General features: G+C 70.0%; 51 protein-coding genes, 1 tRNA gene and 1 riboswitch (2 of these 53 cut by a window edge). Of the genes, 17 read left to right on the top strand and 35 right to left on the bottom strand.

What is annotated here, in order from left to right; genetic code table 11:
- A protein-coding gene (locus tag ITJ57_RS07520; protein WP_194669498.1) for a pyrimidine reductase family protein crosses the window boundary here: on the top strand, positions 1 to 631 show its 3' portion. 155 nt of this gene lie to the left of the window's left edge; only the last 631 of its 786 coding nucleotides appear in the window; its start codon lies off the left edge, out of view; it ends in the stop codon at positions 629 to 631.
- Between the two features lie 51 nt (positions 632 to 682).
- Here the strand turns inward: ITJ57_RS07520 and pth are convergent, their stop codons facing one another.
- From pth to ITJ57_RS07505, 3 genes are all read right to left on the bottom strand, one after another.
- Entirely contained in the window at positions 683 to 1,264 is a 582-nt protein-coding gene (pth, locus tag ITJ57_RS07515) for an aminoacyl-tRNA hydrolase (protein WP_056007476.1), read from the bottom strand.
- A 128-nt stretch (positions 1,265 to 1,392) separates the two neighbouring features.
- The gene (locus ITJ57_RS07510; RefSeq protein ID WP_194669497.1) at positions 1,393 to 2,001 is read right to left on the bottom strand and encodes a 50S ribosomal protein L25/general stress protein Ctc; all 609 of its coding nucleotides are present in this window, start codon (positions 1,999 to 2,001) and stop codon (positions 1,393 to 1,395) included.
- A gap of 174 nt (positions 2,002 to 2,175) precedes the next feature.
- The gene (locus ITJ57_RS07505; RefSeq protein WP_235522562.1) at positions 2,176 to 2,679 is read right to left on the bottom strand and encodes a gluconokinase; all 504 of its coding nucleotides are present in this window, start codon (positions 2,677 to 2,679) and stop codon (positions 2,176 to 2,178) included.
- Positions 2,680 to 2,952: 273 nt separating this feature from the next.
- Between ITJ57_RS07505 and gndA the strand changes: the two genes are divergently transcribed.
- On the top strand, positions 2,953 to 4,413 hold the full coding sequence (gene gndA, locus ITJ57_RS07500; RefSeq protein ID WP_194669496.1) for an NADP-dependent phosphogluconate dehydrogenase: 1,461 nt from the start codon (positions 2,953 to 2,955) through the stop codon (positions 4,411 to 4,413).
- 136 nt (positions 4,414 to 4,549) lie between these two features.
- On the opposite strand, the gene ITJ57_RS07495 is transcribed toward gndA, so the two are convergent.
- The 3 genes from ITJ57_RS07495 to ITJ57_RS07485 all read right to left on the bottom strand — a co-directional run bounded on the left by ITJ57_RS07495 (position 4,550) and on the right by ITJ57_RS07485 (position 7,163).
- Positions 4,550 to 5,527, bottom strand: coding sequence for a ribose-phosphate diphosphokinase (locus tag ITJ57_RS07495; RefSeq protein ID WP_056007484.1), 978 nt, complete (start codon positions 5,525 to 5,527; stop codon positions 4,550 to 4,552).
- 35 nt (positions 5,528 to 5,562) lie between these two features.
- Entirely contained in the window at positions 5,563 to 7,044 is a 1,482-nt protein-coding gene (gene glmU / locus ITJ57_RS07490) for a bifunctional UDP-N-acetylglucosamine diphosphorylase/glucosamine-1-phosphate N-acetyltransferase GlmU (RefSeq protein WP_194669495.1), read from the bottom strand.
- 47 nt (positions 7,045 to 7,091) lie between these two features.
- Positions 7,092 to 7,163 (bottom strand) — tRNA-Gln (locus tag ITJ57_RS07485).
- Positions 7,164 to 7,265: 102 nt separating this feature from the next.
- Between ITJ57_RS07485 and ITJ57_RS07480 the strand changes: the two genes are divergently transcribed.
- Positions 7,266 to 7,760, top strand: a complete 495-nt coding sequence (locus ITJ57_RS07480; protein WP_194669494.1) for a MarR family winged helix-turn-helix transcriptional regulator — start codon at positions 7,266 to 7,268, stop codon at positions 7,758 to 7,760.
- A gap of 57 nt (positions 7,761 to 7,817) precedes the next feature.
- Here the strand turns inward: ITJ57_RS07480 and ITJ57_RS07475 are convergent, their stop codons facing one another.
- The 4 genes from ITJ57_RS07475 to ITJ57_RS07460 all read right to left on the bottom strand — a co-directional run bounded on the left by ITJ57_RS07475 (position 7,818) and on the right by ITJ57_RS07460 (position 12,451).
- A complete protein-coding gene (locus ITJ57_RS07475) occupies positions 7,818 to 8,477 on the bottom strand; it encodes a methionine ABC transporter permease (RefSeq protein ID WP_056007493.1) in 660 nt (219 codons plus the stop codon).
- 1 nt (position 8,478) lies between these two features.
- Positions 8,479 to 9,507, bottom strand: coding sequence for a methionine ABC transporter ATP-binding protein (locus tag ITJ57_RS07470; protein WP_194669493.1), 1,029 nt, complete (start codon positions 9,505 to 9,507; stop codon positions 8,479 to 8,481).
- Positions 9,508 to 9,609: 102 nt separating this feature from the next.
- Positions 9,610 to 10,512 carry a MetQ/NlpA family ABC transporter substrate-binding protein gene (locus ITJ57_RS07465; RefSeq protein WP_194669492.1) on the bottom strand — a complete coding sequence of 301 codons (903 nt, stop codon included), beginning with the start codon at positions 10,510 to 10,512 and terminating at the stop codon, positions 9,610 to 9,612.
- A 139-nt stretch (positions 10,513 to 10,651) separates the two neighbouring features.
- Positions 10,652 to 12,451, bottom strand: a complete 1,800-nt coding sequence (locus ITJ57_RS07460; protein ID WP_194669491.1) for an ABC-F family ATP-binding cassette domain-containing protein — start codon at positions 12,449 to 12,451, stop codon at positions 10,652 to 10,654.
- Positions 12,452 to 12,511: 60 nt separating this feature from the next.
- On the opposite strand from ITJ57_RS07460, the gene ITJ57_RS07455 reads away from it, so the two are divergent.
- The 3 genes from ITJ57_RS07455 to ITJ57_RS07445 all read left to right on the top strand — a co-directional run bounded on the left by ITJ57_RS07455 (position 12,512) and on the right by ITJ57_RS07445 (position 15,077).
- Entirely contained in the window at positions 12,512 to 13,387 is an 876-nt protein-coding gene (locus ITJ57_RS07455; protein WP_194669490.1) for a fused MFS/spermidine synthase, read from the top strand.
- Positions 13,388 to 13,485: 98 nt separating this feature from the next.
- Entirely contained in the window at positions 13,486 to 14,052 is a 567-nt protein-coding gene (locus ITJ57_RS07450) for a TetR/AcrR family transcriptional regulator (protein ID WP_194669489.1), read from the top strand.
- Positions 14,049 to 15,077 (top strand): diacylglycerol kinase family protein, encoded by a 1,029-nt coding sequence (locus tag ITJ57_RS07445; protein ID WP_194669488.1) that lies wholly within the window; start codon positions 14,049 to 14,051, stop codon positions 15,075 to 15,077. Before ITJ57_RS07450 ends, ITJ57_RS07445 begins: the two co-directional genes overlap by 4 nt.
- Before the next feature lie 52 nt (positions 15,078 to 15,129).
- Here the strand turns inward: ITJ57_RS07445 and ITJ57_RS07440 are convergent, their stop codons facing one another.
- From ITJ57_RS07440 to ITJ57_RS07430, 3 genes are read right to left on the bottom strand one after another with little or no spacing between them, the layout of a single operon-like run.
- A complete protein-coding gene (locus ITJ57_RS07440) occupies positions 15,130 to 16,794 on the bottom strand; it encodes an FAD-binding oxidoreductase (protein WP_194669487.1) in 1,665 nt (554 codons plus the stop codon).
- Positions 16,791 to 17,495, bottom strand: coding sequence for a 1-acyl-sn-glycerol-3-phosphate acyltransferase (locus ITJ57_RS07435; protein WP_194669486.1), 705 nt, complete (start codon positions 17,493 to 17,495; stop codon positions 16,791 to 16,793). Before ITJ57_RS07435 ends, ITJ57_RS07440 begins: the two co-directional genes overlap by 4 nt.
- Positions 17,492 to 18,289, bottom strand: a complete 798-nt coding sequence (locus ITJ57_RS07430; protein ID WP_194669485.1) for an SDR family oxidoreductase — start codon at positions 18,287 to 18,289, stop codon at positions 17,492 to 17,494. The genes ITJ57_RS07435 and ITJ57_RS07430 overlap by 4 nt, the downstream gene beginning before the upstream one ends.
- 79 nt (positions 18,290 to 18,368) lie before the next feature.
- On the opposite strand from ITJ57_RS07430, the gene ITJ57_RS07425 reads away from it, so the two are divergent.
- From ITJ57_RS07425 to ITJ57_RS07415, 3 genes are read left to right on the top strand one after another with little or no spacing between them, the layout of a single operon-like run.
- Complete coding sequence (locus ITJ57_RS07425; RefSeq protein WP_194669484.1) at positions 18,369 to 19,271, top strand: hypothetical protein; 903 nt, start codon at positions 18,369 to 18,371, stop codon at positions 19,269 to 19,271.
- Entirely contained in the window at positions 19,268 to 21,661 is a 2,394-nt protein-coding gene (locus tag ITJ57_RS07420) for an SDR family oxidoreductase (RefSeq protein ID WP_194669483.1), read from the top strand. Before ITJ57_RS07425 ends, ITJ57_RS07420 begins: the two co-directional genes overlap by 4 nt.
- Positions 21,651 to 22,445 (top strand): hypothetical protein, encoded by a 795-nt coding sequence (locus ITJ57_RS07415; RefSeq protein ID WP_079705450.1) that lies wholly within the window; start codon positions 21,651 to 21,653, stop codon positions 22,443 to 22,445. The genes ITJ57_RS07420 and ITJ57_RS07415 overlap by 11 nt, the downstream gene beginning before the upstream one ends.
- A 24-nt stretch (positions 22,446 to 22,469) precedes the next feature.
- Here ITJ57_RS07415 and ITJ57_RS07410 read toward each other — a convergent pair whose 3' ends face one another.
- A complete protein-coding gene (locus tag ITJ57_RS07410; protein WP_194669482.1) occupies positions 22,470 to 24,254 on the bottom strand; it encodes an N-acetylglutaminylglutamine amidotransferase in 1,785 nt (594 codons plus the stop codon).
- Between the two features lie 161 nt (positions 24,255 to 24,415).
- Here ITJ57_RS07410 and ITJ57_RS07405 point away from each other — a divergent pair, with 161 nt between their 5' ends.
- The gene (locus tag ITJ57_RS07405; RefSeq protein WP_194669481.1) at positions 24,416 to 25,549 is read left to right on the top strand and encodes a glutamate--cysteine ligase; all 1,134 of its coding nucleotides are present in this window, start codon (positions 24,416 to 24,418) and stop codon (positions 25,547 to 25,549) included.
- Here ITJ57_RS07405 and ITJ57_RS07400 read toward each other — a convergent pair.
- The 6 genes from ITJ57_RS07400 to rsmI all read right to left on the bottom strand — a co-directional run bounded on the left by ITJ57_RS07400 (position 25,533) and on the right by rsmI (position 31,884).
- Positions 25,533 to 26,471: a 4-(cytidine 5'-diphospho)-2-C-methyl-D-erythritol kinase gene (locus ITJ57_RS07400; RefSeq protein WP_194669480.1), complete on the bottom strand. Its 939-nt coding sequence runs from the start codon at positions 26,469 to 26,471 to the stop codon at positions 25,533 to 25,535. The two genes, ITJ57_RS07405 and ITJ57_RS07400, sit on opposite strands and share 17 nt — an antisense overlap.
- A 40-nt stretch (positions 26,472 to 26,511) precedes the next feature.
- Complete coding sequence (mgrA, locus tag ITJ57_RS07395) at positions 26,512 to 27,579, bottom strand: L-glyceraldehyde 3-phosphate reductase (RefSeq protein ID WP_194669479.1); 1,068 nt, start codon at positions 27,577 to 27,579, stop codon at positions 26,512 to 26,514.
- Positions 27,580 to 27,588: 9 nt separating this feature from the next.
- Positions 27,589 to 28,440: a 16S rRNA (adenine(1518)-N(6)/adenine(1519)-N(6))-dimethyltransferase RsmA gene (gene rsmA / locus ITJ57_RS07390; protein WP_194669478.1), complete on the bottom strand. Its 852-nt coding sequence runs from the start codon at positions 28,438 to 28,440 to the stop codon at positions 27,589 to 27,591.
- A gap of 62 nt (positions 28,441 to 28,502) precedes the next feature.
- The gene (locus ITJ57_RS07385; RefSeq protein ID WP_194669477.1) at positions 28,503 to 29,408 is read right to left on the bottom strand and encodes a TatD family hydrolase; all 906 of its coding nucleotides are present in this window, start codon (positions 29,406 to 29,408) and stop codon (positions 28,503 to 28,505) included.
- The gene (gene metG / locus ITJ57_RS07380; RefSeq protein WP_194669476.1) at positions 29,405 to 30,985 is read right to left on the bottom strand and encodes a methionine--tRNA ligase; all 1,581 of its coding nucleotides are present in this window, start codon (positions 30,983 to 30,985) and stop codon (positions 29,405 to 29,407) included. The genes ITJ57_RS07385 and metG overlap by 4 nt, the downstream gene beginning before the upstream one ends.
- 41 nt (positions 30,986 to 31,026) lie before the next feature.
- Complete coding sequence (gene rsmI, locus ITJ57_RS07375) at positions 31,027 to 31,884, bottom strand: 16S rRNA (cytidine(1402)-2'-O)-methyltransferase (RefSeq protein ID WP_194669475.1); 858 nt, start codon at positions 31,882 to 31,884, stop codon at positions 31,027 to 31,029.
- A 66-nt stretch (positions 31,885 to 31,950) separates the two neighbouring features.
- Between rsmI and ITJ57_RS07370 the strand changes: the two genes are divergently transcribed.
- Positions 31,951 to 33,513, top strand: a complete 1,563-nt coding sequence (locus ITJ57_RS07370; protein WP_370582257.1) for a dolichyl-phosphate-mannose--protein mannosyltransferase — start codon at positions 31,951 to 31,953, stop codon at positions 33,511 to 33,513.
- Between the two features lie 13 nt (positions 33,514 to 33,526).
- A complete protein-coding gene (locus ITJ57_RS07365; protein ID WP_194669474.1) occupies positions 33,527 to 34,537 on the top strand; it encodes a putative sulfate exporter family transporter in 1,011 nt (336 codons plus the stop codon).
- A gap of 28 nt (positions 34,538 to 34,565) precedes the next feature.
- Here ITJ57_RS07365 and ITJ57_RS07360 read toward each other — a convergent pair whose 3' ends face one another.
- A complete protein-coding gene (locus ITJ57_RS07360; RefSeq protein ID WP_056011390.1) occupies positions 34,566 to 34,889 on the bottom strand; it encodes a multidrug efflux SMR transporter in 324 nt (107 codons plus the stop codon).
- 14 nt (positions 34,890 to 34,903) lie between these two features.
- Positions 34,904 to 34,967, bottom strand: a riboswitch (guanidine-III (ykkC-III) riboswitch).
- 107 nt (positions 34,968 to 35,074) lie between these two features.
- Between ITJ57_RS07360 and ITJ57_RS07355 the strand changes: the two genes are divergently transcribed.
- From ITJ57_RS07355 to ITJ57_RS07345, 3 genes are all read left to right on the top strand, one after another.
- A complete protein-coding gene (locus tag ITJ57_RS07355; RefSeq protein ID WP_194669473.1) occupies positions 35,075 to 36,364 on the top strand; it encodes an O-acetylhomoserine aminocarboxypropyltransferase/cysteine synthase family protein in 1,290 nt (429 codons plus the stop codon).
- 166 nt (positions 36,365 to 36,530) lie between these two features.
- Positions 36,531 to 37,049, top strand: coding sequence for a CoA-binding protein (locus tag ITJ57_RS07350; RefSeq protein WP_228506918.1), 519 nt, complete (start codon positions 36,531 to 36,533; stop codon positions 37,047 to 37,049).
- Positions 37,050 to 37,078: 29 nt separating this feature from the next.
- Entirely contained in the window at positions 37,079 to 40,378 is a 3,300-nt protein-coding gene (locus ITJ57_RS07345) for a BTAD domain-containing putative transcriptional regulator (RefSeq protein ID WP_194669471.1), read from the top strand.
- A gap of 19 nt (positions 40,379 to 40,397) precedes the next feature.
- Here ITJ57_RS07345 and ITJ57_RS07340 read toward each other — a convergent pair whose 3' ends face one another.
- Both ITJ57_RS07340 and ITJ57_RS07335 read right to left on the bottom strand, forming a co-directional pair.
- On the bottom strand, positions 40,398 to 41,213 hold the full coding sequence (locus tag ITJ57_RS07340) for an ABC transporter permease (RefSeq protein ID WP_194669470.1): 816 nt from the start codon (positions 41,211 to 41,213) through the stop codon (positions 40,398 to 40,400).
- Positions 41,210 to 42,223 (bottom strand): ATP-binding cassette domain-containing protein, encoded by a 1,014-nt coding sequence (locus ITJ57_RS07335; RefSeq protein ID WP_194669469.1) that lies wholly within the window; start codon positions 42,221 to 42,223, stop codon positions 41,210 to 41,212. The genes ITJ57_RS07340 and ITJ57_RS07335 overlap by 4 nt, the downstream gene beginning before the upstream one ends.
- A 187-nt stretch (positions 42,224 to 42,410) precedes the next feature.
- Here ITJ57_RS07335 and ITJ57_RS07330 point away from each other — a divergent pair, with 187 nt between their 5' ends.
- A complete protein-coding gene (locus tag ITJ57_RS07330) occupies positions 42,411 to 43,784 on the top strand; it encodes an L-serine ammonia-lyase (RefSeq protein WP_194669468.1) in 1,374 nt (457 codons plus the stop codon).
- A gap of 60 nt (positions 43,785 to 43,844) precedes the next feature.
- Here the strand turns inward: ITJ57_RS07330 and ITJ57_RS07325 are convergent, their stop codons facing one another.
- From ITJ57_RS07325 to ITJ57_RS07270, 12 genes are all read right to left on the bottom strand, one after another.
- On the bottom strand, positions 43,845 to 45,773 hold the full coding sequence (locus tag ITJ57_RS07325) for a thioredoxin domain-containing protein (RefSeq protein ID WP_194669467.1): 1,929 nt from the start codon (positions 45,771 to 45,773) through the stop codon (positions 43,845 to 43,847).
- A 21-nt stretch (positions 45,774 to 45,794) separates the two neighbouring features.
- Positions 45,795 to 46,574, bottom strand: coding sequence for a DUF1684 domain-containing protein (locus ITJ57_RS07320; protein ID WP_194669466.1), 780 nt, complete (start codon positions 46,572 to 46,574; stop codon positions 45,795 to 45,797).
- Between the two features lie 130 nt (positions 46,575 to 46,704).
- On the bottom strand, positions 46,705 to 47,640 hold the full coding sequence (locus ITJ57_RS07315) for an ABC transporter substrate-binding protein (protein WP_194669465.1): 936 nt from the start codon (positions 47,638 to 47,640) through the stop codon (positions 46,705 to 46,707).
- A 91-nt stretch (positions 47,641 to 47,731) separates the two neighbouring features.
- A complete protein-coding gene (locus ITJ57_RS07310; RefSeq protein WP_194669464.1) occupies positions 47,732 to 48,538 on the bottom strand; it encodes an ABC transporter permease in 807 nt (268 codons plus the stop codon).
- The gene (locus ITJ57_RS07305) at positions 48,535 to 49,245 is read right to left on the bottom strand and encodes an ABC transporter permease (RefSeq protein WP_194669463.1); all 711 of its coding nucleotides are present in this window, start codon (positions 49,243 to 49,245) and stop codon (positions 48,535 to 48,537) included. The genes ITJ57_RS07310 and ITJ57_RS07305 overlap by 4 nt, the downstream gene beginning before the upstream one ends.
- Complete coding sequence (locus ITJ57_RS07300; RefSeq protein ID WP_194669462.1) at positions 49,242 to 50,111, bottom strand: ABC transporter ATP-binding protein; 870 nt, start codon at positions 50,109 to 50,111, stop codon at positions 49,242 to 49,244. The genes ITJ57_RS07305 and ITJ57_RS07300 overlap by 4 nt, the downstream gene beginning before the upstream one ends.
- A gap of 208 nt (positions 50,112 to 50,319) precedes the next feature.
- On the bottom strand, positions 50,320 to 51,768 hold the full coding sequence (locus ITJ57_RS07295; protein ID WP_194669461.1) for an aromatic amino acid lyase: 1,449 nt from the start codon (positions 51,766 to 51,768) through the stop codon (positions 50,320 to 50,322).
- Between the two features lie 198 nt (positions 51,769 to 51,966).
- Complete coding sequence (locus ITJ57_RS07290; protein WP_194669460.1) at positions 51,967 to 52,722, bottom strand: ABC transporter permease; 756 nt, start codon at positions 52,720 to 52,722, stop codon at positions 51,967 to 51,969.
- The gene (locus ITJ57_RS07285; protein WP_194669459.1) at positions 52,722 to 53,633 is read right to left on the bottom strand and encodes an ABC transporter ATP-binding protein; all 912 of its coding nucleotides are present in this window, start codon (positions 53,631 to 53,633) and stop codon (positions 52,722 to 52,724) included. Before ITJ57_RS07285 ends, ITJ57_RS07290 begins: the two co-directional genes overlap by 1 nt.
- Positions 53,630 to 53,941, bottom strand: coding sequence for a transcriptional regulator (locus ITJ57_RS07280; RefSeq protein ID WP_064296516.1), 312 nt, complete (start codon positions 53,939 to 53,941; stop codon positions 53,630 to 53,632). The genes ITJ57_RS07285 and ITJ57_RS07280 overlap by 4 nt, the downstream gene beginning before the upstream one ends.
- Before the next feature lie 3 nt (positions 53,942 to 53,944).
- Positions 53,945 to 54,607 (bottom strand): hypothetical protein, encoded by a 663-nt coding sequence (locus tag ITJ57_RS07275; RefSeq protein WP_194669458.1) that lies wholly within the window; start codon positions 54,605 to 54,607, stop codon positions 53,945 to 53,947.
- A 188-nt stretch (positions 54,608 to 54,795) separates the two neighbouring features.
- Positions 54,796 to 56,067, bottom strand: coding sequence for an HNH endonuclease signature motif containing protein (locus ITJ57_RS07270; protein ID WP_194669457.1), 1,272 nt, complete (start codon positions 56,065 to 56,067; stop codon positions 54,796 to 54,798).
- Positions 56,068 to 56,252: 185 nt separating this feature from the next.
- Here ITJ57_RS07270 and hrpA point away from each other — a divergent pair, with 185 nt between their 5' ends.
- Positions 56,253 to 56,423, top strand: partial view of an ATP-dependent RNA helicase HrpA gene (gene hrpA, locus ITJ57_RS07265; RefSeq protein WP_194669456.1) — the beginning only. 3,705 nt of this gene lie beyond the right edge of the window; the window shows 171 of its 3,876 coding nt (coding positions 1-171); its start codon is at positions 56,253 to 56,255; the stop codon falls past the right edge of the window.

The raw sequence follows: 56,423 nt of genomic DNA, 5'->3' as shown, positions 1-56,423 counted from the left end.
CGTCTCGGGAGACCTCGGCGGGCCGGCCGACAAGGTCGTGTTCGACGTCCTGCGCCGACTGGCGGACGTCGTCCTGGTCGGAGCGGGCACGGTACGCGACGAGGGGTACGGGGCGATGCGCCTCGACGTCGACGCCGCGACCTGGCGGGACGAACACGACCTCCCGTTGCACCCCGTGTTCGCGATCGTCTCCGGTTCGCTCGACCTCGACCTCCGCTCGGACGTCTTCACCCTCGCTCCCGTCCGCCCGCTCGTCATCACGACGGATCGAGCCGACCCGGCGAAGCGTGCGGCGATCGAAGCGGTCGCCGACGTCGTCGTGTGCGGCGACGAGCACGTCGAACCGGCACGGGTGGTCGCAGCCCTCGCGGAACGCGGCCTGCGGCAGATCCTCTGCGAGGGCGGGCCGGCGCTGTTCGGCTCGTTCATCGACGCGGACGCCGTCGACGAGTTCTGCCTGACGATCAGTCCGACCCTCGTCGGCGGCCAGAGCTCGCGGATCTCGGCCGGGCCGTCGCCGGCGGCGCCGCGCGGGTTCCACCTGCAGCACCTCCTGCGTTCGGAGGACCTGCTGCTCTCCCGGTACGTGCGAGCCCGACCGACGTCCGCGCCGGAGTCGTCTACCCGGTGACCCGGCCCCGGGACACCACCGTGGCGCTGACGACCCCGCAGCTCGCGGGGGTCAGGCCCCGTGGAACCGGGTCTGGGCCGCCAGCAGCCCTTCGGACACGAGGAGTTCGACAGCGTCCGCCCCGTCCGAGACGAGCATCGGAAGCTGCTCCCGCTCCGTCCCCGCGAAGTCCTTGAGGACGAAGTCGGCTGCGTCCTGACGGCCGGGCGGGCGGCCGATGCCGACGCGCACCCGGGAGAACTCGGGAGTCTTCAGGGCCGCAGCGATGTCGCGGATGCCGTTGTGGCCGCCGTGACCACCGCCCTGCTTGAGCTTGATCGAATCGAACGGGATGTCGAGCTCGTCGTGGACCGCGATGACGTGATCGGGCTCCACCGAGAAGAACTGGGCGAGCGCAGCGGTCGGCCCGCCGGAGAGATTCATGTAGCTGTTGGGCTTCGCGAGGATGAGCTTCGGACCTCCGGGGACGAGTCGTCCCTCCGCCACGCGGGCGTTGCCCTTATGGCTCTTGAAGGTGCCGCCGATCCGCTTGGCGAGTTCGTCGAGGACCATCTGCCCGACGTTGTGCCGGTTGCGGGCGTACTGCTCGCCAGGGTTGCCGAGCCCGACGACGAGCCATGTGTCTGCAGCCATGCTGCCTTCCTGATCGAACGCCTCGGTACGCCCGGTGAGACCGGCCAGAAACCGAGCGAACCTGCCGCCTGCCATGCTCCGAGCGTATCGGAGCCGGCGGGCGACAGGTTCGTCTGCTGGGGTGGTGACTACTCTGCGGCCTCGGCTGCGGTCTCCTCGGCGGCGGCCTCAGCGGCCTCCGTCTCCTCGTCGGCCGGAGCGGACGGCACGGTGATCGCGACGATGAGGACGTCGGCCTCGGTGATGAGCGACGCGCCCTTCGGGAGCTCGAGGTCGCCGGCCAGGATCTGGGCGCCCTCTTCGAGGCCCTCGACGCTGACGGTGACGCGCTCGGGGATGTGGGTCGCCTCGACCTCGAGGCTGACCGTGGTGGCGTCCTGGTTGAGGATGGTGCCAGCTGCGGACTCGCCCTCGATGGTCACGGGGATGTCGACCTGGACCTTCTCGCCCTTCTTGACCACGATGAGGTCGAGGTGCTCGATGATCTGGCGCACGGGGTCCTTCTGGACGTCCTTCACCAGGGCGAGCTGGCCCTTGCCGTCGATGTCGAGCTCGAGGACCGCGTTCGACTTGCGGAGGATGAGCAGCATCTGGTGGCCGGGCAACGAGACGTGCACGGGCTCCGTGCCGTGGCCGTAGAGCACGGCGGGGATCTTGCCGAGGGCACGAAGCTTGCGGGCTGCGCCCTTGCCGAACGATTCGCGGAGTTCCGCGGCTACCTTCAGGTCTTCAGACATGATGTTCTCCTCACGGGCCTTGCACCCGGTTGGTCGTGCCGCGACGCTGCGCGGCGGAATGGATGAGTCAACTCGAACGCGTATCTGCGTGAGGAAAAGCCGGAAGCCAGACCACCGCGTCGATCACGGAAGCTGCCACGGGCCGCTTCCCTCGCCGAAGTTCAATGGGAGAGTCTACCGCACGGCCTGGAGGCCTGCGACCGCCTCGTCCACGATCTCGTCGACGGTGGCGTCGACGTCGACGATGAACCCCGGTTCGTCGGCGTCCAGCTCCTCGAGCAGGGCGAACTGGGAGTCGAGCAGCGACGGCGGCATGAAGTGCCCGCTCCGGCCCTCCATGCGGCGGCCGAGCACCTCGCGCGAGCCGTGCAGCAGCACGAACCGGACACCTGGCGCCTCCGCGAGGATCGCCTCGCGGTAGACGCGGCGGAGTGCCGAGCAGGCCATCACGAGTCCGGTGTCCTCGGCGTCGGCGAGCGCCTTGCCCACGAGGGCCAACCACGGCCACCGGTCCGGGTCCTCGAGCGGTGTCCCGGCTGCCATCTTGCGGACGTTCTCGAGCGGGTGCAGCGCGTCGGCGTCGACGAACGGCACACCGAGCCGGTCGGCGATCAGGACGCCCGTCGTGCTCTTCCCGGACCCGGACACGCCCATGACGACGACGAGCGGTGCATTCACACGGAACCCCCTGCGGTCTCCGGTCGGTGACCGGTGGCCGGCTCGTCCGACCAGGACAGCACGATACCCGACGGTCGTCTGAGCCCCCCGAGTGGCCACGGACCACACCGTCCTCCGGGGTCATTGAGAGGTGCGCGAACACCTCCCTTTGCTACGGTTGCAGCACGGGCCATGCCCGGATCGACGAGGGCGTCACTGCTGTCACACCGCCGCCGGATCGACTCCTGGGCACTCGGAACGCCTCCCGCATCACCCACTCTGAAGGAGAACCACATGGTGAACACTGCCGAAGCGCACGCCAACATCGGCGTCGTCGGTCTGGCCGTCATGGGCAGCAACCTCGCTCGCAACCTGGCGAGCCGCGAGGGCAACACGGTCGCCGTGTACAACCGCTCCCCCGAACGCACCGAGCTGCTCGTCTCCGAGCACCCCGAGGCCGGCTTCGTCGCGTCCAAGACCATCGAGGAGTTCGCCGCTTCGCTGTCGAAGCCGCGGACGGCGATCATCATGGTGCAGGCGGGCAAGGGCACCGACGCCGTCATCCAGCAGCTCACCGAGGTCTTCGAGCCGGGCGACATCATCGTCGACGGCGGCAACGCCCTCTTCACCGACACCATTCGTCGCGAGCACGCGGTGCGCGAGACGGGCATCAACTTCGTCGGCGCGGGCATCTCCGGTGGCGAGGAGGGCGCCCTGAAGGGTCCGTCGATCATGCCCGGCGGCTCCGCCGAGGCGTGGGAGACCCTGGGCCCGATCCTCAAGTCGATCGCCGCGGTCGCCGAGGGCGAGCCGTGCGTGACCCACGTCGGCACCGACGGCGCCGGTCACTTCGTGAAGATGATCCACAACGGCATCGAGTACGCCGACATGCAGCTCATCGCCGAGGCCTACGACCTCATCCGCCGCGGCACGGGCAAGTCGCCCGCCGAGATCGCGGAGATCTTCGCCGAGTGGAACCGCGGCACCCTCGAGAGCTACCTCATCGAGATCACCGCCGAGGTCCTCAAGCAGGTGGATGCGAAGACCGGGCAGCCGCTCATCGACGTCATCCTCGACCAGGCCGGTGCCAAGGGCACTGGTGCCTGGACCGTGCAGACGGCCCTCGACCTCGGCATCCCGGTGTCCGGTATCGCCGAGGCCGTGTTCGCCCGCTCGCTCTCGTCGAAGCCCGCTCAGCGCGCCGCGGCCCGCGAGCTCGCCGGCCCCTCCGAGGAGTGGACGGTCGCCGACCCCGACCAGTTCGTCGAGGATGTGCGCCAGGCGCTCTACGCCTCGAAGATCATCGCCTACTCGCAGGGCTTCGACGAGATCGTCGCCGGTGCCGATCAGTACGGCTGGGACATCAAGAAGGGCGAGATCGCGAAGATCTGGCGCGGTGGCTGCATCATCCGTGCGCAGTTCCTCAACCGCATCACGGAGGCCTACGAGGAGAACCCCGAGCTCGTCGCCCTCGTGACGGCACCGTACTTCAGCGACGCCGTCGCCGAGGCGCAGGACAGCTGGCGTCGCGTGGTCGTCGCGGCCGCCCAGGCCGGGATCCCCTCCCCCGCGTTCTCCTCGTCGCTGTCGTACTACGACGGCCTCCGCGCCGAGCGTCTGCCCGCAGCGCTCGTGCAGGGTCAGCGCGACTTCTTCGGCGCGCACACCTACAAGCGCGTCGACCTCGACGGCACCTTCCACACGCTGTGGTCTGGCGACCGTAGCGAGGTCGAGCAGGAGGGCTCGAGCCACTAGCTCGCAGCCATCGAACACCCGGAACGCCCGGTCCTCGTTGGACCGGGCGTTCTCCGTTGTTTCTGCCCTCCGGCGCTACGCGAAACGCCCGGTCCGTGACGGACCGGGCGTTTCGCCTTACTCAGGCGCTTCGACGTTACGCAGCGCCGTCGAACATGCTCGTCACGGAGCCGTCGTCGAACACCTCGTGGATCGCGCGGGCGATGAGCGGCGCGATCGAGAGGACGGTGAGCTTGTCGAAGCGCTTCGCTTCGTCGACCGGCAGGGTGTCGGTGACGACGACGGAGTCGATCGCCTCGCTCTGCAGGAGCTCGACCGCGGGGTCGGAGAACACGGCGTGCGTGGCGGCGACGACGACGCCGATCGCGCCGGCGTTCTTGAGCGCCTCGGCCGCCTTGACGATCGTGCGGCCGGTGTCGATGAGGTCGTCGACGAGGAGGCAGACACGCCCCTCGACCTGTCCGACGATCTCGTGGACGCTGACCTGGTTCGGCACCAGCGGGTCGCGGCGCTTGTGGATGATCGCGAGGGGCGCGCCGAGCTTGTCGCTCCAGATGTCGGCGACGCGGACCCGGCCCATGTCCGGTGAGACGACGGTCAGCGTCGACGGGTCGAGCTTCGCGCGGAAGTGCTCGAGGAGGACCGGCATCGCGAAGAGGTGGTCGACCGGGCCGTCGAAGAATCCCTGGATCTGCGCTGCGTGGAGGTCGACCGACATGATGCGGTCGGCACCGGCGGCCTTGAAGAGGTCGGCGACGAGGCGGGCCGAGATCGGCTCGCGGCCGCGGCCCTTCTTGTCCTGCCGGGCGTAGGGGTAGAACGGGGCGACGACGGTGATGCGCTTCGCGCTCGCCCGCTTCGCTGCATCGACCATGATGAGCTGCTCCATGAGCCACTCGTTGATCGGAGCAGTGTGGGACTGGATGACGAAGACGTCGGTCCCGCGGATGCTCTCGTCGTACCGTGCGTAGATCTCGCCGTTGGCGAAGGTCCTGGCATCGGTGGGCAGGAGCTCGGAATCGAGTTCTGCGGCGATCGCCTCGGCGAGTTCCGGGTGGGCTCGTCCGGAGACGAGGACCAGCTGCTTCTTGTTGTCCGCCGTGATGCCTGACACAGACCCTGCCTTCTGCCGGAATCCTCCGGCCTCACTCACGAGTCGACGTTACCAGCCGCAGCCGAGTCGCCCGACACGGGATCCACGGCCGGAGGCGCGGTCGCCGCGGCTGCAGCCGAAGCCGCCGCGGTCCCCGGGCGCTTCTGCTCGACCCAGCCCTCCACGTTCCGCTGCTGTGCGACCGTCAGGGCGAGCGCTCCGGCGGGGACGTCCTTGCGGATGACCGAACCGGCGCCCGAGTAGGCGCCGTCACCGACGCTGACCGGAGCGACGAGCGTGTTGTGCGCGCCGGTGCGGACATGGGACCCGATGGTCGTGCGGTGCTTGTGCACGCCGTCGTAGTTCGAGGTGATGGTGCCCGCGCCGACGTTCGACTCGACGCCGATCTCGGTGTCGCCGATGTAGCTGAGGTGCGGGACCTTGCTCCCCTCGCCGATCTGCGCGTTCTTCGTCTCAACGAAGGTGCCGATCTTGCCGCGCTCGCCGAGCACCGTGCCGGGGCGCAGGTAGGCGAAGGGCCCGACCTCGGCACCCGCGCCGATGACCGACAGGGTCGCGTCCGTCCGGCGCACCCGAGCACCCGCACCGACCTCGGTGTCGACGAGCGTCGTGTCCGGACCGATCGTGGCACCGGACTCGACGACCGTCGCTCCGAGGATCTGCGTGCCCGGCAGCAGGGTGACGTCGGCGTGCAGGCGCGCCTTGATGTCGATCCACGTCGTGGCCGGGTCCTGGACGGTCACGCCGGCGAGCTGCCAGGCGCGCACGAGGAGCGCGTTGAGTTTCGCCGCAGCGGCACTCAGCTGGGCGCGGTCGTTGATGCCCTCGACGAGCCAGGAGTCGCTCACAGGGAGTGCCGAGACCTCGGATCCCGCGCGGCGGAGCAGGCCGATGACGTCCGTCAAGTACTTCTCGCCCTGCGCGTTGTCCGTCGTGACCTCGGCCAGCGCGTCGCGGAGTTGGCCCACCCCGAAGAGGTAGACACCGGCGTTGATCTCGTTCACGGCGCGCTCGGCGTCGGTCGCGTCCTTCTGCTCGACGATGTAGTCGAGTGCCCCGGCCTCGGTGCGGATGATCCGCCCGTAACCCGTCGCGTCGTCCGGCACGGCCGACAGGATCGTCGCGGCGACGTCGTGGTTGCGGTGGCGTTCGATGAGCGTGGTGAGCGTCGCGGCGTTCAGCAACGGAACGTCGCCGTTCACGACGAGGACGTCGCCGTCGAAGTCGTCGGGGAGCGCGACGAGCGCCTGCTCGACCGCGCGGCCGGTGCCGGGGACCTCGTCCTGATCGACGATGGTCGCGCCGGGCAGTTCGGCCTCGATGGCCTCGACGAGCCGGTCGCGCTCATGGCGGACGACGGCGATGACGTGCGCGGCGTCGAGCGAGCGCGCCGTCGCGAGCACGTGCCCGACGATCGGGACGCCACCGAGCGGATGCAGGAGTTTCGGCGTCACCGACTTCATGCGGGTTCCCTGGCCAGCAGCCAGGATGATGATGGCCAGACGGTCGTCGGTCACGTGTGCTCCCCCTCGGTCCGGGCGCTCGCCCGGTCGGTGATCGGTCGCTCCGCCACCAGGATTCGAACCTGGACCGAACAGCTCCAAAGGCTGCCGTGCTGCCGTTACACTATGGCGGACCACCACCCGGAGGCCGGGCAGCGTGGTCAATTCTGCCAGACGGATCCTGTGCTGCCGACTCGGATCCGATGCGACATGAGCGTTGCCTCGATAATGGTGGGATGCCAGCTAGCACCGATGAGGTCGACCGCATCGTCGACGCGTGGAACCGCGAGCGCCCGGACCTCGACTTCTCGCCACTCCAGGTCCTCTCCCGCGTCGCCCGGCTGTCCCGTCACCTCGACCGCGCGCGTCGTGCGGCGTTCACCCGGTCGAACCTCGAGCCCTGGGAGTTCGACGTCCTCGCCGCCCTCCGGCGTGCCGGTTCCCCGTACCGGTTGAGCCCGAAGTCGCTCCTGCTGCAGACGCTCGTCTCGAGCGGGACGATGACGAACCGCATCGACCGGCTCGTCGAGCGCGGACTCGTCGAGCGGCAGGGCGACCCCAACGACGGCCGGGGCATCCTCGTCCAGATGACGAACGCCGGCCTCAACACCGTCGACGCCGCCATCACCCGCCTGGTCGACGCGGAGGCGGACCTCCTCGGCGGCCTCAGCGGAGCCGAGCAGACCCGGCTGACGGTGTTGCTGCGGAAGCTCAGCCTCGACTTCGACTAGCCCTTCGACAGGCTCAGGGACCGGCGGGGACCGCCCGTCGACAGGCTCAGGGACCGATCAGCGACGGAGGACCTTCCGTGCCAGCCAGTTGCCGAAGAACTGGATGAGCTGCACGAGCAGGATGATGATGATCACGGCGGCCCAGGTGACGACCGGCTCGAACTGCCGGAAGCCGTACTGGATCGCGAAGGCGCCGAGCCCACCACCGCCGATGAAGCCGGCGACCGCCGACATGTCGACGATGACGACGAACACGAAGGTGTAGCCGAGGATCAGCGGCCCGAGCGCCTCCGGGAGGACGATGCTCAGAAGCGTCCGGAGCCGGCTCGCGCCAGCGGCCCGTGAGGCCTCGATGACACCGGGCGACACCGTCAGGAGGTTCTGCTCGACGATCCGGCTGATGCCGAAGGTCGCGGCCAGGGAGATGATGAAGATGAACGCGTTCGCGCCGATCCCGGTGCCGATCACGAGCCGTGAGAGCGGCTGTGCGGCGGCCAGGAAGATGATGAACGGGATCGGACGGAAGATGTTGACGATCACGTTGAGCACGCCGTAGAGCACCGGGTGCGAGTAGAGGTTGCCGGGTCGGGTCACGTACAGACCGGTGCCGACGACGAGGCCGGCGATGCCTCCGAAGAGGAGACTGAAGGAGACGAGGTACAGCGTCTCGACGGTCGCGTCGCCGAGCTTCGGCAGGAGGTCGATCAGGGCGTCCATGTCAGCGCACCTCCGTCACGGTGGCCTGTGATCCGATGGCGGTCAACGCTCCGTCGATCGTGGCGTCGTCGCCGCGGAGGGCGAGCGTCAGGTGCCCGAACGCGCGCCCCTGGATGTCGTTGATGCCGCCGTAGACGAGCTCGAAGTCGACACCGGCCTGCGCGAGCGTGAGGAAGACGCCGGCCTGGGACGCGTCGCCGTCGCGGAAGGACAGGGTGACGATGCGTCCGACGTGGCGTTCCCGGAGCACGGCGAGTTCGGCCGGCGACGGAACGCCCTTGATGACCGTCGAGACGAAGCGCTTCGACGCCGCGTGCTGCGGGTCGGAGAAGACCTCGAAGACGTCACCCTGCTCGATGACCTTGCCGCGCTCCATGACGGCGACCTTGGTCGCGAGCGACTGGATCACCTCCATCTCGTGGGTGATCACGACGATCGTGACGCCGAGGTCGCGGTTCACCTGCTTGAGCAGGGCCAGCACCTCCTGCGTCGTCTCGGGGTCGAGCGCGCTCGTCGCCTCATCGGCGAGCAGGATCCGGGGCGAGGTAGCGAGCGCCCGGGCGATGCCCACACGCTGCTTCTGCCCACCGGAGAGTTGGTCGGGGTAGTTGTCCGCCTTGTCGGCGAGACCCACGAACTTCAGGAGCTCGTCCACCCGCGTGCGCACCTCGGAGCGTGAGCGTCCGGCGACCTCGAGCGGATAGGCGATGTTCTTGCGGACCGACTTCGAGTTGAAGAGGTTGAACTGCTGGAAGATCATCCCGATGCCGAGCCGAAGCTGCCGCAGCCCGCTCTCCGAGAGCGTCGTCACCTCGGTCCCGTCGACGACGATGCTGCCGGACGTCGCCGGCTCGAGCGCGTTGATGAGCCGCACGAGCGTGGACTTCCCGGCTCCCGAGTAGCCGATGATGCCGAAGACGTCACCGGCCTCGATGTCGAGGTCGACGCCGTCGATCGCTGCGATCGGTGGGGCGCCCTTCTGCGGAGACGGGTAGCGCTTCGCGACGTCTCGGAGGCTGACGAGTGGCATGCGGGTGTCCTCGGGGTGGGGGCGGTCAGCAGGCGGGGGAACGACGATGCGTTCCTGCGGGGGCGGGTGACAGCCTCCCACAGGAACGCATCGGACGGCGGATCAGCCCTTGGCCTTGATGTCCTTCTGGACGGTCTCCAGCGACTGCACGAGGTCCTTGACCGGCGTCTTCAGGGGCACGGCCGTGCCACCGGAGTTCTCCACGACGCCGTCGACGACGGACTTCGTGTCCTGGTAGATCTTCACGAGCTTCGCGTAGGTCTCGTTGTCGGCGTCAGCGGCCTTCGCGGCGAAGATGTTGACATACGGCAAGGCGTTCGGGTCGGACGGGTCGTCCTCGGCGATCGCGTCGGACGCCTTGAGGCCGGAGTCGTTGATGAAGTCGTTGTTGATGATCGCACCGGTGACGTCGGGCAGCGACGTCGGGGTGAGCGAGGCCTCGAGCGAGGTCACGGTGACCTTGGACTTGTCGGCGATGATGTCGTCGGGCGTCGAGAAGATGTTTCCGCCGTCCTTGAGCTCGAGGAGCCCTGCCGACTGCAGCACGAGGAGCGCACGAGCCTGGTTGCTCTCGTCGTTCGGGATGGCGATCGTGTCGCCCTTCTTGATGTCCTTCACGCTGTCGACCTTGGTCGAGTACAGACCGAGCGGGTAGATCGCGGTCGAACCGACGGGCGTCAGGTCTTCACCGGAGGCCTCGTTGTACTGGGCGAGGTAGACGATGTGCTGGAACTGGTTGAGGTCGATCTCGCCCTCGGTGAGCGCGGGGTTCGGCTGCGTGTACTCGCCGAAGTCGACGATGTCGACGAAGATGCCCTCCTTCTCGGCGGCCTCCTTGTAGGTCTCCCAGTAGGGGTCGCTCGCGCCGACGACGCCGATCTTGACGGGGTTCGCCTCGGTGCCCTTGTCCTCGGCCGCTGCGCCTGAACCGCCGGCGCATCCGGCGAGGAGCGCGATGGCGGGGATGATGGCCAGTCCGGCCAGAAGCTTCTTCGAGAAGGTCATTGCTGTGATTCCTCTTTCGGGTGGTGCGCGCCGGTGGACGCTGATTCGACGGTACGTCGGCCTACCAGGGATGACGAACCGGTGCGTAACACTTCGGAACAGAGCGACGGACGTCGTCCATCGCTGTCGACGACGGCGGTTACTCGACGAGCTCGGAGAGCTCCAGCCAGCGCACTTCGAGGTCGGCGATCTCGCCGTACATGGCCTGGACCTTGGCGCCGAGCGCGGTGATCCCGGCGAAGTCGTTCTGGTCGTGGACCGCGACCTTCTCGTGCGCCTGCTCGATCTGGCCGTTGAGCTTGTGCAGCTTGCGGTCGATCGCCTTGATCTCCTGCTGGGCGTTCCGCAGCTCAGCGCCACTCAGCTTCGGCGTCTTCTTCGTCGGACCGCCACCCGACGCTGTCGGGCGGTCGTGCTCCTGCGAGCGGCTGCCCGCGGTCCCGGCGTTGAGCTTCAAGTACTGGTCGATGCCGCCGGGGAGGTGACGGAAGTGACCGTCCATGATCGCGTACTGCTGGTCGGTCACGCGCTCGAGGAAGTACCGGTCGTGCGAGACGACGAGCAGGGTGCCGGGCCACGAGTCGAGGAGGTCCTCCATGGCCGCGAGCATGTCGGTGTCGAGGTCGTTGGTGGGCTCGTCGAGGACGAGGACGTTCGGCTCGTCGAGCAGGATGAGCAGCAGCTGCAGACGCCGACGCTGGCCACCGGAGAGGTCCTTCACCGGGGTCGACAGCTGGGCGCTCGTGAAGCCGAGGCGTTCGAGCAGCTGACCGGGGGTCATCTCCTTGCCGCCCGCGACGTAGCTCGTGCGCTTCCGTCCGATGACGTCGCTCACGCGGTCCTGCTCGTACTCGGCGAGCTCGTCGAGCTGCTGCGTCAGCGTGGCGACCTGCACGGTCTTGCCGCGCTTGACACGCCCCTCGGTGGCCTCGACCTCGCCGGTGACGAGTCCGAGGAGCGTCGACTTGCCGGCGCCGTTGACGCCGAGGATGCCGGTGCGCTCACCCGGGGCGATGCGCCATTCGACGTCCTTGATGATCGTTCGGTCGCCGTAGGACACGGTGACGTCGAGGATGTCGACGACGTCCTTCCCGAGCCGCGCGGTCGCCATGCCGGCCAGCTCCACCGCGTTCCGGACCGGGGGTTCGTCTGCGATGAGCGCGTTGGCCGCTTCGATGCGGAACTTGGGCTTGGCCGTCCGCGCAGGGGCGCCGCGGCGCAACCACGCGAGCTCCTTCTTCATGAGGTTCTGACGCTTCGCCTCGGACACGGCGGCCGAGCGGTCGCGCTCGACGCGCTGGAGCACGTACGCCGCGTACCCGCCCTCGAAGGGCTCGACGATGCGATCGTGCACCTCCCAGGTGGCGGTGCAGATCGCGTCGAGGAACCACCGGTCGTGGGTCACGACGAGCAGGCCGCCCGAGTTCCTGGACCACCGACGGTTCAGGTGTTCGGCGAGCCAGGTGATGCCCTCGACGTCGAGGTGGTTGGTCGGTTCGTCGAGGAACAGGATGTCGTGGTCGCCGACGAGGAGCGCCGCGAGCGCCACCCGACGACGCTGACCACCGCTGAGATCGGCGACGAGGGCGTCCCAGGCGATGTCGGAGGCGAGGCCGGAGATGACGTCGCGGACCTTCGGGTCGCCCGCCCACTCGTGCTCGTCGAACCCGCCGACGATGGTCTGGCCGACGGTCTTGTCGTGGTCCAGCGTGTCGGACTGGTCGAGCACGCCGACCGTGACGCCGTTGCGCACGGTGACCCGGCCGGAGTCGGGCTCCTTGCGGCCCGCGAGGAGACCGAGGAGCGTGGACTTGCCGTCGCCGTTGCGGCCGACGATGCCGATGCGGTCGCCCTCGTTCACCCCGATCGTGATGCCGTCGAAGACGACTTTGGTCGGGTACTCGAGGTGGAGCGCTTCAGCGCCGAGAAGGTGTGCCATATCCGGTCTACGATACCGGCTCCGGCGACGCGCGGCCTCCGTGCACCCTAGGCTGCACAGGTGGCTCTGTTCTCCCGTTCCCGCCGGCTCCCGCTCGACCAACGCGACGCGCGGCTCACCCTGCTCGACAAGCGCATGCAGCGCTACGAACTCTCCGTCGACGACATCCCGCAGTCGGTCGTGTCGCTCGCCGACCCACGCTCGCTCGAGTACCCCTACATCCGGCACATCGCCCGCGTGATCGACGCCGAGGGCCCGGCCGGCGAGCCGCTCTTCACCGTGCATCTCGGTGCCGGAGCGCTGACGCTCCCCCGCTACGTGCAGGCGACCCGACCGGGCTCCCCGCAGCTCGTCGTCGAGTTCGAGCCGGAACTGTACGGCGCGATGCTCGAGGCGCTCCCCCTGCCGGAGGGTTCACGCGTGGAGGTCCGGTTCGGCGACGCCCGAGCCGTGGCGGACGAACCGGTCGACGACATCTCGCCCACCGCCGCTGACGGCACGGTGTGGCGGGACGCCAAGGTGACCGTGGTCGACCTCTGGGATGCGGCGGTGATCCATCGTCGGGTCGCGAGCCTCGAGTTCTACCGTCGGGTCGCAGCGCGGTCCGCCGCCGACGGCGTGATCGCGGTCAACCTGCTCGACGGCAGCCCCTTCGACTACGCCAGGCGTCAGGCGGCGACCCTCCGCACCGTGTTCGCGCACGTGGCCGTCGTCCTCGACTTCGACCCGGTCGACGACGAGGGACCGCTCGGCAACGTCGTCGTCTTCGCGAGCGACGCACCACTCGCGGCCGTGACACACCCGCAGCTGTTCGGCGCACCAGCCCCGGAACAACTGCACGGTGACGCGCTGACGGCCTGGATCGACGGCGCGGCAGTCATGACCGACGCCGACGGCGAGGACTCCCCCGACCCTGACGACCCACGCTGGGACTGACGGGCGCTCTTTGCGCCCTCAGCCGATTGCGCTACGGTGGGCGTAGCGCAATCGGCTGGTTTACCCGGAATCGGCTTCCGCGCGGAGGAGGTTGGTCGGTGCCGGTCTCCCGACGCGTCTCCCGAGCGCAGCAGATGAGCGACCGCATCCTCGACGCAGCCCTCGACCTCATGCGCTCGCGCGGCTCGGTCGCCGTCAACATCGAGGCGGTCGCCGAGACCACCGGTGTCGCCAAGACGACGATCTACCGGCGGTACCGCAACCGCTCCGAGCTGCTCACGGCGGCCGTCGCCCGCGCCATGGAGACCCCGGTCGAGATCCCCGCGGACCTGCCGACGTACGAGACCTTCACCTGGCTGCTCCACGAGGCGCGCACGATGATCGAGGACGTGGTCGGCCGCGGCACGATCGCCTCGATCCTGCTGCAGGACGATCCCGAGTTCTCCACCCTCCTCCGTGACCTCACGCGGAACCGCGCTCGCGCCCTCTCGAACCTCGTCGACGAGCGGATCTCCACGGGAGACCTGAAGCCCGGTCTCGACGGCCGTCTCGTCGCGACGCTCCTGCTCGGCGCCGTCCTCGGGCAGCTCGTCCGCGGTGCCGACATGGACGACGACTGGGCGGACCAGGTCCTCTCCGTGCTCTGGCCGGCACTGGCGGCATGAACCGCCGCAGCACTCGACCGCACGCGGCGGTCGTCTACAACCCGACGCGCGTCCAGCTCGAGCGTCTCCGCCGCCTCGTCGACGACGCAGCGGACGACGCCGGTTGGGGCCCGACGACCTGGATCCCGACCCGCGAGCGGTCCGCCGCCGTCGAACAGGTCGCCGAGGCCCTCGACGGTGGCGCGGCGCTCGTGATCGCGGCGGGCGGTGACGGCACGGTCCGCGAGGTCGCCGGCGCCATGCGTCACACCCGGACAGCGTTCGCCGTGGTCCCCCTCGGCACGGCGAACCTCTTCGCCCGGAACGCCGGCATCCCCATCGACACGGCCGCAGCCGTCCGAGCGGCGTTCACCGGGGAGGAACGCCACATCGACGTGGGGTCGATCGAGTACCGAGCTGTGGACGGCGTGCGGCGGAGCACCCCGTTCCTCGTGATGACGGGCTTCGGGGTGGACGCAGACATGGTCGCCTACGCCGATCCCGTCCTCAAGCGACGCCTCGGCTGGGTCGCCTACGTCGGCCCCATCGTCCGAGGGCTCTTCCGTCGGGACCGGCCGCGGCTGTCCTGGAAGGCGGACGGCGGATCGATGCGCAGCGCGCGGACCCACACGATGTTCGTCGGGAACTGCGGGACCGTCTCGGCTGGACTCGACGTCCTCCCGGACGCACTGATCGACGACGGCGTCCTCGACGTGCTCATGGTGCGCTCGCTCGAGGGATGGGACGGGGTCCGGGTGACCCGCTGGCTGCATCGCGCGAACAACCCCGTCGCCCGGTTGACGAGGTCGAAGCTCGCGCGGCGACGCCCACGGCCAAGCGCCGTCGAGACGGCCGGATCCGCGGGCGGCGCGGTCCGCTACCTCCGGGCGGAGCGGCTGGACGTCACGGTGTCACCACCCGCGGCGTTCCAAGCCGACGGCGACGGCATCGGTCTGGTCGCCGCGGCACGCGTGACCGTCGACGCGGGCGCGCTGCTCGTGCGCCTGCCGGTGACGACCTCGCGTTCCACCCGCCTCGGGTCCTGAGCCGCCCTTCGACCGGCTCCGGGACCCGAGGGCGGGTCAAGGACCGGATGGCTCAGTCGGCGAGGATCTTGCCGGGGTTGAAGTTCGATCCCGGGTCCGCGCTGTCGAAGAGGCCGCGCATGATCGCGACGCCCTCGGTCGAGATGTCCTGCTCCATCCACGGCGCGTGCTCGACACCGACCGCGTGGTGGTGCGACAGGGTCCCGCCGTGGTCGACGAAGGACTGCTGGATGGCCGACTTGACCTGCTCATACTCACCGATCGGGTCGTCGCCCGTGATGAACGCGAAGGTGAAGTACAGGCAGGCACCCGAGTGGTACGAGTGCGAGAGGTGGCACATGATCCAGCCGTGCACGCCGAGCTTGTCGTACGCGGCGTTGGCGGCGTCGTTCGCCGCGTCGTAGACCTCCTGCAGCCGAGACCAGGGTGCGGCCGTCTCCGAGACGTCGGCCGCTGCGCCACGGTCGAGCAGGAAGTCGCGCAGGTAGGGGGTGTCGAACTTCTTCTGGTCGTACAGGGCACCGGGGCCCTTGCCGACACCCATGCCGCCGTGCTTGCGGACGATCGAGCCGACGAGGCCCTTCTCGTAGCGGACGTGCGAGGCGCTGCCCTCGTAACCGATGAAGGACAGGCACAGCTGCTCGAGGTCCCAGCCGCGGGCCGTGAGGACCTTCATGAGGCCCTTCGTGACCTGCGCCGAGACGCCGGTGCTGGCCTTCCGGGTCGCGAGCGAGAAGCCGCTCTCGCGGGCGTTCGACACGCGCGTGACGGACGGGCTGGCGTCGCTCTCGGCGATCTCGTGCATCGCCGCGAGTCCGGCCTCCCAGGTGGGGAAGAAGTAGCCGAGGACCTCGCGGACCGCCGGCGTGCGGTGGACCTGCACCGTGACCTCGGTGATGATGCCGAGGCGGCCCTCGCTGCCGATGATCATCTCGCGGACGCTCGGTCCGGTGGAAGCGCTCGGAACAGGACGGATCGCGACGATCCCGTTCGGCCGGACCATGCGCAGGCCCTTGGTGATGTCGGCGATGTCGCCGTACTTGTCGGACTGCATGCCCGAGGAGCGCGTCGCCACCCAACCGCCGAGGGTCGAGTGCGTGAAGCTGTCGGGGAAGTGGCCCATCGTCCAGCCCTTGGCGCCGAGCTGTTCCTCGATCGACGGTCCCTGCGCACCCGCTTGGATGGTGGCGAGGCCGGAGCCCTCGTCGATCGACAGCACGCGGTCGAGACGGCCGAGGTCGAGGGAGATGATGACCCGCTCCTCCGTCGGCTGCGGGTCGAGCGAGCCGGCGATGTTGGTTCCGCCGCCGAACGGGATGATGACGGCGTCCGCGGCGACGGCCGCCGCGACCACGGAGGCGACCTCGGCCTCATCGGCCGGGTACACGACGAGGTCGGGCGTCCGCGGAAGGTCGTTCGCGCGGATGCGGAGCAGGTCGCGGATGCTCTTGCCGTAGGTGTGGACGACGCGTTCCTCGTCGTCGGCCGTGACGTGGCCCTGGCCGACGAGCAGCGAGAGCTCGGCGATGAACTCCTCGGTCGCGCGCGAGGCCGGGACGGTGAGCTCGTCGAAGCTGAGGTGCGACTGCGCCGGCTTCCGCAGGTCGAGGCCGACGGCCTGTTTCACGAACGGCGCGAAGTCCGGCTTGTTGCTGTGCTCGAAGGCGACACCCTCGACACCCCAGCCCCACCACTTCATGTGCTCCACAGACGTCATCCGGCTTCCTTTCGTGGTGTGTCGATCGACACGTGTGCTCCCGGCTCGACCGAGGCGCGCAGCGCCACGATCTCGGCGACGACGCGGTCCATGAGCTGGACGGGCGTCTCGTTCGGTTGCGGGTGGATCGGGCGCCCGAAGACGACGCTGACGGGCGGGCGTCCGGGGACAGGCCAGTTGCGCCCCTTGGGCATCGCGGCGTGGGTCCCGAGCACGGCGACCGGGAGGCACGGGATGCCCTGGCGGGTCGCGAGGGCCGCCGCGCCGGGCTTGAACCGGCCGAGCTCACCCGTCTTGGATCTGCCGCCCTCGGGGAAGATGAGGATCGGGACGCCGCTCTCGAGGAGATCCCTCGACACACCGGCCCGTTTGCGGTCGCCCGAACGGTCGACCGGGAAGGCGTTGAAGAACAGGGCCGCGAACAGGCGTCGGGCGGGGACGTCGAAGAAGTAGTCCGCCGCGACACCGGCGGCGAGGAACCGCGAGAGTCGCCGTGGCATCGCACCGACGACGAGCGGGGCGTCGAGGTGGGACTGGTGGTTCGCGACGACGATGAACGGACCGTCCACCCCGGTGAGACGCTCGCGGCCCGTCACGCGGACGCGAGTCAACGACCAGACGAGCGGCTTCAGCAGGAGGCGCTGTGCGACGAAGCGCGCGTTCGCGTGCAGGGATGAGGTGAACCGCGGCTCTGCGGTCATCGGTGGGCTCCTGACTGGGCGGCGTTCGCGGCACGACGACTCGACGACATCCGGCCCGAGATCCACCGGATCGAGGAGCGGGGCGCGAACTTGACGAGGGCCATGAGCGATTTGAACCGGAGGCTCGGGATCGACACGACGACGCCACGAGCGGCGTCGCGGAGGGCGTCGGCGACCAGTCGGTCGACGTCGATCCAGAGACCGGACGGGATCGAACGGGTGCTGATGCCGGCGCGGTCGTGGAACTCGGTGCGGACCCAACCCGGGCAGAGCGCCGTGACGTGCACCCCCGTGCCGGCGAGTTCGACCGCGAGCGCCTCCGTGTAGGTCGTGACGAACGCCTTGACCGCCGAATACCCGCCCGTGGTGATGAACCCGGCGGTGCTCGACACGTTGAGGATGGTGCCTCCGCCGCGTTCACGCATGGCACGGGCTGCGGCGCCCGAGAGCACGGCGACGCTGCGGCACATGACCTCGATCGCGTTGTCGAGCTCGCTCGTGTCCGGATCCGTCAGCCTTGCGTGCACCCCGAAGCCGGCGTTGTTGACGACGACGTCGATCGGCGCTGCGGCATCCTCGATGCGGGCGGCGAGTCGTGCGACGTCGGCGCGGTCGGAGAGGTCGGCGGAGATCACCTCGACCGTGCGTCCGGTCGCGCGGAGCCGCTCGGCCGACGCCTCCAGGCGCTGTGCGTCGCGGGCCACGAGCACCAGGTCGAAGCCCCGCCCGGCGAGCGCCGTGGCGAACGCGGCACCGATGCCGGAGGTCCCACCGGTGACGAGAGCTGTAGCCATGTGGATCAGAATACGCTACGCGTTGCGTATCGTTGCAAGCTACAGTGATGAGGTCGGATCGTCACGGAACGGAGACGCCATGGTGAACCGGGAATCGCCGCGCCCAGCAGCACCCGCCGCCCTCGACGACGTCGAGCAGGAGAGCGCCATGCTGCGCCCCGCCCACGGGTTCAGCGTCCGCGACTACGCCACCTCAGCGGTCGGCAGTCGTCGCAAGGAGATCGAGGCGGAGGACTTCTCCTTCACGCCCCTCTCCCCCGAGACGGTCGCACTGCTCCGGGCCCTCTCCGACATCGAGCGCGCGACCATGCAGTACCTCCGCGGCGTCCTGGTGACGCCGACCCACAAGGACGCCAGGGTCACCGCGTTCCTCATCACCTGGGCGTACGAGAAGTACTGGATCACCGACACCATCGACACCGTGCTCAAGGCGAACGGCACGCCGCGGGTCAAGGTCCAGGCGACCGGGCTCCGCCGCACCCTCCGCGGTGTGAGCGACCGGTTCACGCCGATCGGTCAGGCCCTCATCGCGAACGTCCTCGGCGAGGACATCATCGCGTGGCACATGACGATCGGGACGATCGACGACCTCATCACCGCGGCGGCCTATCGGGCCGTCCGCGAGCGCGCCGCGCATCCCGGACTCGACCGCCTCATCGACGAGATCCTGGAGACCAAGGCCCGCCACCTGGAGTTCTTCAGCGCGCAGGCCGGCGACCGGCTCGCCGCGTCGCCCCGCGCGGAGGGCATCACCCGTCGCCGCATCCGCTCCGCCGTCTGGCCGACCGGATCCGATGTGACGGGCACCCGGCAGACCGCACGGTTCGCCGCCCTGGTGTTCCGCAGTACAGCCACCTGGAGCGACCCGGCGGTGATCGGGATCGACGCGGTCATCGACGCGCTCCCCGGTCAGTCGGGCCTCCATCTCGCCGCCAAGCTCGCCCACCGTGGACGCCACGGAAGCACCGAGGAGAACCGATGACCGACGCCACCACCCCCGACGAGGTTCCGCAGCCGGAACCTGTCGCGAGCACCGCACCGGCGATCGCGCCCGGCGCCCTCGACGGGGCACACGTCCTCGTCACGGGCGGCACCGGCTTCCTCGGGCAGGCCGTGCTCGAGCGCCTGCTCGCCGACCACCCCACCACCCGGGTCAGCCTGCTGATCCGCAAGAAGGGGTCCGTCCGCGGGAGCGACCGCTTGCAGACCCTCCTGCGGAAGCCCGTGTTCAAGGCCTGGCGCGAGCGCGTCGGCGCCGAGGCGGCCTCGGCCATCGTCGCCGAGCGGGTGAACGTCATCGAGGGCGGACTCGACGAGATGGCGCTCCCGTCCGACCTCGACGTCGTCATCCACAGTGCCTCGACCGTCTCCTTCGACCCGCCGATCGACGAGGCCTTCGCCACGAACGTCGGCGGCGCCACCACCCTCTACGCGGCGCTCGCGAAGAGCGGCGCGACCCCGCACGTCGTCCACGTGTCCACGGCCTACGTCGGCGGGACCCGCAAGGGCATCCAGCCGGAGCGGAGCCTCGTGCACGACGTGGACTGGCGCGCCGAGGCCGAGGCGGCGCGATCCGCCCGCATCCGCGCCGAGGAGTCCTCCCGTCGTCCCGAGGTGCTCCGGAAGCTCATGCAGACCGCTCGCCGCGACCACGGCAAGGCCGGTCCGCAGGCGGTCTCGACCGCGGCAGAGGCCGCACGGATCGCCTGGGTCGACGCGCGCCTCGTCGCCCACGGTCGCGCCAGGGCGGAGAGCCTCGGCTGGACCGACGTCTACACCTTCACGAAGGCGATGGCGGAACGCGTCGCCGAGGAGCGTTGGGCCGGCACGGGCAACCGACTGTCCTTCGTCCGCCCCTCCATCATCGAGAGCGCCCTCGCACACCCGTTCCCCGGCTGGATCGACGGCTACAAGGTGGCCGATCCGCTGATCATCGCCTACGGTCGCGGCCAGTTGCCCGACTTCCCGGGTCTGCCGGACAGCGTGCTGGACATCATCCCGGTCGACTTCGTCGTGAACGCGATCCTCGCCGCGGCCGAGACGCCGCCCGAGCCTGCCGCGCCGCGCTACTTCCAGGTGAGCTCCGGCGCGAGCAACCCGCTGCCGTTCCACAAGATGTACGCGAACGTGCACAGCTACTTCACGGAGCACCCGATCCCCGCCGACGCCGGCGACATCAGCGTGCCGACCTGGAACTTCCCCGGTGGCCGGGCCATTGAGCGCTCCATCGACCGCCGGCAGAGGGCCACGAGCGCAGCGGGCAGAATCGTGTCGCATCTCCCGGCCAACGCACGGACCCGTGGCTGGCAGGACCGCATCCGGAAGGCGTCGAGCGATCTCGGCTCGCTCCGCGACTTCACGGGGCTCTACCGCTCGTACGTCCAGAGCGAGATCGTGTTCGACGACCGTCGCACCCGCGAGCTCCACGCCTCACTCACCCCGGAGCAGCAGGCGGACCGCGGCTTCGACGTCACGACGATCGACTGGGACGACTACTTCCAGCGGATCCACTTCCCCGCCGTCACCACGCTGACCCGCGCGTTCGCGAACCGCAAGGCCGGCGCGGCGAAGCAGCAGAAGATCCTCCCCGTGCGGGACGACGTCCTCGCGGTGTTCGACCTCGAAGGCACGGTGCTCGCCTGGAACCTCATCGAGCAGTACCTCTGGTTGCGGCTCGCCGCGACCTCGCGCTCGCAGTGGCCCATCGAGATCGCCAAACTCGGCGCGTCGATGCCCGGGTACATCGGTGCCGAGCTCCGCGACCGCGGCGAGTTCATCCGCACGTTCATGCGCCGCTACGAGGGCGTCGACGTCGCCCAGCTCGAGCAGCTCGTCCGAGGCGGGTTCGGCAAGGCGGTCCGCTCGCGACTACTCCCCCAGGCGCTCGAACAGATCGCCGCGCACCGCGCCGCCGGTCACCGGACGATCCTCGTGACGGGCACCATCGACCTCATGGCCGCTCCCCTCGCACCGTTCTTCGACGAGGTCGTCGCCGGCGCGATGCACGCCGAGCACGGCCGCCTCACGGGATACCTCGACAGCCCTCCGCTCGTCGACGAGGCCCGCGGCGCCTGGCTCACCCAGTACGCCGAGCAGCACGGGATGGACCTCGCCCACTCCTACGGGTACGGCGACTCGCACGCCGACGCGGCCTGGCTGCAGTTGGTCGGCAACCCCGTCGCTGTGAACCCCGACCACACCCTCTACCAGCTGGCACAGGCCGGCCGATGGACGGTGCGAGAATGGGCCCGAACCACCGGGGGCGTCCGCTCCGAAGACGAACTGACCCGCGCACCGCGCCCCGCACAGCCGAGAGGAGAGCGGACGGCCGAGGACACGATCCCCGACCGCCCCAACGCACATGGCGTTTGACATCGACAAGTTCACCGAGACGAGCGTCTCGGTGAACTGGAGCGACCTCGACTTCGACGAGTTCAAGACGAACCCGCTCCCCGCTTCCACCCTCCGCAGCCTGCGGTACATGTGCGACATCGAGTACCACACGGTCTGCTACCTCCGGGACATGCTCATGACGCCGTCCCACGAGGACGACGAGGTCGGCGCCTTCATGACGATGTGGAACCGCGAGGAGTTCTGGCACGGCGAGGCACTCGCCGCCGTCCTGGCGGCCCACGACATCACCGTCGACTTCGACGAGCTCAAGGCGACGCGCCTGAAGCTCGGCTGGAAGGACCGTCTCGACCCCATCAAGCAGTCGATCCTCGGCAACCTCGTCGGCACCGATTTCATCGCCGTGCACATGAGCTGGGGTGCGGCCAACGAGTGGTCCGCCACGGCCGCGTACACCCGCCTCGCCCAGTTGGAGCGGCACCCCGTCCTCTCGGTGCTGCTCAAGCGCATCGCGAAGCAGGAGACCCGCCACGTGGCGTTCTACGCGAGCCAGGCCAAGGCCCGCCTCGAGTCGTCGAAGAGCGCCCGCCGACTCACCCGGTTCCTGCTGCGCAAGGTCTGGGGTCCGGTGGGCTCCGGCGTCATGCCCGACTCCGAGGTCACCCACGTCATGGGTCACCTGTTCGGCGACGAGGACGGCCTGGCGGAGGTGCGCCGGATCGACGGCCACATCGCCAAGCTGCCCGGCATGGAGGGGCTCACGATCATCGAGAACTCCCTCCGCGTGCGAGGCGTCGCGGCCTGACGTCGCACAGTCCTGTAGCCGAACTCACGCGGCGACGCCCTGGCGTTGCAACCAGCTTTCGAGCACGGTGAGGTTCCAGAGGACGTTCTGGTTCGTCGGCGTCATCGTGGCGTTCGGACGGGTGAGCATCCGGTCGACCACGCCGCCACGCAACAGGCCGCGGCGACGGGCCTCCGGTGACGAGAGCACCTCTCGCACGTACGCGAGGACGGGGCCGTCGAGTTGTCGGAGCGCGGGAACCGGGAAGTACCCCTTTCGGCGATCGACGACCTCCCTGGGCAGGATCTTCCGTCCGAGCGACTTCAAGACGCCCTTGCCGCCGTCCGACGCCTTGAGCTCAGGCGGGCAGGTCGCCGCGAGTTCGACGAGGTCCTGATCGAGGAACGGCACCCGTGCCTCGACGCCCCAGGCCATGCACATGCTGTCGATCCGCTTCACGGGGTCGTCCGGCATCAGGACGTGGGTGTCGAACCGCAGCACCGCGTCGAGCGCGGTCTCGGCATCCGGCCGGCCGAGTTCCCGCTCGACGACCAAACGGCTGACGTCCTGGTCAAGGGTGTGGTCCGGAACGATCAACGATCGCAGCTGATCGTGACGGAGGTCCGCGAAGTTCCCCAGGAACGACGGTGCCGCTTCGGCGAGCGGTCTCCCGACCGCGGGCTGATGATAGGCGTACCCGGCGAAGACCTCATCGGCTCCCTGCCCCGACTGCACGACCTTCACCTGCTCCGACACGCTGCGAGCGAGGAGGAAGAACGCCGGCACGTCGTGGGTGCTCATCGGTTCCGGCATCTCATCGACGGCGCGCGGAAGGATCGCGGCGAGTTCCCCCGGATCGATCCGGATCTGCTCGTGCGTCGTGCCGTAGGCGCGGGCGACCGCGTCGGAGTACACGAACTCGTCGCCCCGTTGATCCGCGGTGCCGGAGAATCCGATGCTGAACGTCTGCGTGCGATCGTGACCAAGTTCGGCGAGCAACGCGACCAGCAGGCTGGAGTCCAGCCCGCCGGACAGGAGGACACCGACCGGGACGTCGGCGACGAGCCGACGTCGCACCGCCGTCCGGAGCGCATCGTGCACCCGCTCCTCCCACTCCGCAGCGGAGAGTCCGGCGTCCTCCGGTCGACGTCCGTAGTGCGGACTCCAGTAGACGCGGTCTCGGGACCGGCCGTCCTCCTCGACGACGCGGACGGTCGCCGGTGGGAGCTTCCGTACCCCGCGGAGGATCGTGCGTGGCGCCGGCACGATCGAGTGCCAGCTGAGGTAGTGATGGAGCGCGACGTCGTCGATGTCGGTGTCGACATCACCACCCGCGAGGAGCGCTGGGAGGCTCGAAGCGAAGCGGAGGCGGTCGGGTTGTTCGGACAGGTAGAGCGGTTTGACACCGAGTCGGTCTCTGGCGAGGATGACCCGACGTGATCGCTGGTCGCTGATCGCGATGGCGAACATCCCGACGAGGTGGTCGACGAAGTCCTCGCCCCAACGCTGATAGGCCTTCAACACCACCTCGGTGTCGCTCGCCGAATCGAACCGGTAGTGCGGTTCCAGCTCGCGCCTGAGCTCTCGATGGTTGTAGATGCAGCCGTTGAACACGACCGCGAGCCCGGCCGCCCCGTCGACCATCGGTTGGGCTCCAGCCGAGGTGAGGTCGATGATGCTCAGGCGTCGGTGACCGAACGCCACGCGTCCGTCGGTCCAGATCCCTGCGCCGTCCGGTCCCCGCTTCGCGAGGGCGTCCGTCATCCGTCTCACCGCGTCCAGCCGGGGACGCCCACGGCCGAACACGATCTCACCGCTGATCCCGCACATCGGGTCCTCCGTATCGTCGTCTGCTCCACCATCGCGTCCTGGGATGGACCGCGTTCGACGCTGGACTTCTCCCGGCTCCCGGGATATACGCTCACATACCTGCTGGATCCGAGGATTGCAAGAGCCGATCGCGTGCCCCCGCGCGGCCGGAGACTCGCAGCATGAGATCCATCGGTGTTGAAGAAGAACTGCTCCTCGTGGACGACCGGACCGGACGACCGCTCGCAGTGGCGCGACAGGCCCTTCGATCGCTCGCCCCCCAGGACGCTGTGGCCGTGACGGGTGAGATCCAGCAGGAGATGGTGGAGGCGGTCAGCCGGCCACATCGGACGCTCGAGCGGCTCCATGAGGACGTCGCAGCCGGTCGGGCGCGGGCGGATGCAGCGGCGCAGGCAGCCGGTGCGCGCGCTGTGGCGCTTGCCACCTCTCCGGTGGCTGCGACCCCGCACGCAGCCGACAGCGCTCGGTACCGGACCATCATGGACCGGTTCGGCATCACGGGCCGCGAAAGCCTCACCTGCGGGTTCCACATCCACGTGTCGATCACCCCGCAGGAGGAGGGCGTCGCGATCCTCGACCGCATCCGGGTCTGGCTGCCCGTCGTCCTGGCCCTGACCGCCAATTCACCGTTCTGGCAGGGTGAGGACACGGGTTACCAGAGCTACCGGTCGCAGGCGTGGGGGCGCTGGCCCTGCGCCGGCCCGACCGATCTCTTCGGTTCGGTCGACGCCTACCAGCGATACGAGCAGTGTCTGCTCGACACGGGCGGCCCGGTCGATTCGGGCATGCTCTACTTCGACGCCCGATTGTCTCGTTCCTGGCCGACCGTCGAGGTCCGCGTGGCCGACGTCTGCCTCGATCGGGACGACGCGGTGACGGTCGCGGGACTCGTCCGAGGACTGGTCGACACGGCGGCCGACGACTGGCGCGCTGGATCGGAGCCGCTGCCGGTGCCGACGGCGGCACTCCGCATCGCTTCCTGGCGGGCGGGCCGATCGGGTGTGAGCGGTCACCTCGTCGACCCGGGCACGGGAAAGCCGCGTGCCGCAGAAGAGGTCGTCCGGGCGCTCCTCGCGGCGGTGGGTCCCGCACTCGCCCGAAACGGTGACCAGGCGGTGGTGGGCTACGGGGTCGAGCGCATCCTCGAGCGCGGGACCGGCGCGGCGCGCCAACGCGCTGCACGGGCCGCCGGCGGCAGGATGACGGATGTGGTCCTGGACGCCGTGCAGGCCACGCACGACCGAGGAGCCACCGGCTCGCAGCGGGCGGGGTTGAATCTCAGCGCTGCGAGATGATGCGGGCGCCGTGCACCGGACCGTGTGCACGGATGGTCTTCAGCCCGGACGAGGCGAGCGTGACCTGCAGTTCCAGCGCGTCGTCGGTGTCCGCAGCGAGGAAGGCGATCGTGGGGCCGGAGCCCGAGACCAGGCTGCCGAGCGCACCCTGCGAATCGCCGAACTCGAGGACCTCGCCGAGCACGGGCCGCAGCTGCAACGCGGCGGCTTGCAGGTCGTTGTAGAGGACGTCGCCGAGCAGGTGGGCGTCGCCGGCCCGAAGCGCCTGGAGCACCGCCGCGTCGACGGTCGGCTGGCGACCGGACGGCGAGATGTCGAGGATGTGGCGCGCACGGTGCGCGTCCAGCTCCTGGTAGACCAGCGGCGTCGACATCCCGAAGTCGGCGAGCGCGAGCACCCACTCGAACTGCCCCTTCGCGAGCGCGCTGCTCAGCTGGTCGCCTCGGCCGGTGCCGACGGCCGTGCCGCCGAGCATCGCGAACGGCACGTCCGCGCCGAGACGGGCGGCCAGCGCCAGGAGCTCGTCGCGGCTGCGCTCGGTGCCCCAGAGGGCGTCACAGGCGAGCAGGGTGGCTGCGGCGTCCGCCGAGCCACCGCCCATCCCGCCGGCGACCGGGACGTGCTTCTCGATCTCGAGGCGCACGCCGCCACGGAACCCGGTCCGCCTCGCGAGCGCCTTCGCGGCGCGGATGGCCAGGTTGCTCGTGTCGGTCGGCACCCCGGAGACGTCGACGGACCCCGAGAACGACACGCTGAAGTCGTCGGCCGGGTACGCGTGCACGTCCTCGTACAAGGAGATCGCCTGGTAGGCGGTCGCGACGTCGTGGTAGCCGTCGTCCATCACGTCGCCGACTTTCAGGAAGACGTTGATCTTCCCCGGAGCGCGCACGTGCACGTGCTTGAGGATGGCCTCGGTGGTCATTGTTCCAAGTTAGTCGATCCGGGAACCGCCCCGGACCGCCCTACTTGTCCGAGGAGTCCGCCCAGATGTTGACGTCCGCGCCCTCGGCGAGCCGGTCGATCTCCTCGAGCTCCTCGGTCGTGAACGCCGGGCCGTCGAGCGCGGCGAGGTTCTCGTCGAGCTGCTCCGGCCGGGAGGCGCCGATGAGCGCGGAGGTGATCGCCGGGTTGTTGAGCACCCAGGCCAGGGACATCTGCGCGAGCGTCTGGCCACGCTCGGTCGCGATGTCGTTCAAGGACCGCAACCGCGTCGCCATCTCCTCGCTGACCTGGCGGTCCGGCAGTGACGGGCGGTTCGTCGCGCGCTCTGCAGGACCCTCCCCGAGGTACTTGTCGGTGAGGAGGCCCTGGGCGAGCGGCACGAAGGCGATCGCGCCGAGGCCGGTCTCGGTGAGCACCTCGGTGAGCCCGTCCTCCACCCAGCGGTTCAGGATCGAGTACGAGGGCTGGTGGATCACGAGGGGTGTCCCGAGCTCACGGGCGGCGGCGTGGGCGGCCGCGGTCCGTTCGGCCGAGTAGGACGAGATGCCGACGTACAGCGCCTTCCCCGAGCGCACGATCGCGTCGAGCGCACCGACCGTCTCCTCGATGGGCGTCACCTCATCGACCCGGTGCGAGTAGAAGATGTCGACGTAGTCGAGCCCCATGCGCTCGAGCGACTCGTCGAGGCTCGCGGTCAGGTACTTCTTCGAACCGAAGTTGCCGTACGGGCCTGGCCAGAAGTCGTAGCCGGCCTTCGAGGAGATGATGAGCTCGTTGCGGTACGGGCCGAAGTCCTCACGCATCATGCGACCGAAGTTCGTCTCCGCCGAACCATAGGGCGGCCCGTAGTTGTTCGCGAGGTCGAAGTGGGTGATCCCGTGGTCGAACGCGTGCCGGAGGAGGGCACGCTGTCCGTCGAAGGGCCGGTTGTCGCCGAAGTTGTACCAGAGGCCGAGCGAGATCGGCGGCAGGAAGAGCCCGGAGGTGCCCACCTGGCGGTAGTCGTTCCGCGCGTAGCGGTCGTCGGCCGCGGCGTACGGGCGGTGGATGTCGGGGACGTTCAGGGGGAAACGAGCATCAGCGGTCATGCGCCAACGCTATCGCCCTGCGCGGACGATCGACAGGAAGTCGTGGACGGTGAGTTCCTCGCCGCGCGCGGTCGGCTTGACCCCGGCGGCCTCCATGCGCTCCGTGGCCGCCTGCGAGCTGCCGAGGACGTTGCCGAGCGCCTGGCGGAGCATCTTCCGGCGTTGCTGGAAGGCGGCGTCGATGAGCGCGAACGTCTCGACCCGCTCCTGCTCGGTGCCGATCACGTCGCTCCGTCGTTCGAAGCCCACCAGGACGGAGTCGACGTTCGGGATCGGCCAGAACACCTGGCGGCTGACCTGTCCGGCGATGCGCCACGCCCCGTACCAGGCCGCCTTCGCGCTCGGAGCGCCGTAGACCTTGCTCCCGGGGACCGCGGCCAGCCGGTACCCGACCTCCGCCTGCACCATGACGACGCCGGCGGTGAGCGAGGTGAAGTGTTCGAGGAAGTGCAGCAGGACCGGCACGGAGATGTTGTACGGCAGGTTGGCGACGAGCCGGTTCGGGAGCGCGGGGAGTTCCTCGATGCGGAGCGCGTCCTCATGGACGACCGACAGCCGGTCGATCATGCCCGGCGCCATCTCCGCCACGGTGATCGGGAGCTGCTTGGCGAGGCGACCGTCGATCTCGACCGCGACGACACTCGCGTCGGCCTCGAGAAGCCCCAGCGTGAGCGACCCGAGTCCCGGACCGATCTCCACCACCACGTCGCCCGGCGCGACATGGGCGACCGAGACGATCTTGCGGACGGTGTTCGCGTCGATGACGAAGTTCTGACCGAGCTTCTTCGTCGGCGTCACGTCGAGCAGGGTGGCGAGGTCTCGGATCTCGGCTGGGCCGAGCAGTGCGACGGAAGCGGTCATCCCCCCAGTATCCCCGATCGCCGGTGGCCCCGATCGCGCCACGGCTCCAGGCCGCCCGGCGGTCAGTCGGACCAGGAGCCGTAGACCCGCTCGGTGTTCGTGGCGAGCTGCGTCGCGAACCCCTCGAGGTCCGCGCCGAGGTGCGCGGCCATGCCACGGACCGTGTGCGGCAGCAGATAGGGGGCGTTGGGCCGACCGCGGAACGGCGCCGGCGTGAGGTACGGCGCGTCGGTCTCGACCATCACGAGCTCGCGGGGCATGACCTCGAGCGCCTCGCGCAACGGGACGGCGTTCTTGAACGTCACGGTGCCGGCGAACGAGGCGTACCAGCCGTGCTCGGCGCAGAGCGCTGCGAGCTCGCGGCCCCCGGAGAAGCAGTGGAAGACGGTGCGCTCCGGAGCCCCGACGCGCAGCAGGGTCTCGACGACCTCGTCGTGGGCGTCGCGGTCGTGGATCTGCAGAGCGATGCCGTGCCGCTTCGCGATCGCGATGTGCGCCTCGAAGGAGGCGGACTGCGCTGCTCGGCCATCGTCCTCGGTGCGGAAGAAGTCGAGGCCGGTCTCGCCCACGGCGCGGACACGGGGTTGGGCTGCCAGGCGGTCGATCTCGGCCAGCGCGTCGTCGAGTGTTCCGGCGCGGTCGAGGTCCGGAGCGTCGTTCGGGTGGATCGCCACGGCCGCGAGGACGCGTGGATCGCGGGCCGCGAGCGCAGCCGACCAGCGCGAGGTCTCGACGTCGGTGCCGACCTGCACGATCCCACGGACACCGACGGCGACCGCGCGGTCGAGGTGCTCCGTCGGCGTCAGCGGCGCGTCGCCGTCGGCGTGCTCGAGGTGGGTGTGGTTGTCGTACACGGCCACCGGCAGCGGCTCGGGGCTCTCGGGGTAGCTCAGCTGCTTGCGCTCCCCCGCCTCGCGCTGTCGCAGATGCGGCGTGGCGGCTGGATCCGGTTCGACGCCCTCGCTCATTCCGCGACGGCCTCGATCCGCGGGAACAGCGGCTCGAGGCCGGCCACCGTGGTGCCGGCGGGGACCTGACCCCAGGTGCCGACCTCGCTGATGAGCTGCGCGCCGAGCTGACCCAGGGCGTCCTCGACGCCGAGCGCGGTCCAGAGCTTCGTGGTCGCCTTCGGGACGAAGGGGTGCAGCAGCACCGACAGGGCGCGGAGCCCTTCGACCGCGGTGGCGAGGACGGTGCCGAGGCGTTCGCGCTTCGCCTCGTCCTTTGCGAGTGCCCACGGCTCCTGCTCGGTGATGTAGCCGTTCAGCTCGTCGACGATCCGCCAGATGGCGGCGAGCGCGTCCTGGATGGCGAGTCGCTCGATGGCGGCGTCGGCGTCCACGGCGGCGCGGGCGACGGTCTCCTGGATCGCGATGTCGGCCGGCTCGGCGGGGCCGCTCGGCGGCACGACGCCCTCGAAGTAGCGGGTGACCATGGCCAGCACGCGGGAGGCGAGGTTGCCGAAGCCGTTCGCGAGTTCGGCCTGGTAGCGCGCCGAGAGGTCCTCCCAGCTGAAGGATCCGTCCTGGCCGAAGGCGATGGCGCGCATGAAGTAGTAGCGGAACGCGTCGGATCCGAAGGTGTCGGTGATCTCGCTGGGCGCGATCCCGGTGAGCTTCGACTTCGACATCTTCTCGCCGCCGACGAGCAACCAGCCGTGACCGAAGACGCGCTTCGGCACCTCCAGCCCGGCGGCCATGAGCATGGCCGGCCAGATGACGGCGTGGAACCGGAGGATGTCCTTGCCGACGATCTGCGTGGCCGGCCAGCGCTCGGCGAACGCCGCCTCGTCGGAGCCGTACCCGGCTGCGGTGATGTAGTTGAGCAGGGCGTCGAACCACACGTAGACGACGTGGCTCTCGTCCCACGGGACCTTGATGCCCCAGTCGAAGGTGGAGCGCGAGATGGAGAGGTCCTTCAGGCCCTGGCGGACGAACTGGATGACCTCGTTGCGTGCCGATTCCGGCTGCACGAACTCGGGACGTTCCTCGTAGAGGGCGAGCAGTCGCTCCGCGAAGTCGCTCATGCGGAAGAAGTAGTTGCTCTCCTGCAGCAGTTCGACGGGCTTGGAGTGGATCGCGCAGACGAGCTGGCCGACGTACTCGCCGGTGCCCTGGACGAGATCGCTCTCCTGCTTGTACTCCTCGCACCCGACGCAGTAGTAGCCCTCGAACTCACCCGTGTAGATGTACCCGGCGTCGTACAGACGCTGCAGGAAGAGCTGGACGTTCTGCTCGTGGCGCTCGTCGGTCGTGCGGATGAAGTCGTCGTTCGAGATGTCGATGGTGTCGAGCAGCGGGTACCAGGACTCGCTGACGAGGCGGTCCGCCCACTCCTTCGGCGTCACGCCGTTCGCGGTCGCCGTGCGCAGGATCTTCTGGCCGTGCTCGTCCGTCCCGGTGAGGAACCAGGTGCGGTCGCCGGCCTGACGGTGCCAGCGCGCGAGGACGTCGGCGGCCACCTCCGTGTACGCGTGCCCGATGTGCGGAGCATCGTTGACGTAGAAGATGGGCGTGGTGATGTAGAACGAGGTGCCGTCGGCCATGGGGTCAATCCTAGGACGAGCGGGCACCGCGCTCGTGCCTGTTACGGCGTGGGGCGCCGCTCCGAGCCCGGTGCCGTCTTCGGCGGGCGTGCGGCCAGGGCCGCCTGGTAGAGGTCGCGCTTCGACAGGCCCGTGGCTTCGGCGACCTCGTTCGAGGCGTCCTTCAGGCGCGTACCGGAGGCCACGAGGGCGAGCACCTGCTCGAGCGCGGTGTCGGGATCGGCCTCGACGGCCTCGGCACCGGCGATGACGATGCAGATCTCGCCCTTCACCCCGCCCGAGGCCCAGACGGCGAGCTCCGCGGCCGTTCCGCGCTTGACCTCCTCGAACAGCTTCGTGAGCTCCCGGCAGACGGCGACCCGGCGGTCGGCACCGAGGACCGCTGCAACGTCCTCGAGTGAGGAGGCGAGTCGGTTGGGCGATTCGAAGAAGACCATCGTCCGCGGTTCCGTCGCGAGGGCGCGGAGGGCGCTCCGACGGTCGCCCGGCTTGCGCGGCAGGAAGCCCTCGAAGGTGAACCGGTCCGTCGCGAGCCCGGAGACGGCGAGCGCCGTGACGACCGCGGACGGTCCGGGGATCGCCGTGACCTGGACGTCCGCCGTGGCGGCCGCGTCCACGAGGTGGAACCCGGGGTCGGACACGGTCGGCATGCCGGCGTCGCTCAGGACGAGCACGTCGGTCTCGCGGGCGAGTTCGACGATCTCGGCGGCGCGCTCCCGCTCGTTGTGGTCGTGCATGGCGATGAGCCGGGGGCGCGACTCCACGCCGAGCGCCCGCAGGAGGTGGATCGCCGTCCGGGTGTCCTCGGCGACGATGACCTCCGCGGTGGCCAACGCCTCACGGAGTCGGGGCGACGCGTCGCCGAGGTTGCCGATGGGGGTCGCGCCGAGGATGATCACCGGACCAGTCTCCCACCGGCCGGGTGGTTAGATGAGACGGTGTCGGTCGATCTCCTGGAAGCCCCCGTGACGGGATCGCGCCTCGACCGTTGGTGGGAGCGGATGCTCCGCACCGAGCGCCGCCGGAAGCTGTGGATCTGGGGCGGCCCTGCAGCAGTCACCCTCCTCGCCTTCATCCTGCGGTTCTGGAACCTCGGCCACCCGCACTCGCTCGTCTTCGACGAGACGTTCTACGTGAAGGACTCGTGGTCGTTGTGGCTGAACGGGTACGAGAGCACCTGGCCGGACGGGGCGGACGAGGGCTTCGCCAACGGTGACGCTGGCGACCCGAGCACGAACCCGTCCTATGTCGTCCACCCGCCACTCGGCAAATGGCTGATCGCCCTCGGCATCGCCGTCTTCGGCATCGACGACAGCACCGGATGGCGGATCTCCACCGTCATCGCCGGCACCCTGGCGGTGCTCCTCGTGACCCTGATCGCGAAGCGTCTGTTCACCTCGTCGATCCTCGCGGTCCTCGCCGGGTTCCTGTTCGCCATCGACGGACACGCCATCGTCATGGCTCGGGTGTCGCTGCTCGACAACTTCGTGATGCTGTTCGTGCTGGCCGGGTTCGGTGCGATCCTGCTGGACCGCTCCTGGCACGCGTCCCGGCTCGCAGCGAAACTCGCCTCGCTCCGTTCCGGTGGCGCTGAACCGGCCTGGGGTCCCGTGCTCTGGTGGCGCCCCTGGCTCCTCGCCGCCGGGGTGGCGTTCGGTGCGGCGACGGCGGTCAAGTGGAACGGCCTGTACTTCCTCGCCGCGTTCGGCCTGTACGTCATCGTCACCGACCTCCTGCTCCGCCGCCGCCTCGGGCTCAGCCTCTGGGCGAGCGCCGCGGTCCTCAAGCAGGGTCCGGTCTCCTTCCTGACGCTGGTCCCGGTCGCCGCGGTGGTGTACCTCGCGAGCTGGTCGGGATGGATCCTCACCTCGGGCGGCTATGACCGGCAGTGGGCGAACGCCGTCGGCAACGCGTGGACGGGCACCTTCGCCTGGGTCCCCCACTGGCTCCAGAGCCTCGTCCACTACCACCAGAGCGCGTACGGCTTCCACGTCGGGTTGAGCACACCGCACCCGTACGCGGCGAACCCGCTCGGCTGGTTGCTCATGATCCGGCCGACGAGCATGTACTACCAGTCCCCAGCGATGGGGACCGACGGCTGCGCCTGGGACGCCTGCTCCTCGGCGATCACCTCGATCGGGAACCCGCTCATCTGGTGGGGGGCCGCCGTCGCCCTCGGGTACTGCGTCTACCGTCTCGTCCGCTACCGAGAATGGCAGGTGGGGCTCATCGTGCTCGGCGTCGCGGCCGGGTACCTCCCGTGGCTGCTGTACCTGAACCGCACGGTGTTCCAGTTCTACACGATCGTGTTCGAGCCGTATCTGATCCTCGCGCTCGTCTTCGCCGTCGGGAAGATCCTCGGGGCGAGGGACGATCCGGAGGAGCGCCGGATCGCCGGCGTCGGGGTGATCGGCGTGTTCGTGACGATCACCACGCTCCTGAGTGTCTTCTGGTATCCCCTCTGGACCGCGATCACCGTTCCGTACTGGTTCTGGCACCTCCACGCCTGGTTGCCGTCGTGGGTCTGACGGGCGGTCGGTCGTGAAGGCCCTCCCCGGTGTCCTCGTCGCCGGTGGGGCGGCGCTGCTCGCTCTCGGGCTGCACACGCTCGTACCGGTCGTGCCGCTCCTCACCGCGAGCGTCCTGCTCGGGATGGTCACAGGCCAGCTGCCGGCCTTCCAACGGCTCGCGGGCGGCGTGCTCAAGCCGGGACTCGGACTCAGCGCGAAGCGGTTCATGCGGATCGGGATCGTGCTGCTGGGGCTGAAGCTCAGCCTCGTCGACATCGCCGGACTCGGCTGGGTGACCCTGGCGACCACCGTCGCCATCGTCGTCATCACCTTCTTCACCACGCTCTGGCTCGGCAAGGCGATCGGTCTCGCCGGCCCGGAGCCGTTGCTCATCGCGACCGGCTTCTCCATCTGCGGCGCCTCGGCGATCGGTGCGATGAGCGGTGTCGTGAAGGCGAAGGACGAGGAACAGGCCACCCCGATCGCGCTCGTCACCCTCTGCGGCACGCTCGCGATCTTCGTCCTCCCCGCGCTCCGCGGGCCGTTGGGCCTCACCGACGAGCAGTTCGGCCACTGGGTGGGCGCGAGCGTGCACGACGTCGGCCAGGTGGTCGCGACCGCACAGATCGCCGGGACGAGCGCGCTCGCCGTCGCGGTGGTCGTCAAGCTCACCCGCGTCGTCCTGCTCGCGCCCATGGTCGCCGCCGCCGCGACGATCGAACGCCGCCGACTCGAGACCGTGTCGGTCGGAGCCGGCGGTGGGGCGGACGGGACCGCGACCGCCCGACCGCCGATCGTCCCGCTGTTCGTCGCCGGCTTCATCGCGGCCGTCCTCATCCGCACACTCCTCCCGGTGCCCGAGGTCGTGCTGGACGTCGCGGACGCCGCGCAGACCGCACTGCTGGCGATGGCGCTGTTCGCGCTCGGCGCGGCGATCCGGGTGCGGACGCTCGTCACCACCGGGTGGCGCGCGCTCGTCGTCGGGCTCGGATCCTGGCTCCTGATCGCCGTCCTGGCGCTCGGAGCGGTGCACCTGTCCTGAGGCCATGCGGCTCGCCGAGCTGCCCGGGTTAGTGTTCTCCGCCCACGAGCTTCAGGCCGATGACGCAACCGATGAGCCCGAGGATGAGCAGCACCTTGACGACGGACAGCTCCTCGCCGCCGAAGACCATGGCGTAGCCGACGGTGAGCGCGGCACCGATCCCGACCCACACCGCGTAGGCGGTGCCGACCTGGATGTCGCGCATGGCCCAGGCCAGACCCGCCATGCTCAGGACGAGCGCCACACCGAAGGTGACGGTGGGCCAGAGCTTCGTGAAGCCCTCGGACTTGCCGAGCGCGGTGGCCCAGACGGCCTCCAGGACACCCGATGCGATGAGCACGATCCATGACATGACGATCACTCCTCGGTGGTCAGTCTTGTCGCGTTCCGGGTACTGCGCCCTCGTCCGGCAACCCCGACGGGGCTGTGCCCTTCACGATACGCGTCCGGCCTGGGCAGGCGCTGGGCAGTACGCGCAATGCGTCCTTCTGTTGCAGCAGGGCCGAGCCGCGCGTGGTGCTCGGGTAGCGTGAACGCATGGCAGATCGTGAGTATGGCTTCCGCACGCGTGCGATCCACGCGGGCAACATCCCCGACCAGGTGACCGGCGCCCGCGCGCTGCCCATCTACCAGTCGAGCGCCTTCGTCTTCGACGACACCGCCGACGCCGCCGCGCGCTTCGCCCTGCAGAAGTACGGCAACATCTACTCCCGTCTCGCGAACCCGACGGTCGCGAGCTTCGAGGAGCGCATCGCGAGCCTCGAAGGCGGTCTCGGCGCCGTCGCGACGGCTTCCGGTCTCGCCGCGCAGTACATCACCTTCGCCTCCCTCGCCGGGCAGGGCGACCACATCGTCGCCTCGGCCAACCTCTACGGCGGGTCGATCACGCAGCTCGACGTCACCCTCCGGCGCTTCGGTATCGAGACCACGTTCGTGCAGTCCTCCGACGCGGCCGACTACGCCGCCGCGATCCAGGAGAACACGAAGCTCGTCTTCGCCGAGACGGTCGCGAACCCGTCCGGCGAGATCGCCGACATCGAGGGTTTGGCCGACGTCGCCCACGCCCACGGCATCCCGCTCATCATCGACTCCACGATCGCCACGCCCTACCTCAACCGGCCGATCGAGTGGGGTGCCGACATCGTCACGCACTCCGCCACCAAGTTCCTCGGCGGGCACGGCACGACCCTCGGTGGCGTCGTCGTCGAGAGCGGCCGGTTCGACTGGGACTCCGACAAGTTCCCGCTCTTCGGGCAGCCGGTGCCGAGTTACGGCGGGCTGCAGTGGTCGGGGAACTTCGGCGAGTACGCCTTCCTCACCCGCCTCCGCGCGGAGCAGTTGCGCGACATCGGTCCGGCGCTCGCCCCGCACTCGGCATTCCTGCTCGCGCAGGGCGTCGAGACGCTGCCGTTCCGCATCCAGGCGCATGTCGACAACGCGCGGATCGTGGCCGAGTGGCTGGACGCCGACCCGCGCATCGCCGCCGTCAACTGGGCCGGCCTGCCGGCCCACTCGCACCACGAGCGGGCGAACAAGTACCTGCCGAAGGGGCCGGGCTCGGTCTTCAGCTTCGAGGTGAAGGGTGGTCGCCAGGTCGGCCAGAAGCTCATCGAGTCCGTCGACCTCGCGAGCCACCTGGCGAACATCGGCGACGCGAAGACCCTCATCATCCACCCGGCGTCGACCACGCACGCCCAGCTCTCCGACCAGCAGCTCGTCGATGCGGGTGTGCTGCCCGGCATCGTCCGACTGAGCGTCGGCATCGAGGACCCGGACGACATCATCTACGACCTCGACCAGGCCCTCGCGGCAGCGGTGAAGGAGTAACGGGATGAGCACTTCGACAAGCTCAGTGACCGATCAGGACGCGACGGAGACCGATCAGCGGGCGACGGTGAGCGATCAGGGGGCGACCGTGACCGGCCAGGAGGATGCAGTGACCGATCAGGACGCGACGGAGACCGTCCGACTCACCAACGGGCTCACCTGCTCGCTGCCGGCGACCTCACCCCTCGCGAAGCTCCTGCGGTCCCAGCGCACCTGGGTCGGCCCGGACGCCAAGGCCCGCCTCAAGCTGCTCCGTGAAGCGACCTCCGTCGCGATCGTGGGCGCCTCCCCCAACCCCGCGCGCTCCTCGTACTTCGTGGGCACCTACCTGCAGCAGTCGAGCGACTTCCGCATCTACTTCGTCAACCCGAACGCGACCGAGATCCTCGGGCAGCCCGCGTACCCCGACCTCGCGTCGCTCCCCGAGGTCCCCGACATCGTCGACGTGTTCCGAAAGGCGAGCGACATCCCGCAGGTCATCGACGAGGTCGTCGCCGTCGGCGCTCCCACCGTCTGGGTCCAGCTCGGCATCTGGAACCAGGAGGCAGCCGAGTACGGCGAGTCGAAGGGCCTGAACGTCGTGATGGACCGCTGCATCAAGGTCGAGCACGCCCGCTTCCACGGAGGCCTCCACTTGCTGGGCTTCGACACCGGGCAGATCACCTCCCGCAAGACCCTGCGGTAGCCGCACCACCCGCTGGGTATGCTCGACAGGTGCCCGCGTCCACGCCTCGAGTGACCGTGCTCGGTCCCGTCCGCATCGAGGGGCGCGCCGGTGAGCTGGTCGAACCGGGTGGACGCCGCGCCAAAGCCCTCGTCGCTGCACTCGCCCTCGCGGACGGACGGTCCGTGTCCGCCACGGCCCTCATCGATGCACTCTGGGACGACGCCCCACCGGTCGGCGCGAAGGCGGCCCTGCAGACCCTCGTGTCCCGGGTGCGAGCCGTCGCCGTGCCAGGACTCATCGAGTCGTCGGCCGCCGGCTACCGGCTCACGGCCGTCGCGGACGACGTCGACCTCGGCGCCGCCTCCACCCTCGCGGACGCCGCGTCGACGGCGGTGCGAGGCGGCGACCCGCGCACCGCCTCGGAGCTCGCGCAGGAGGCCTTGCGGCTCTGGACCGGTGACCCCGGCGCCGAGCTCGACCCGCCGCTCGCCGAGGAGCTCTCCGGCCGCGGGGCGCGACTCCAGGACGAGCTGCGCCGGGTCAGGGCGCAGAGCCGCATCGATCTGGGCGAGGGTGTCGCCGTGATCAGCGACCTGGAGTCACTCGCCGCAGCCGCACCGCTCGATGACGCGACGCAGCTGATGCTCTTCAACGCGTACGCGCAGTGCGGCCGGCGCGCCGATGCGATGCGCCTGTTCGCGGACCACCGCCGCAATCTGCGGGACCAGCTCGGGGCGGATCCGGCGAGCGCCCTCGTCGCCGCCCACACCTCCCTGCTGCAGAAGGACGCCGATCAGGCGGCGACGCAGGCCGACAGCGACGCATCGTCGCCCCCGCCTCGGGAACGCGCCGACCGCCTCGTCCTGGGGCTCCGCACGCCGCCGAACGAGCTCATCGGACGGGAGACGGACCTCGAGTCGATCCGGGAGCTAGTCGCCGAGGTGCGCATGACGACGATCCTCGGCCCGGGGGGCCTCGGCAAGACCCGCCTGGCCCAGGAGGTCGCCCGCCGTGCGTCAGCGTCCACACCGGGTGTCGTCTTCGTGGAGCTCGCGAGCATCCGGGATGCGGAGGACCTCCCGCTCGCGGTGGCCACCGCGCTCGGCATCCGGGACGTCACCGGTTCCCGACGCCTCGGCGAAGCATTCACCGCCCTGCCCGTGGACCTGCACGAGCGCATCGTGGCGCGGCTGTCCGAACGTCCCACGCTGCTCGTCATGGACAACTGCGAGCACCTCGTGGACGCAGCGGCCCGGTGGGTCGCCGACGTCCTCGACTGGACGACCGGACTCCGGGTCCTCGCGACCAGCCGCAGCCCGCTGTCGATCACGGCCGAGCACGTCTACCAGCTCGAACCGCTCGGTGCCGGCCGCGCCGACGGTGACGACCCGGACGAAGCCGGCCCGGCGGTGCGCCTGTTCGTCGAGCGCGCGCGAGCAGCCCGCCCTGGCATCCACATCCCCCTCGAGACGGCGGCACGACTGTGCGCCGCTCTGGACGGACTCCCCCTGGCGATCGAGCTGGCCGCGGCACGGACCCGGTCCATGTCGGTGGAAGAGGTGGAACGGCGGCTCGGAAACCGTTTCGCGCTGCTCACCACCGGCTCCCGCAGCGCCCCCGAGCGCCACCAGACCCTCCAAGCGGTCATCGAGTGGAGCTGGAACCTCCTCGGCGAGCGTGAGCGGACGGTGCTGCGCCGCATGTCGCGTTTCCCCGACGGCTTCGGCATCGACGCGGCCGGCGCCGTCGCCCCGGAGGTCGACGACGTCGCCGACGCCCTCGACGCGCTCGTCGGACAGTCGCTCCTCACCGTCCGGGACGACCCGGCGACCGGATCGCTCCGATTCCGGATGCTCGAGACGGTCCGCGAGTTCGGGATGATCGCGATGCAGGACGCCGGCGAGGAATCGGAGGTCGTCGACGCCATGCGGCGGTGGGCGGTCACCTTCGCCGACGCGATGCAGCCGCGCATGCATGGAGCTGAGCAACTGGAGGCCTTCGCGATCCTCGCCCTCGAACAGGACACCCTCGTGAGCCTCCTGCGTGAGGCGCTCGCCGACGACCGGGCGGATGTCGTCGGTCCGCTCTTCGCCGCGCTCGCGGTGTTCTGGACCTTCCGCAGCGCGCATCAGGAGGTGCTCGTGTTCGGCGAGCCGGTCCTCGCCGTCCTCCGCCGCCAGGACCCCCGGATGGTGAGCGGCGACGCGCCGGCGGTCGCGTTCGCGATCATCGCGGTGACGTTCCTCGCCACGGACGTCCGGACATCGGCCCGCGCGATCGGGGCGCTCCGACGAGTCGAACGCGTGCACTCGACGGAGCACCCGCGGATGCGGGCGCTCGTCGGGCTCATGCTCGCCGCCGGACGTGCCGATCGGTCGCTGGACCTCATGCGATCGTTCCGGACCTCGCCCGACCCTCGGGTCGCCAACGTCGGCAACCTCCTCGCGGCGCAGATGGCCGAGAACGAGGGCGATCCGGCGTCCGCCGAGGTGGCCGCGCTCCGGGCGAACGAGCTCTCCGTGTCGATCGGCGACGTGTGGGGAGCCGCGATGAGCGCCCACATGCTGGCGCAGTTGCACAGCCAGAACGCCGAACCCGAGTCCGCCCTCCACTGGGCCGCACTGGCGGCCACCGGCCTCGAGGCGATCGGAGCGGAGGCCGACCTCCGCCAGCTGGACTGGCTCATCGCGCTCGGCGACATCGGCCGGGGTGACTACGCGTCGGCGACGGCGGTGCTCGACCGCTTCCTCGCCGATGAGACGCCGGCCACGGGCTTCACACCGATCGCCGAACGCGAGTCGATCGTCTGGGCGGGCCTCGCCGAGATCGCCCGCGCCCAGGGCGACAGCCGACGAGGTACCGAGCTCTACGGTCGCGCGCTCGCGGCCTTCGGCGGTGGGGAGTCCCGCCGCTCGCCGTGGTTCGCGCTCGTCGCCTCCGCCGCCCTGGCTGCGGCCGTGCTCGACGGGACCACCTCGACCGAGGTCCACGGGCGTCTGGCCCGCCGGATCCGGACCCGGACGGTCGCGCTCGGCCGTCTGCTGCCGGAACGGTTCGACCGCCCCGTGCTCGGCGCCACCGTCCTCGCCCTCGGCAGCTGGTACGGGCGTGCAGACGAGGACGAGGTCCGGGTGGTCGGCGCTGAGCTCGTCGCCCTCGCCGCCGGGCTCGCGTCCCGGCAGGACATCCCGTCACTCGTCCGCAGGCTGCACGAGCCGGATGAGCACGGCGAGCCGCGCACCGACGACGACCCGGCCATCGCCGAACGCGTCGCGCACCTGTCCGCGGACGAGAGCGCCGCCAGGGCGCTCGAACTGCTGGGCAGCCGGGTCCTGGCGGCGCGCTGACCGTCCGTCGGAGCGAATCTCAGGCGCGGCGCATGTACGCCCGCACCGTCAGTGGCGCGAACACCGCGACGATGACCGCAGCGCCGAGGAGCGCGAGCCAGGCGTCCGAGCCGAACGTGCCCGTGTTCGCGAGGTCACGGACGGCGGTGACGAGGTGCGACACCGGGTTCACGGCGACGAAGCCCTGGAGGAACGCCGGCATCGTGTCCGGGTTCACGAACGCGTTCGAGAGGAACGTGAGCGGGAACAGCACCAGGAAGGAGATGCCCTGCACGCTGCTCGCGCTCCGGGCGATGACGCCGAAGAACGCAAAGATCCAGCTGATGGCCCAGGCGCAGACGATGACGAGCAGACCGGCGACCACCACGAAGCCAAGGCCACCTTCCGGTCGGTAGCCCATCACGAACCCCATGGCGAAGGTGAGCGTGGTCGCGATCGTGTACCGCACGGTGTCGGCGAGCAGAGCGCCCGCCAACGGGGCGATCCGCGCGATGGGCATCGACTTGAACCGGTCGAACACGCCCTTGTCCATGTCCTCGCGCAGCTGGATCCCGGTCACGACCGAGGTCGTGATGACGGTCTGCACGAGGATGCCGGGGATGATGATCGGGAGGTAGCTCGCCACGTCTCCGGCGATCGCGCCGCCGAAGATGTAGGTGAACATCAGCGTGAAGATGATCGGCTGGACCGTCACGTCGATGAGCTGCTCGGGCGTCCGTTTGATCTTCAACAGACCGCGGTACGCCATGGTGAAGGAGTTGCGGACCGTCTGCGAGAGGCTGACGTGGTTCCGGAGGGACCGGTCCGTGCCGGGGGTGATGGTGATCGTGCTCATGCGTGGACCTGCTCTGCGGTGTCGAAGGAATCGGTGTCGGACGTGGCGCCGGCGTCGCCGGTCTCGACGCCGTGTCCGGTGAGGGTGAGGAAGACCTCGTCGAGCGTCGGCTTCTGGACACTCATCTCCGCGAGCCGGATCCCGGCTTCACGGAGCGTGATGAAGAGGTCGGTGACGGCGTCGGGGTCGCGCATGGGCGCCGTGATGCGGGTCGCCTCGGGCGAGACGACCGTCTCCACCCGGAGCACCTCGGTGATGACGCGCCGGGCGTCCTCGAGGTCGGCCGGATCCGCCAGTCGCAGTTGCAGCGACGACTCCCCCACGGATGCCTTCAGTTCGTCGGACGTCCCCTCGGCGACGACGAGGCCCCGGTCGATGACGGCGATGCGATCGGCCAACTGGTCGGCTTCGTCGAGGTACTGGGTCGTGAGCAGCACCGTGGACCCGGTGGCCACGAGGCGACGGATGGTGTCCCACATCTGCGCCCTCGTCCGCGGGTCGAGGCCGGTGGTCGGTTCGTCGAGGAAGATGAGCGGCGGCTGCGCGATGAGGCTCGCGGCGAGGTCGAGCCGACGCCGCATGCCGCCGGAGAACTTCTTCAGCGGGCGCGCCGCCGCCTCGCTCAGCCCGAATTCCTCGAGGAGTTCGGCGCTCTTGCGCTTCGCCTCGGCACGACCGAGGCCGAGGAGGCGGGAGAAGATGACGAGGTTCTCGGTGGCGGAGAGGTTCTCGTCCACCGAGGCGAACTGCGCGGTCACGCCGATGAGCTGGCGGACCACCTGCGATTCGCGCTGGATGTCGTGGCCGAAGATGGTCGCGCTGCCCGCGTCGGGACGCAGGAGGGTCGCGAGCATGCTGATGGTGGTGGTCTTCCCGGCGCCGTTCGGGCCGAGGACGCCGTAGACGGTGCCGGTCCTGACGGAGAGGTCGACGCCGTCGACCGCTCGGTTGTCGCCGAAGGTCTTCACGAGGCCGTGGGCCTCGATCGCCCAGTCGGAGCGGATGCTCATGCGGATGCCTTTCGATTCGTGGCGGACCGCCGGTGGGCGACCCGGACACGAGTGTGCTCGTCGGCACTCACCGATCGCTCACGTGGCGCTGACGGCCGCTGTTCGTCGCTGACGGAGCCGGCAGCGATCGCCGCAGCCGATCGCGCCTAGAGTGGAGGGAGCCAGTCGTACCGAAGGAGGTCGTCCAGTGACGGCATACGTGTCCGCATTCGACCTCTTCTCCATCGGCATCGGCCCCTCCAGTTCGCACACCGTCGGCCCCATGCGCGCCGCGCTCGCGTTCGTCCACGGTCTCGAGCGCGACGGGCTGCTCGGGCGGGTCGACCGCGTCACGTGCTCACTCTTCGGCTCCCTCGGCTCGACCGGCATCGGCCACGGCACACCGGACGCCGTCGTCGCCGGACTCCGCGGCCTCACTCCCGAGGGATGCGACCCGGCCGAGGTCCGCCACGCCTGGATCGACCACCCCGACGGCGCAACCCTCCTCCTCGCCGGGGTCAGGCCCGTCGACTTCTCCCGAGACGACGTCTCCTTCGTCCCGAGGACACGCCTCCCCGGCCACCCGAACGCCCTGACCCTGTCCGCCTGGGACCGCACGAGTGAAGAACCGGTCCGCTCGGAGACCTATTACTCGGTGGGCGGCGGTTTCATCAGGCGCGACGGCGACGACCCGGCGTCCGCGCTCCCCCAGCACCCCGTCCCCATGCCGTTCCGGACCGCCGAGTCGCTCATCGACATCTGCGATCGAAGCGGACTGCCGATCGACGCGATCGCCAGGCGGAACGAGGAGGCCATGCGCACCCCGGAAGCGGTCGATGCCGGCCTCGACGCCATCTGGGCGGCCATGCACGAGTGCGTCACGGCGGGACTCGCGGACACGGGCACCTTGCCCGGCGGCCTCGGCGTCAAGCGTCGCGCTCGTGCCGTCCGCGAGCGACTCGACGTGGCCGAGGCGGAGAGCGGCCGAGAGCTACCGACGGAGTGGCTCCACGCCTTCGCGCTCGCCGTCAACGAACAGAACGCCTCAGGCGGGCGGGTGGTGACGGCCCCGACGAACGGGGCGGCTGGCATCATCCCGGCGGTCGGCAGCTACTACCTGCGGTTCGTCCCCGGGGCGTCGCTCGACGGCATCCGCCGGTACCTGCTCACGGCGACCGCGATCGGGTCGCTGTTCAAGGCGAACGCCTCCATCTCCGGCGCGGAGGGCGGATGTCAGGCTGAGGTCGGCTCCGCGTGCGCGATGGCGGCCGGTGCCCTGTGCGCCGTGCTCGGCGGCACCCCACGGCAGGTCGAGAACGCCGCGGAGATCGCGATGGAGCACCACCTCGGTCTCACCTGCGACCCGGTCGGCGGACTCGTCCAGGTGCCGTGTATCGAGCGGAACGCGATCGCCTCGTCGACGGCGGTCAGTGCGGCCAGGCTGTCGCTGCACGGCGACGGGACGCACCTCGTCTCCCTCGACACCGTGATCGAGACGATGCGCCAGACCGGCGTCGACATGTCGACGAAGTACAAGGAGACCAGCGAAGGCGGCCTCGCGGTCAACGTCATCGAGTGCTGAGCCGCGCCGCCCGGCTCGGCCGAGTCTGCGCGCCTCAGCGTCGTTCGGCGGGAGACCCGATCACCGTGGGTCGAGTGCGGCCACGTCCGTCACGGGCAGGCGGCACACGAAGTCGTGGCAGAGGTAGGCGGTCGGCAGACCGTCCCGACTCGTCCGCTCGGCGAAGAGACCGAAGCCCGCAGCAGCCCAGGCGGCTGCCTCCTGATCGGTGACCACCGTCACCACCGCGTCGCGCCGCGTCCTGACGGCGTCACGCATCGCCCGAGCGGCGGTGACCCGGTCCTCGCTCTCGTCGGCGCGGACGTGATCCGGCGCGACGACGACCAGTTGCGAGGCCGGTTCCGCGAGCGATGCGGCCAGTCCGAGGCTCGCGCCGAACGCGGTCGGTGCGCGCAGCGCCGCCGAAGCGGCGAACCGCACGGCGCTCTCAGCGGCCGCCCGGAAGCGCCCGTCCGCCGAGAGCTGGTACAGCAGCAGCGACGCCCGGCCGAGCGCGGAGATCCCCGACGGGTAGGCGCCCTCCGACGGGTCGCCGTCCACGCGGGTGCCGTGAGCGGCCAGCACCGGATCTCCGCCACCCGGTAGGACGAACCCGGCCACAGCGGTCGGCGCACCGGTGCCCGACGCCTCGTCGAACGATCCCTCAGGGAGGCATCGTTCGACGAGGTCCCTGGCGAGCTCCGCGTAGCGCACCTGACCCGTCGCGAGGGCGAGACGCACCAACCCGGTGGCGAGCATCCCGTAGTCCTCGAGGGCAGCCGCCGCTCCCGAGCGCTGCTCGTCGAGCGACGCGCGGGCGAGGGTGCCGTCCGGAAGGAGGTGGTTCTCGATGACCGCGTCGGCCGCCCACCGGGCGGCCTCGAGCCACTCCGGGCGGTCGAGGACCGTCGACGCCTCGGCCAACGCACCGATGGCGAGTCCGTTCCACCCCGACAGCACCTTGCGGTCGACCGCGGGCGGAACGAGCGTCGCTCGGCCGTGCACGTCACGACGGTAGTAGCCACCCTCGGACCGGACGCCGTCGACGATGCTCTCCGAGTCCTGGGCGGACCCGAAGCCGCCGCTCGGCTGCTGGAGGGTGTCGATGAGGAAGTCGGCGGTCCCGGTCGCGACGGTGGCGGCCCACGGGCTCGGACGCTCCGCCCAAGCCCGCGCGTAGGCGGTGAGCAGGAGCGCGTTGTCCGTCAACATGCGTTCGTAGTGCGGCTCGGTCCAGTCGCGGTTGACCGCGTACCGGAAGAACCCGCCCTCGACCGGGTCGCGGAGCGCCGACGCCCCCATCGTCCGGAGCGTGCGCTGCGCGAGATCGACACCACGGCGAGCAGCCTCCCCCTCGCGCGGCGTGAGCAGGACGTCGAACACCGGCGCCATCGGGAACTTCGGCGCGGTGCCGAATCCGCCCGACTCGGGGTCCTCGAGGCCCTCGAGGATCGCGACCGCGGCGTCGAGGTCTCCGGGCCCCGGCACGGACGCGTCCTCCGGGGCGGTCATCGCCTCGGCGATCGCGCGAGCGAGGCCGTCGGCGCTGGCGACGACGTCCTCCCGGCGTTCCGTCCACGCCACCCGGACCGCCTCGAGCACCTGCGGGAACGACGGGTGACCCCGGAGCGGCACCGGCGGCGAATAGGTCCCGGCATGGAACACGTGCCCACGAGGTGTCACGAAGACGTTCAACGGCCAGCCGAGCTCCCGGGTGAACGCACCGGCCGCCGCGAGGTAGCTCGCGTCGACGTCGGGATGCTCCTCCCGATCGACCTTGACGGCCACGAAGTCACGGCGGAGCAGCTCCGCGATGTGCTCGTCCGCGAAGGACTCCCTCGCCATGACATGGCACCAGTGACAGGTCGAGTAGCCGATCGACACCAGCAGGGGGACGTCACGACGGGCGGCCTCCTCGAAGGCCTCCGGCCCCCAGGGGTGCCAGTCGACCGGCTGCTCGGCGTGGGAGCGGAGGTAGGGGCTCATCGCCCCGGCGAGCCGGTTCGTCATGTCGGGTCCGTCGCCCCGGGCCTAGAGACCGAGTGGCAGCTGCTCGCCCGCTGTGATGCGGGAGCGGAGCCGGTTGTTCGGGGCTGGCAGCGGGCACACGTAGTGGTCGCTGAACGCGCACGGCGGCAGGTAGGCGCGGTTGAAGTCCACGAGGACGTGTCCGTCGGCGGTGGGCGCCGGCATGCTGATGAACCGGAACCGGTAGGTCTCGTCGCCGCTCGTGCCGTCGGAGAACACCGCCCAGAGCCCGTTCGGGCCGCCCGTGACGGTCAGGGACACGGCTTCGTCGCCGAGGGTGAACTCGACCCGGCCCACCGGCGTCTCGGTCGTGACGTGGCCGTCGATCGACTCGGTCTCCACCGTCACCCCCGGCGAGGGCACGAATCGGGCGGGCCTGATCCACGAGACGTCCGGCGCGAAGGCGCTGATCCCGGACAGCGCGGTGCGCGTCGGAGCCTCGGGATCGAGGACCCTGAGCGCGTACGCGCCGTCACGCTCCATGCCGCGCAAGAGGACGTCGCCGAAGTGCAGTTCCTCGCCGTGGACGAGCTCGACGCGGTCGGTCATGATCTGCGCGCCGCTCGGCGTCGTGAGGCCCGTGCCGGTGAGCCGTTCGCCCACGATGCCGGTGTCGTCGGCACGCCAGGTGCCCGGAGCGCCTTCCAGAGGCGTCGCCTCCTCGGTCAGCCAGTGCGTGAAGCGCAGCGCGGCGATCCCGTGCGGCGCGCGCACCGAACGCTCGCGGGCGGTGTGCCAGGCGGTCCAGGACGCGATGAACTCGGCGGGGGTCTCGGAACTCATACCCCGACGGTACCAACTCCCAGCGTCACACAGACCCCCTGGACATCCCGCCTGGCCCGGATGCGCTCACCGCGAACAGCGCGATGGCGCCGCCCGGCGGACTGGGCGACGCCATCGAGGTGGTGCCGTGTTAGTTGAAGAGCTTCTTGTCCTTGAGCCAGTCGGCAGCGAGGGTCTTCGGTGCCGCCTTCTCGTCGCCCTGGTTGCGGGCGTTGAGCTCGATGAGGTCTTCGGTGGTGAGCTCCGCCGACACGGCGTTGAGCACCTCCTTGACCTTGTCGCTGGCCTTGTCCGAGTTGATCAGCGGAAGGACGTTCTGCGGGAGGATCAGGTTCTCCGGGTCCTCCAGCGTGACGAAGTCGTTCTCGGCGATCGACGGGGTGGTCGTGTAGATGTCGGCCATCTGGACCGTGCCGTCGAGGAGGGCCGCGGTGGTCTGCGCGCCGCCGCCGTCGCTGATCGGCACGAAGGTGAGCTTGTCGGCCGGGACACCGTAGACCTCGGTCAGGCCCTTCGGTCCGTACGGGCGCTCGGCGAGCTCAGGAGCCCCGCCGATGGCCAGCGGGACGGTGAGGGACGCGAGGTCGGCGAGGCTCGTGACGTTGTTCGCCTCGCTGAACTCTTTGGTGACGTTGTAGGAGTCCTTGTCCTCGGCCTTCGACTGGTCGAGCACCTCGTAGCCCTTGGGAGTCGCCTCCTGGAGCGCCGAGTAGACCTCGTCGCTCGACTTGGCCGTCGCCGAGTCGTCGAAGAACTGCAGCAGGTTGCCGCTGTAGTCGGGGACGAGGTCGATGGACCCGTCTTCGAGGGCGGCGATGTAGACGTCGCGGGCGCCGATGTTGAGTGACTCGGCGGTCTTGATGTCGTTCGCCTCGAGCGCCTGGATGTAGATCTGCGCGATGATCTCGGACTCGGGGAACCCGGCGGAACCGACGGTGATGGTGTCGGAGGCGGCGGTCTCGCCCGCGGTCGGGTCGCCTGCGGAGCAGGCGCTGAGGGCGAGTGCCGCTGCGGCGGTCGCCGCGATGCCGACGGCGAGGCGTCGACCCTGTCGAATGGTGAACATGAGGTTTCCTATCTGTGATGGACGAGAACGGTGGTGCCGTTGTGCGGGATGGTGCCTCGGGCGATGCTGGCGCCCGAGAGGGTTCGGAGCGCTACTCGATTCGGTGCGCTGCGGTCTGCATCTTCGTCTCCGCCACGGCGAGCGCGGGGTCCGGTGACGCCGATCGGTCGTCGACCCCGCCGCCGTGCGCGCGGGTCTCGTCGACGCGGGCCTGGGTCGCCTGGACGCCGCGCGGGACGACCGCTCGCTGGAGGAGTGAGAAGACGCCCTCCAGCAGCAGGGCGAGCACGATGATGATGATCGACCCGGCGAGCATCTGCGCGTAGTCGCGCACCGGCAGGCCGTCGAGGATGTACCGGCCGAGCCCGGGGCCGTTGGTGAGGAAGGCCACGACCGTCGCGGTCGCGATCGTCTGGAGGACCGCCGAGCGGACACCGCCGATCATGAGCGGCAGTGCCAGCGGGATCTCCACCTTCCCGAGGATCTGCCACTCGTTCATGCCGACGGCACGAGCGGCGTCGACGGTCTGCCGGTCGATCGCCTCGACGCCGCCGTACGCGCCGGCGAGGACCGGCGGGACGGCCAACACGACGAGCGCCGTGATCGCGGGCACGAGGCTCGTGCTCGAGAAGCCCCAGCCGAGCGTGATGAGTGCCAGGAGCGAGAGCAGGCCGAGGGTCGGGAGCGCTCGGAGCGACCCGGTGATCACGACCGCGAGCTCGCGCCCCTTGCCCGTGTGCCCGATGAGGAGCCCGAGCGGGATCGCGATGAGGCAGGCGATCAGGACGGTGAGGCCGGTCACGCCGAGGTGCTGGAGCACTCTGACGGGGATGCCACCAGGACCCTCCCAGTGCTCCGGGTCGAAGATCCACGCGAACGCGGCGAGGAAGTTGATCATGCGACTCCTCCCCCGGTGGTCGCCAACTCGTGGGCCTCGGTGGCGGCACGACGTCGGCGGATCGCCCCCTTCGAGCTGATGCGCGTCCAGGGCATGAGCAGGCGCCCCAGGAGGACGAGCAGGACGTCGAACACGATCGCGATGACGACCGTCCCGACGATACCGGTGAGGATCTCGATCGGGAACTGGCGGTTGTAGCCGTCGGTGAACAGGTAGCCGAGGTTCGTGACCCCGATGAGGGCACCGACGCTCAACAGGCTGATGGTGCTGGCCGAGACCACCCGGATGCCCGCGAGCATGAGCGGACCGGCGAGCGGGAACTCGACCCGCCAGAAGCGTTGGCCGGTCGAGAACCCGACGGCCTGCGCCGACTGCCGTACGCCGGCGTCGACGGCGTCGAGCGCGTCGGCGATCGTCCGCACGAGGAGCGCCACGGCGTAGATGGTGAGGGCGATGACGACGTTCGCCGGGTCGAGGATCTTCGTCCCGATCAGGGAGGGCATGAGGACGAAGAGCGGCAGCGACGGGATCGCGTAGAGGATGCCGCTCACCGTGAGCAGGACCCCACGCGACCACCGGTACCGGTGGGCGAGCCAGCCGAGCGGTAGCGAGATGAGGAACCCGAGGATGATCGGCGGGAGGCTCAGCTGCACATGGGTGAGCACGAGCTCCCAGATCATGCTCCAGTTCGCGACGACCCAGTTCATCTGGACGCGCCGCCCTCGGCCGGTGTCGTGCCCTGTGGCTCTCCGGGATCGCGACGGTCTCCGAGGACGCCCGCTGGACGCCCGGACTCGTCGACGACGACGTCCCGTCCGCCCACCCGCTCGACGTGCAGGGTGCGCTGGCCGCGGTCGGCACCGATGAACTGGGCGACGAAGTCGTTCGCCGGCTCCGCGACGATCTCCGCCGGTGAGCCCACCTGGGCGATGTGACCACCCTTCTGCAGGATGACGACCTGATCGCCGAGGAGGAACGCCTCGTCGATGTCGTGGGTGACGAACACGATCGTCTTGGCGATGTCGCGCTGCAGGCGGAGCAGCTCCCGCTGGAGTTCGGCCCGCACGAGCGGGTCGACGGCGCCGAACGGTTCGTCCATCAGGAGGATGTTCGGGTCGATGGCGAGGCCTCGGGCGACCCCGACGCGCTGCTGTTGCCCGCCGGACAGCTGGCTCGGGTAACGGTCGGCGAGCGAGCGGTCGAGGCCGACGGTGTCGAGCAGCGTGAGGGCGTCCGCCCGCGCCTGCTTCTTCGGGACGCCGGTGAGGAGCGGGACGGTGGCCACGTTGTCGATGACCGTCCGGTGCGGGAGCAGGCCGGAGTTCTGCATGACGTACCCGATGCGGCGCCGCAGGCGGACGGGGTCGACGGCCGAGACGACCTCGTCGTCGATGACGATGCGGCCCTCGCTCGGATCGACCATGCGGTTGATCATCCGCAACAGGGTGGTCTTGCCGCAGCCGGAGGAGCCGACGAAGACCGTGGTGGACCGCGACGGGATCGTGAGGGAGAAGTCGTCGACCGCGAGCGTGCCGTCATCGAAGCGCTTGCTGACGTGTTCGAAGGAGATCATGCTGGACCGATGCCTCTTCTCTGCACGACGGGCGTGGCAGCTCTCGTCCGACGAGGCTGCGCCGCCGAGGTCGGTGGCTCGCTGGACGTCTCGCCGTCGGTGCATCCGAACCTACCGGAGGCCACTGACATCGCTCACCCCCTCGACACATGTCGACATACATGGCATGCGACGGCGGGCTCGCACCGGCACCGGTAGGCCGCCGTCCTCAGGATCGGTCGACGCCCAGGGCGGTGAGCGCTGCCGTCACGAGCTGCTGACCGTGCAGTTCCTGCTCGATCACCGACCGGAGGCCGGCATGGGCGACCGAGAACCCGACCGACCATTCGTCGTGCTCCGCCGGACCGAGCGCGTCAGCTGCGACGACCGCCTCGAGCGCCAACACGTCCGCGAGGAGGGCTGTCGAGCGTTCCAGCAGTCGGAGGGAGGTCCCGGCGAAGGAGGCAGGGTCGTCCGCGGCCTCGTCGGACGGGCCGGCGGCGACGACCGGGGTCGCGAGCACGCGGAGCTCGGCGACGAGGTCCGCGGCCGACTGACCGAGGAGGCCGGGGACGAGCCCGGATCCGGTTTCCCGGCGGTCGGCCCCGCCTCCGTCGATACGTCCGAGCCGTCGCTCGGCGGCAGCGGCGGTCTGCGCGATCGCCGCGCGGAGCCCGTCGAAAGCGCGGGCGAGCGCCGCTCCGTGCAGCAGTCCGCCGGTCCGCAGGACACCCGACGCCTGATCGACGAGTGGATCCTCCGAGGCCGTGCCGAGCGTCGCTTCGACGAGCAGGACGGCCGCGGTGACCTCGTCGGCGAGGGCACCGTTGATCTGCGGGGTCGCGCGGAGCCGAAGTCCGTCCGGGTCCCGTTCACCACGCGCGCCCTCCGGGCGGACCGGCGTCGCCAACAGCTCGGAGATCCGTTCCCCGCTCGCCCGGGTGCCCGCCGACGGGCTGCCGGCGAGGACCGTCGCGTCGAAGACCGGCCCTCGCCCGCCGAGCCCGGATCGCACACCGGCCCGTGACGAGAGTGCACTCGTGGTGTCCGCCAGCCGACTGAGCGCACCGAGCCGGTGGAGTGCGAGCGCGCCGACGCCGAGGGAGTAGGCGTTGTGGTGGACGAACGCCTGCCCCTCATGCGCAGCGAGGTCGAGCGGTGCGAGCCCGACCCGCGACAGGGCGACCCGGGCGGAGAGCCGCTCGCCCGCGAGGACCGCCTCCCCCTGTCCGAGCACGAGCGTCGCGACGGACGCCAGGTGGGTCTGGTCGCCGTCGCCGAGGGACCCGACGGAGGGGATCACCGGGGTCACCCCACGGTTGAGGAGCTCGGCGACGAACACGGCGGTCTCGAGGCGGATCCCGGATGCGCCACGGGTCCATCCGGCGAGCCGAGCGGCGATCACCGCTCGAGCACGGTCCACCGAGAGCGGGAGACCGATGCCACCACGTCGATCGTGGACGACGCGCTCCTCCACCGCCGACGCGTCGAGCGTCGCCGTGCGTGGAGCCGGAGCATCGACTCCGACCGCCGTCGTCTGCCGGTCGACGATGGCCCGGCCCGCGCCGATGCGGTCGAGCGCCGCCGTGTCGAGGACCACGATCGCGTCGTCGCGGGACACGGCCACGAGGTCGTCGACCGAGATCGGACCGGTCCCGAACACCACCGGCGCTCCCATCAGCGCGCGCCCATCGAGCGGTCGCTGGCGGTCGTCTGGTGTGCGCTGCTGGACACGGGTCGCTCCATCCGCTCGTCGAGGGGCCGTGGACCGGCCGGGATGGACGTCAGCGTACGAGCGCCCGGCGACCGGTGCACGGCGTGTGTCGACGTATGACGGGACGCCGGGATGGCCTGAGCGCCAGGGTGTCATCGGACCTCAGCGGTAGCGGCGGCCCTCGTCGCGGCGATAGAGGGCGAGGACCACGACGGTGAGGCCGAGCGTCCACGCCAGGACCCCGACCCACGACCACCACGGCAACTCGCCACCCTGGACCGCCCAGACGACGAGTTCCCGGGTCTGGCGGCTCGGGAGGAACATCGACAGCCGGTCGAGCCAGGGCGCGAAGAGGAACGGCGGGATGAACAGTCCGCCGGCGAAGGCCAGCGAGAACATGGCCACCTGCACCACGGCGATCGCGGCCTTGCTGGGGAGCGCGTACCCGATGGCGGTGCCCAGGAGCATGAACGGCAGGGCACCCACCACGAGCGCCACGACGCCGCCGAGCAGTCCTGTCGGGGTCGCGGTGGCGGCGGTCAGGAGCGCACCGAGCACGCCGACCGGTACGACGGCCGCGAACCCGAGGAGGCCGACCGAGCACAGGTGCGAGAGGACCCGGGCGACACCCGTCACCGGGAGCGTGCGGAGGTACGGGTCCCACGCCTGCTCCCGCGCCTGGGCGATGGTCAGCCCGAAGCCGAACAGGGCATTCGCGAGCACTGCGAAGACGATCAGAGAGATGACCGCCTGGGTCGCGGTGCGGGGGTCGCCGGCGACCTGCGCCTGCGGGACCACGAAGAACAGCAGCGAGAGCGCCGGGAACACGAGCGAACCGATCACCGCGATCGGGACGCGCACCGTCTCGAGCAGGGAGTACCGTGCGTGCAGGGTGGTGAGCTGGAGTGTCGTGGCCATCAGGCGGCGCTCCGTCCGACGCTCGCCCGGGCGTCCGCCGTGAGGGTCAGGAACGCCTCCTCGAGGGTGGCGCCGCGGACGGCGAGGTCGGTGAACGGGACCTCGGATCGGACGAGGTCACGCACGAAGGCGTCGGCGTCGCGGACGTCGAGTTCGACGGTGTCCCCGTCCCGACTCGCCTGGACGACTCCGGCGAGCCGCTCCACCGTCCCAGGTTCGGCGCTCCGGAGCCGCACCCGGTGGATGCCGACGAGCCCGAGCACCTCGCGCAGGGGCGCATCGGTGATGACCCGTCCGCCGCCCAGCACCACGACGCGCTCGGCGAGCGCTTCGATCTCCTCGAGGTAGTGGCTCGTGAGGACGATCGTCGCACCGAGCTCGCGTTGCCGGCGGATCGCGTCCCAGAGGGTGCGACGTGCGTCGACGTCGAGGCCCGTCGTCGGCTCGTCGAGGAGCACGAGACGCGGCTTGCCGACGAAGGCGAGCGCGACCGCGAGGCGCCGCTGCTGGCCACCCGAGAGCGAACCCGTCTGGCGTCGGATGAGGTCGCCGAAGCCGAACTGGTCAGCCAGGACGGCCGTCGGCACGCGGTCTGCGAAGTGACGTCCGACGAAGTCGACGACCTCTCCCACCCGGAGCGTGGGCGGCAGCGCTGTCTCCTGCGGTGTCGACCCGAGCCTCGTGCGATTGACCGCTTGGGCGGGATCGCCACCGAAGAGGGTCACGGTGCCCCGCGTCGGACGTCGGGTGCCCTGCAGCAGGGAGAGCACGGTGGACTTGCCGGCGCCGTTGGGGCCGAGGAGCCCGACGAGCGAACCCGGTTCGATCCTGAGGTCGACGTCGTCCAGCGCGGTGACGGCGCCGTAGCGTCGCGTCACGCCTTCGAGGGTGGCCAGTGGTGTGACCGTCATGATGTCCCCGTTCCCGACGCGCCGCCGAGCATCGCTCGGAGGCCGGTCATGTAGTCCTCGAACGCGCGGCGCCCGAGCGTGGTGAGTTCCAGGTAGGTGACCGGAGTGCGTCCCCGGTGGGTCTTGGTGACGAGGACGTAGGCGCCGTCTTCGAGTTTCCGCAGGTGGGTGGACAGGTTCCCGGCGGTCATGTCGAGCATCTCCTGCAGGCGGGGGAACGACATGCTGCTGTCGGCATCGATCGCCGCGAGCGTCGACATGATGCGCAATCGGGCTTGCGCGTGGATGAGGGGGTCGAGTTCGTCCACCGGTCACACCGCCGACCGGTGGGCACGCCGGCGGCGCGTCGTCTCGAGGAAGGTCGCGTACACGAGGAACCCGCCTCCACCGGCGATCGCCATGATGAGCGCGTTGCCCGGCGAACCGAAGAACGGCGCGGCCATGCCGACCACGATGATCCAGATGCCCATGCCGTACATGAGGCGGTCGCGCCAGACGGCTCCGCCTGCGAGGTACAACAGACCGACCACGAGACTGTAGATGGCCGGGTAGAAGATGGCCGCGAGTCCGGGGGCCATCCCCGCGGCGAACAGCGCGCCGCCGAACACGGCCGCGGCCGTGCACCCGATCGCCCAGGCGATGCCGTACATCGTCCCCTGCACCTGCTGGGCACCCTGGATCCCGCGCGACACCCGGGAGCCGATGATCGACGACGAGACGACGCCGCCGACCATCAGGATCCCGAAGAGCCATCCCGCGACCGCCGGTGGCGTGGTGAACCAGGGGTTCTCGTCGCTCGCGGACCAGAGCGCGAGGAACCCGATCGTCCATGCGACGCCCCAGACGTACACGATCGCGATGGTGGGCCTCGTGAAGATGTCGTCGACACGGCTCGCCTGGCGCTCCTGCAGCGCGAGCATGGCGGCCGGGTCGAGTGCGTCGGAGCCGTCGGCGGGTTCCATCGGTGAAGTCATATCTACTTTGTAACGCAAACGACTCTGCGAAGCAACCCCGTTTGCGGCACAAGCGCCGTACGACTAGCTCAGGGACCGGGACGTTCCGGGCACACCTCCGCCGGTCACTGAGCCTGTCGAAGCGTCCACGAGGAAACCTCCGACACTTCGACAGGCTCAGTGCGGCGCAGCTCGGGGAACGGACGCGCTCAGAATGGCGCGGGGTCCGGCTCGGTTCGGTGGTGTTTGCCGTCGGGTGTCGTCCAGTCGAGTACCCCGCCAGGGCCGTGTTCGAGGTTCCACCCCGGGAGGTGCTTCATCCGGTGGTGATGTCGGCACAGGCAGGCGAGATTCCCGACATCCGTCGTTCCGCCGTCTTGCCAGGCGACCGAGTGGTCCAGGTCGCAGGCTCTGGCTCGCCTCCCGCACCCGGGTGCGCGACAGGTGCCGTCCCGGAGGCGCACTGCACGTTGCAAGTCGGCGGGGACACGATACTGGCCTCGGCCGACGGAGAGGACGGCTCCGGTTTCCGGCTGGACCAGGATCCGGGTCAGGCTGGGCGCGTTGACCGCGAGCCGGGCGGCGGCCTCCGGGTCGATCGGCCCGTACCCGTCGAGGGTGGCCGGCGCGTCGGAGACACCGGCCAGGCTGAGCGCCGGGACGGTGATCTGCACGGTCGGCTTGATGTGCTCCTGGACCTCGATCGGGTGCGGCAGCACCGGGCTCGACATCACGTCGTCTGGAGTGACACCGGTGAGGGCGAGCGCTGCGAGGGCATCGGCCTGCAGCTGTCCACAGGTGCGAGCATCGCCGGCCTTGCGTGACTCCGCTGCCGCGGCTTCGACGCGCTCGATGATGCCCTGCGCGATCGGCGCGGTGGTGACCAAGTGCACCCACGCCATGCCATCGGCTGCGGGCTCGAACTCGACCCGGCGGTCAGCCTCGGAACGGATCGCGCGCGCCGTGAGGGACTCCGGGTGGAGACGCTCCCGGAGGACACGGGCTCGCTTCCTGAGGTTCGCGTTGGTCGTTTCCTCCGCGACCGGCAACACCGCCTCCAGGAACGCCGCCCGACCCGCTGTCGGCACGTCGCAAAGTTGATCGATGATCGTCTGCGCATGCCGAGCCGAGATGCGGCCCGCCTCAAGCGAGGCGAGCACGGCGGGCGCCTCGTTGACGAGCCGCTCGGCGTCGTTCGTCGCACGCTGGACCGTCTGCTCAGGTGTCCGTGTCGCCATGGCGAGCGCCGCACAGGTCGACCGGCGGGAGAGCGCCCGGCGTTCGGCCGGCGGGTACACGGCCGGGACCACGGAGTCGGCGAGCGCGTCGGCGTAGGCCGCCGAGCGGGCCAAGAGTCGCGCCGCCCGAGCGGCCAGTACAGCCTGCTTCCGGCAGATCTCCGCATACTCGTCCGAGAACTCCGCGAGCTGCGCGGCGTACTCATCGCCAGCTCGAACTGCGGAAAAGGTGCTCTCGGTCATGGAACAAGTCCACCATGGACCACTGAAATTCCAGATGCTGAGTTCGGGCTGCTGTGGACGCATCCCGTGAGCACTTCGACAAGCTCAGTCACCGGGGCTGGTTGGAGGGATTCGACCGGGTCGATGAGCCGCTCGGCAACCGGAACGGGCCTCCCCGCCGCCCAGCCCGATACGATGGAGGGCTGATGTCAGAGATCCGAATCTCCTACCCGCCCGAGCTGCCGGTGAGCGCCGCCCGTGCGGACATCGCGCGCGCCATCTCCGAGAATCAGGTGGTCATCGTGGCGGGCGCAACGGGTTCGGGGAAGACGACGCAGCTGCCGAAGATCTGCCTCGAACTCGGTCGGGAGTCGATC

Origin of the sequence: Plantibacter sp. VKM Ac-2880, from assembly GCF_015351235.1 — a bacterium.
GTDB lineage: Bacteria > Actinomycetota > Actinomycetes > Actinomycetales > Microbacteriaceae > Plantibacter.
The sequence above is the reverse complement of the archived record's forward strand: the minus strand, read 5'-3'. Positions and strand labels throughout refer to the sequence as shown.

Bases quoted from the DNA above. Each gene is read 5' to 3' on its own strand.
- ITJ57_RS07285 (WP_194669459.1), bottom strand. From the start codon at position 53,633: ATGACGGTCACACCACTGGCCACCCTCGAAGGCGTGACGCGACGCTAC.
- ITJ57_RS07360 (WP_056011390.1), bottom strand. From the start codon at position 34,889: ATGTCATGGATCGTGCTCATCGCATCGGGTGTCCTGGAGGCCGTCTGG.
- ITJ57_RS07310 (WP_194669464.1), bottom strand. From the start codon at position 48,538: ATGATCAACTTCCTCGCCGCGTTCGCGTGGATCTTCGACCCGGAGCAC.
- ITJ57_RS07420 (WP_194669483.1), top strand. From the start codon at position 19,268: ATGACCGACGCCACCACCCCCGACGAGGTTCCGCAGCCGGAACCTGTC.
- ITJ57_RS07320 (WP_194669466.1), bottom strand. From the start codon at position 46,574: ATGAGTTCCGAGACCCCCGCCGAGTTCATCGCGTCCTGGACCGCCTGG.
- ITJ57_RS07435 (WP_194669486.1), bottom strand. From the start codon at position 17,495: ATGACCGCAGAGCCGCGGTTCACCTCATCCCTGCACGCGAACGCGCGC.
- ITJ57_RS07405 (WP_194669481.1), top strand. From the start codon at position 24,416: ATGAGATCCATCGGTGTTGAAGAAGAACTGCTCCTCGTGGACGACCGG.
- mgrA (WP_194669479.1), bottom strand. From the start codon at position 27,579: ATGACCGCTGATGCTCGTTTCCCCCTGAACGTCCCCGACATCCACCGC.
- rsmA (WP_194669478.1), bottom strand. From the start codon at position 28,440: ATGACCGCTTCCGTCGCACTGCTCGGCCCAGCCGAGATCCGAGACCTC.
- ITJ57_RS07475 (WP_056007493.1), bottom strand. From the start codon at position 8,477: ATGGACGCCCTGATCGACCTCCTGCCGAAGCTCGGCGACGCGACCGTC.
- ITJ57_RS07385 (WP_194669477.1), bottom strand. From the start codon at position 29,408: ATGAGCGAGGGCGTCGAACCGGATCCAGCCGCCACGCCGCATCTGCGA.
- ITJ57_RS07335 (WP_194669469.1), bottom strand. From the start codon at position 42,223: ATGAGCATCCGCTCCGACTGGGCGATCGAGGCCCACGGCCTCGTGAAG.
- metG (WP_194669476.1), bottom strand. From the start codon at position 30,985: ATGGCCGACGGCACCTCGTTCTACATCACCACGCCCATCTTCTACGTC.
- ITJ57_RS07325 (WP_194669467.1), bottom strand. From the start codon at position 45,773: ATGACGAACCGGCTCGCCGGGGCGATGAGCCCCTACCTCCGCTCCCAC.
- ITJ57_RS07305 (WP_194669463.1), bottom strand. From the start codon at position 49,245: ATGAACTGGGTCGTCGCGAACTGGAGCATGATCTGGGAGCTCGTGCTC.
- ITJ57_RS07410 (WP_194669482.1), bottom strand. From the start codon at position 24,254: ATGTGCGGGATCAGCGGTGAGATCGTGTTCGGCCGTGGGCGTCCCCGG.
- ITJ57_RS07430 (WP_194669485.1), bottom strand. From the start codon at position 18,289: ATGGCTACAGCTCTCGTCACCGGTGGGACCTCCGGCATCGGTGCCGCG.
- ITJ57_RS07425 (WP_194669484.1), top strand. From the start codon at position 18,369: ATGGTGAACCGGGAATCGCCGCGCCCAGCAGCACCCGCCGCCCTCGAC.
- ITJ57_RS07355 (WP_194669473.1), top strand. From the start codon at position 35,075: ATGGCAGATCGTGAGTATGGCTTCCGCACGCGTGCGATCCACGCGGGC.
- ITJ57_RS07415 (WP_079705450.1), top strand. From the start codon at position 21,651: ATGGCGTTTGACATCGACAAGTTCACCGAGACGAGCGTCTCGGTGAAC.
- ITJ57_RS07445 (WP_194669488.1), top strand. From the start codon at position 14,049: ATGAACCGCCGCAGCACTCGACCGCACGCGGCGGTCGTCTACAACCCG.
- ITJ57_RS07275 (WP_194669458.1), bottom strand. From the start codon at position 54,607: ATGACTTCACCGATGGAACCCGCCGACGGCTCCGACGCACTCGACCCG.
- ITJ57_RS07480 (WP_194669494.1), top strand. From the start codon at position 7,266: ATGCCAGCTAGCACCGATGAGGTCGACCGCATCGTCGACGCGTGGAAC.
- ITJ57_RS07470 (WP_194669493.1), bottom strand. From the start codon at position 9,507: ATGCCACTCGTCAGCCTCCGAGACGTCGCGAAGCGCTACCCGTCTCCG.
- pth (WP_056007476.1), bottom strand. From the start codon at position 1,264: ATGGCTGCAGACACATGGCTCGTCGTCGGGCTCGGCAACCCTGGCGAG.
- ITJ57_RS07290 (WP_194669460.1), bottom strand. From the start codon at position 52,722: ATGGCCACGACACTCCAGCTCACCACCCTGCACGCACGGTACTCCCTG.
- ITJ57_RS07465 (WP_194669492.1), bottom strand. From the start codon at position 10,512: ATGACCTTCTCGAAGAAGCTTCTGGCCGGACTGGCCATCATCCCCGCC.
- ITJ57_RS07300 (WP_194669462.1), bottom strand. From the start codon at position 50,111: ATGATCTCCTTCGAACACGTCAGCAAGCGCTTCGATGACGGCACGCTC.
- gndA (WP_194669496.1), top strand. From the start codon at position 2,953: ATGGTGAACACTGCCGAAGCGCACGCCAACATCGGCGTCGTCGGTCTG.
- ITJ57_RS07340 (WP_194669470.1), bottom strand. From the start codon at position 41,213: ATGAGCACGATCACCATCACCCCCGGCACGGACCGGTCCCTCCGGAAC.
- ITJ57_RS07295 (WP_194669461.1), bottom strand. From the start codon at position 51,768: ATGGGAGCGCCGGTGGTGTTCGGGACCGGTCCGATCTCGGTCGACGAC.
- ITJ57_RS07400 (WP_194669480.1), bottom strand. From the start codon at position 26,471: ATGACCACCGAGGCCATCCTCAAGCACGTGCACGTGCGCGCTCCGGGG.
- ITJ57_RS07315 (WP_194669465.1), bottom strand. From the start codon at position 47,640: ATGTTCACCATTCGACAGGGTCGACGCCTCGCCGTCGGCATCGCGGCG.
- ITJ57_RS07460 (WP_194669491.1), bottom strand. From the start codon at position 12,451: ATGGCACACCTTCTCGGCGCTGAAGCGCTCCACCTCGAGTACCCGACC.
- ITJ57_RS07440 (WP_194669487.1), bottom strand. From the start codon at position 16,794: ATGACGTCTGTGGAGCACATGAAGTGGTGGGGCTGGGGTGTCGAGGGT.
- ITJ57_RS07510 (WP_194669497.1), bottom strand. From the start codon at position 2,001: ATGTCTGAAGACCTGAAGGTAGCCGCGGAACTCCGCGAATCGTTCGGC.
- ITJ57_RS07270 (WP_194669457.1), bottom strand. From the start codon at position 56,067: ATGACCGAGAGCACCTTTTCCGCAGTTCGAGCTGGCGATGAGTACGCC.